The sequence below is a fragment of the Pseudoalteromonas sp. BSi20429 genome, from assembly GCF_000238895.1.
Taxonomy (GTDB): domain Bacteria; phylum Pseudomonadota; class Gammaproteobacteria; order Enterobacterales; family Alteromonadaceae; genus Pseudoalteromonas; species Pseudoalteromonas arctica.
Genome location: NZ_BADV01000024.1, coordinates 1 through 57,671, shown reverse-complemented (window position 1 = coordinate 57,671; position 57,671 = coordinate 1). Strand labels below are relative to the sequence as shown.

The following is a 57,671-nucleotide window of genomic DNA, read 5'->3' as shown; positions in this document are numbered from 1 at the left end:
AGCTTTTATTCAAGTCAATTACTCGAAATTTTCTTAGTCGTCTTATTTTTGCTATTTGGTTTAACACTGTACGATACAGATGCAGGATTTACTCACGGCCCTATTCATATTGCCTTTGCCATTTTAATTACCTTTAATCTTATTATTAAACAAATCGCAATTGAAGGGTTAAAAACCAGACTTGCGTTTCATCGTTTACTAGCAAAAGACTCACAAACAAATAGCGATATAAATAATACTGCTACAAACATAAACGCTAAATAAAATATGTATTTAAATCCTCAATGGCGAATACTCACCGTAGGCGATGGCGATTTATCTTTTTCGAACGCTATTTACACTCATCTATCGCCAAAAGCTTTGGTTGCATCCACTTACGATGACCAAACGACTATTGAGCAAAAGTACCAGCACAATGCACTTAGCAACTTAAAAGCCCATAACGTTGAGATACTTAATAGTTTTGATGTAACAAATCCCGCGTGTTGGCAAACTCTAAGTGAAAACCAGCACAGCTTTGACGTGGTTATTTTTCAGTTTCCGCTTATACCTGCATTTGTTGGCCGTGAAGCGTTTGAAAACAACACGCGCCAAACCAGTATGAACGTATTAAACCGCGCTTTGCTGCATCAATTTATTAAATACGCTAACGAATACGCGCTTGATAAAAATGGCCCAATGCTCTGCTACATAACTTCAAAGGATGTAAAACCTTATCGAGAATGGAATATAGAAGGGAGTTTAAATAACGGTTTAAACGCTGATTATTTAGGCCAAATCCCATTTGATATTAGCCATTTTGAAGGTTATAAAATTCGTAATGTTGACCGCGACAAACACGTAAAAGACACCAGCGGCATAACTTACGTTTTCAGCCCAAAAAGTATTGATACACATACTAGCGAATTAAGCTCACGTCTTACCAAACCTGCATACTTAACATCTAACCATTGCCCCCTTTGCCGCGTTGGACCCTATATGGCAAGCGAGGACGAAACCAAGCATCTAAACGCTAAAAAGCATCAGCAAATGCTACATCTTGAAAGCGATTGGCAACAATGGCTAAATGAGTTTTATAGCTAATAAATAGCCCTACTACAGTTTATTTAATTACACCTTTTCGTGTTTAATTAAATCAGCTGCTTTTTCAGCAATCGCAATTACCGGTGCATTTGTGTTGCCGGTAATAATGGTAGGCATAATCGACGCATCGACTACGCGTAAGTTACTTACCCCGTGTACTCGCAAATTAGTATCCACCACTGCCATTGAGTCCTGCCCCATTTTACATGTCCCGACTGGGTGATATTCGGTATCTGCAGTTTGGCGTATAAACTCAATTAGCTGATCATCATTATTTATATCAAGCGGATAGAGCATTTTACCGCGTATGTTATCAAAAGCTTTGCTTTGCATAATAGTGAGTGTTTTTCTAAGGCCTGCAAGCATTACAGTTAAATCATCTGGATGGCTTAAGTAATTAGGGTCAATAAGTGGAGCACTACGTGGGTTGTTATCAGCTAATGTAATAGTACCTCGGCTTTTAGGGCGCATAATACTGCTGTGTATACTGTAACCATGCCCAGTGTGTAATTTACGACTATGATCGTCCACCAGCCCAATTACAAATTCTAGCTGCACATCGGGCGCTGGCGAGCCTTCAAATAATTTAATAAACGCGTGCGACTCTGCAAAGTTACTGGTTAATCGCCCTTCTCGTTTACTAAACCAGTTAACACAGCCTTTTATAATGCTGGCAATGCCTAGCGGGCTTATACCAAATGTGCCTTTATTTGTTTTTGATTTATAAAGTGGCACTACCGTTAAGTGATCTTGTAAATTAGCGCCAACACCTTCAAGTACGTGCTGAACCTTAATGTTATGTGCACTTAACTGCTCTTTTGGGCCAATACCTGAAAGCATTAATATTTGCGGCGAATTAATAGCGCCTGCACTAAGTATTACCTCTTTTTTAGCACGTAAATTAATAACCTCTTTATTACGCTCTATTTGCACGCCTTGCGCTATCTTATTGGTTATATTTATTTTATTAACGTGGCTATGGGTTAATACCGTTAAATTTGGACGGTTTAAATGCGGTGTTAAATATGCTTTTGCTGCACTACAACGTTCGCCATTGTGCTGAGTTACCTGCGATAGACGTGCGCCGCTTTGCTCTTTGCCATTTATATCGTCGCTTAAATTAACGCCCTGCTCAGCACAGGCATTTAAAAAATACTGGTTTACATCACTTGGGTTATTTAGCTCTTGTACATGTAGCAGACCCTTTGTCCCGTGCAGCTCATTATTTATAAACGCTTTATTGTTCTCAGCTTTAATAAAGTACGGGAGTAAACTATCAAAATCCCATCCCGTATTGCCATTAGCCGCCCATTGGTCGTAATCGTACTTATTACCTCTTATGTAAACCATTGCATTAGTCGAGCTTGACCCACCCAATACTTTGCCACGCGGCACAAAACCACATCGGTTATTAAGCTCTTTTTGTGGCACCGTATTGTAATGCCAGCTATTTATGCCATAAGGCACACTCGCTGCTATGCCTGCTGGCATTTGCACAAATACACTGTCATCACTGCCGCCAGCTTCAATTAAGCACACACTTACATTTTTATCCTCAGACAATCGCGATGCCATAACGCAGCCGCCACTACCTGCGCCAATCACAATGTAATCAAATGTTGTATTGTTCATGATGCACCTTAATAAAAGTTTTAAACGGCTTTTGCAGTAATAGTGCATAGAAAAACTCAACAAAACTTGATATTTTTAGACATCGTTTATTTGAGGTTAACCATGAGCAGCCTAATCAGAGCCACGTCATTACAAGGTATAGACACGCTAATTAGCGAATTTGGCGGCGATCCGCATGAAATAATGCAAAGCTGTAATATTAATAACGTTGACTTTAAAAATCTCGATAACCAATATTTACCTTATCGAGATTACGCTGAGCTATTAGAGTACTGTGCTTGTAAGTTCAATTGTTCTAGTTTTGGCCTTAAGCTCGCAAGTAGACAAAATTTTGATATTTTAGGACATATTGCAATAGCAGCCAAAAGTAGTACTACTTTAGGTGATGCACTTAATTGGGTTATTAAATACCTTCACTTGCACAGCCCTGCACTTAGCTTAAACTCGCACCCTTTAGAGAATGATAAAAGCTTGTTTTTATCATTCGAAATTAATTTAAAACCATTACCGAACATTAACCAAGTGATTGAGCTAACCATTGGTTTAGCATTGGCTGTTATTAAAAAACTGAGTAATAACCGCTGCAAACCAATTAATATATTTTTGCCAAAAAAATTAAGTACTAATACTCGCGCCTATAACACTTACTTTGGTTGTAACGTTATAGAGCATCGCAACAGCGCTGGTATTGTAATCTCAAAAAGTGATTTAACTCTTGAGCTTGATCACCCTGAACTAAATAAAGTACAAGCGGCGCTAAGCTTCTTGGCAAAAAACAAAGAACACACACAACCATTGCCCAACCAAGTTAGTGCACTAATTAGGCCTATGCTTCCTATTTATCAATGTAGTAACCAAACTATTTCAGCTGCGCTGGGTATGCACCCGCGTACTCTGCATCGAGAACTTATCAAACATAATACGAGCTTTGTAAAACTTAAAGATGCCACTCGTCGCGCTTTAGCTGCACACTATTTAGCGCAAAACCAATTTACAATATCAACCATATCTGAGCTTTTAGGGTATCAGGAACAAGCAACGCTAAGTGTTAATGTTAAACGCTGGTTTGGATGTTCTCCTCGAGCATATAGGACTAAAAAAATGTTAAACTAAACACTCTTATTATTATTTTTATTTAAGCTAAGGAGTGAGCATGAACTTTGTTATTGTTGGCACCAATTTTATTAGCGACACACTGTTAGCCGCTGCAAATACGTTAAACGATTTTAATTTATATGGGGTGTGCTCGCGCGCAGTATCAAGCGGCGAAGCATTTTTAGCCAAACACCCACAAAATGCACAAGCAAAAATTTTCACCTCAATCGAGCAAGTATGCCAAGATCGCAATGTCGATGCTGTCTACATAGCCGCCCCTAACAGCTTACACAAACAATATGCCGTTATGTGCCTAGAAGCGGGTAAACATGTCCTTGGCGAAAAACCATCAGCAGCCAATTCTAAAGAGCTTGCAAGCATTATAGCTACAGCAAAAAAACATCAGCGCCTTTACATGGAAGCCATGATGACCACTCACTTGCCTAACTTTGCACGGCTGCAACAGGCAATGGTAAAAATTGGCACACCACGTAAATATATTGGGCAATACAGTCAATATTCATCGCGTTACGATAAATATAAAAATGGCGAGCGTCCAAATACGTTTTTACCCGAGTTTGCTAATGGTGCTTTAGTTGATTTAGGGATTTACCCACTGTATTTATTAATTGCACTTTGGGGAGCGCCGCAAAGCGTAAGTGCCAGTGGCGTATTACTTGATACAGGTGTAGATGGTGCGGGCGATGTATTACTAAACTACGCAGATAAACAAGCCGTTATTAGCTACTCTAAAATATCGCAAGGCGACAACATAACCGAAATACAAGGCGAGCTTGGACGCATACGTATAGAAGCCGTATCGCAACTCAAAAAGGTGGAGTTTATTGCTAATAATGGTGAGGTAGAGGTTATATCCCAGCCGTTTGATGAGCACTTTATGAAATACGAAGTTGAACATTTTATGGCGTTAGTGAAGCAAAATATTCTTGAGTCACCCGTTAATACACATATTTTAGCCAGTAACGTAATGAGCGTACTTGATGAAGCGCGCAAACAGCTTGGCGTTGTGTACCCTAACGACTAATTAAATAAAATATGGGCGTTAACCAACGACAGTTAACGCCCAGAAGAAAGCTTAAATAGCTCCCGTACAACTACACATTTTACAAAACACACTTTACAAACACATTTAAAAATAGCGATCCCCATCCATGGGCAATCAAATACTTCTACAGCAAACTTAACACTAACAAACCAAATTCGGTTTATTACCAATATTTATTATTCAATAACCTTAAAACTAACCTAACACATAAAAACATTACCAATCAAGCTAGCCAATTGCATTATTTTAAACTAAATTGGTAATACAATAATACAACCATTGGTGTATAGTGGTTTTTAACCATAACATCGCGTTAGAATTTTGACATAATAGTGAATTTTGAGGTAACCTCTGGTATTAACAGTTGGTTTTGACTTTTAGGCCCCAGAGGCCATTATTCCTTAAGGTAATGAAGGTAAAGTATGGGTAATCGTCGCTTATTTTGGCGCATAGTTGATAAAATTGAGTCTTTAATAAATCAAGGCGAATTTTCTGCTGGGAGTCGTTTACCACCTGAACGTGAACTTGCAGAAATGTTTGATGTAAGTCGCCCTACCATTAGAGAAGCTATTATCGCATTAGAAGTACGTGGCCGAGTTGAAGTTAAAACCGGCTCTGGTGTTTACGTAGTAGAACAAAAAAATGCATCTATAAAATCAAAAGAGATCAGTGCATTTGAACTTACTCAAGCTCGCGCATTAATTGAAGGCGAAATTGCCGCTTTAGCTGCTCAAAGCATTACAGAAGAAGAACTAGAGCAACTAAATAAAACATTAATTGCCATGGAAAAAGGCCTTTATGTTGAGCAAGCCGACCGTGAGTTCCACGAAATTATAGCTAGAGCAACACGCAATAAAGCACTTGAATTTGCAGTGTCTAACTTGTGGGATTTACGTTTAACAAATCCACAAATTGTTGCTGACTATGGCAGTGTGTGTAAAAACAATAACGAGTGCGTTATGGACGAACACACCGCTATTTATACAGCCCTAAAGTCGCATGATGCAAATGCAGCGCGCAGTGCAATGCACAAACATTTTAACCGCTTAATTAATGCTTTATTTGACGCTGTAGAATCGCGTGCACTTGAAGAAATTAAACGCAAAAATGATGAAAAACGAGGCCTCTACTCGCTTGATGGCTTAGTTAATAAAAGTGCCCACTAAGGCCTTTTAACCAACTGATTAAAGTTAGCAAACGCCTGTTTGCTAACTTTACCTCTTACTTTATTTACCTGCCCTATTTAATATACTTTTAATTGCGCTATTTTTGGTCGCAAACACTTACCTATAAATTTAAAAAAAGATACTATGCCGCCATTAATATCGGGCCGGTTTAGCTTTTATACTCCCTGCATTACATAACTAATTGATAGAGTTACTCAACTCAAGGATAAAAATGCAAGCATCTTCAAAAAGTTATTTACTGGCTATCGTGTGTGTACTGCTTGCAATGATGACCATTCAAACGGGCGCGTCATTTGCAAAGCAGCTTTTTCCTATTGTTGGCCCTGAAGGTACAACTGCCCTTAGGCTTGGTTTTTCTGCCTTTATACTTTGCTTAGTGTTTAAACCTTGGAAACACTTACCTACTTCTGGTAATCGTATTCCTATAATTGTGTATGGTTTAAGTTTAGGCGGCATGAACATTTTGTTTTATTACGCCATTGAACGCATTCCACTAGGCATTGGTGTAGCGCTTGAATTTACAGGCCCGCTTGCTGTTGCCTTATTTTCATCACGCCGCAAACGTGACTTATTTTGGGTTGCCTGTGCTATTGCCGGTATTTTGCTTCTGCTTCCTGATATGAGCGGCCAAGACAGCCTTGATCCATTGGGTGTAGCGCTTGCGCTTGGTGCCGGTGCATGTTGGGCAGGTTATATATTATTTGGTAAAAAAACGGGCACACAAAGCTCTGGTGGAGCCACTGTCGCATTGGGTATGACCGTTGCCGCTATAGTGCTAGTACCTTACGGCGGCATTATGCAAAGCGCCGCGTTTACGTGGGAAATTATCCCACTGGGTATTGGTATTGCTATTTTATCAAGCGCACTGCCTTACACACTTGAAATGGTTGCACTGCGTAACATGCCTTCACAAGGGTTTAGCGTAATGATGAGTTTAGAGCCTGCAATAGCTTCGCTCGCAGGGTTTATTATACTGGGTGAGTTACTTACTTTATGGCAGTGGCTCGCTATTTTACTTGTAATTATTGCATCTGTTGGTAGCTCGTTTTCAAACGCAAAAAAACAGACTACTTAATTAACTACCAAATAATCTAAATAACCTAAATAAGCTAAATAAAGTCACCACGCAACATGGTGACTTTATTATGTTGTATCCGGTAATTTTTTAACTCACAGCCTTACTTTGCTTTTTAGTTGTAACCAAATAACCAATCAACGAAATAAGCGGCATGCCGGTAGCGACCAGAGCAATACCTGTCCACCCGCCCGCTTCATATAATGGGCTGGCAATAAGCGAGCCTACTGCGCCACCTACAAATATACTAGTCATGTAAATAGCGTTTAAACGCGCACGGCTTTGCGGTTCTAGTGCATACACTGCACGTTGACCCAATACCATATTGGCCTGCACAGCAAAATCAATAAACACACCGGTTAATGCCAATACTATAATGCCGTAAGGTAGCTCAAATAAGCTTGGTAAAAAGCACACTGCTGCAATTACTTTGGCCAGTAACGATACCTGATGTGTATAGCCTTTATCTGCCAAGCGACCAACAATGGGGGCAGCTACAGCACCTGCCGCACCCACTAATGCAAACAATGCTATTTCTGATTGCGATAAACCATACTCACGGGCAAGCACAACCGGTACGCTCGTCCAAAATAAACTGAACGATGCAAACATTAATGCTTGAAAAAGTGAACGTTGGCGCAGCACTGGTTGGCTTATCATTAACTGTTTAAGCGATTTTAATAACTTAAAATACGTTGTTTTATGGGTAGGTTGCCTGCTTGGAATAGCAAAATAAATTACGCCTGCAATAAACACCATACACCCTGCTGCAAAGTAAAATACAGCACGCCAACCAAAGTGATCGGCTATTAAACTCGATATAGGTCTTGCCAGCAAAATACCTAGCAAGAGACCCGCCATAATATTGCCAAGAACCTGTCCGCGCTTCTCGTCAGACGATAAATGCGCAGCAAGCGGAATAAGCACCTGAACAGAAACCGAGCTCATACCTATCATTAAACATAAAATAAGCATTACATTAGGTGAATCAGCAAGTGCCGTACCCACCAAACTCAAAAACGACACAGCTAAAGTAATAAGCATTAAACGCTTATTTTCAATTAAGTCAGCTAATGGCACTAAAAAAAACAACCCCAAAGCGTAGCCTATTTGTGTAAGCGATACGATAAGGCTAGCACTGTGCGCACTTAATCCAACTTCTGGGGCAAGCAACTCAATAATAGGTTGAGCGTAGTAAATATTGGCAACAATAAGACCGCAACACAAAGCAATAATAGTAACGAGTGTATTGCTAAGTGGTTGCGCTGAAACGCCTGTTTGGGTCATGTGTGTCTCTACTTTATAAAAATAATAAAACCCAACCAGCAAACGCGGGTTGGGTTTTTACAAAAAGCTTCGTTTTATTTTATTGGTGATGGCTGCCCATATGGGCTTGAGCGTAAATACTGTTTAGGTGCAGTTACTGTAGCGCCTAGCTCTGCAGCTGCATGCCACGGCCAATGCGGGTTATATAAAATGCCACGCGCTAGCGCTACACCATCGGCTTGCTGCTCACTAATAATGTTTTCGGCTTGTTGCGCCTGTGTAATTAAACCCACCGCTATAACAGGCATTTTAACCGCTTCTTTAATAGCTGTTGCAAACGGTACCTGAAAATTAGGTTTTACTGGTATTTGTTGCTCAGGGCTTAGGCCCGCCGTACTTACATGAATAAAATCACAGCCGAGTTCATCAAGCACTTTACTAAGCACTATTGATTGTTCTAAATCCCAGCCGCCTTCAACCCAATCGGTTGCCGAAATACGCACACCTACCGCTTTTTCACTAGGAAATACCGCTCTTACCGCTTTAAACACATCAAGCAATAAGCGCATTCTGTTTTCTAGGTTGCCACCGTAGTTGTCATCTCGCTTGTTTGAAAGTGGCGACAAAAACTGGTGCAACAGGTAACCGTGCGCACCATGAAGCTCGATTAAATCAAGGCCGAGTTCATCAGCGCGTTTAGCTGCACTGATAAAATCTTTAATTAATGAATCTATGTCGTCTTGGCTCATTGCTTTTGGCACTGTGCTGTTAGCGTCGTACGCAACTGCCGAAGGTGCCACGGTTTGCCAGCCATTAACGTCATCAGGTGCAATAGCATCGCCACCGTCCCATGGTTTTTCAGTTGATGCTTTGCGCCCAGCATGCGCCAACTGAATACCAATAGGCATAGGGCTATATTGTCTTACTGCTTTTAGGCTTTTGCCCAGGGCTTGCTGGGTTTCGTTATTCCAAAGCCCTAAATCGCCGTAGCTAATACGCCCTTCTGGGTTTACTGCTGTTGCTTCTAAAATTAGCAATCCTGCACCACTCAAACTCAATTGGCCCAAATGAATAGTGTGCCAATCGCTAGCAGCGCCATTATTTGCTGAGTACTGGCACATTGGTGCAATAATAATACGGTTATCTAACGTTACTTGCCCAAGTGATAAAGGCGAAAATAGTTGGCTCATTGTTAATCCTTAAAAACACGCACAAAAAAGTGCGGACAAAACAAAAAAGAGTATACGAAGCGGCAATCAAACACGCTCACTCAATAACTTACACAGTTACTTATAAATACGACTACCACTCTTAATGGGGATAAAAACACACTTTAATAGTGCTGATAAAAGCATAACTAATGACATTATAAACTATCAATTTTAATGTAATAATTTGTTTAACGAGCGCGTCATAAAGCCACCTTTAAAAAATGAATGACTATTTACCTTTAAACAAGGGTGTGATTTTTAACCTAACTGTACCTAATAGCACTAAGCTATTGCTTGTATTGCCTATTAACTAAATAAAAACCCTACACACCAACCATATTTATTCTATAAAAGTGAATTAAAATTCAATTTAAATATTCCAAGCTACTTCACTCCCTGATAAACTGCTTAACTTAATTTACTAATGTAAAACATTTGAACTGGGGATCACTTTTTATGTTTAAACCAAGCTTGTTAACCTTGGCTATTTCGAGCGCTGTTTCTAGCGTATTTTTATTGCCTAATGCCGCACTTGCTCAAGAAGAAGTTGCAGCTAAAAAAAAATCACTCGAAGTAATCGAAGTTACAGCAACAAGGCGCAGCGGCTCTGTGCAGAATGCGCCGCTAAATATTACAGCCCTTGATGCAGATATTATGAAAGATCAAAATATCAATGAGCTTGCGGATGTAGCACGCTGGGTACCTGGTTTAACAATTACCGATCAAGGTGGCCGCTCTGGCTCGCCTATTATTGTTCGTGGTTTAAATACAAACTCGTCTGGTCCATCGTCAGATGGCGGCACGGTATCTACTTATATAAACGAAATTCCAGTTTCGGTAGATATGCGCCTAGTAGATATTGAGCGTGTTGAAGTATTAATTGGGCCACAAGGCACGCTTTATGGTGCAGGCACATTGGGCGGTGCAATCCGCTACATGCTTAAACAGCCTGAGCTTGATTTTACATCGCTTGAAGTATACGGCGACCTATTTCAAACAAAAGAAAGTGACTCTTTAGGTGGCGAAGGCGGTTTTATATTTAACCTTCCTATTATTGAAGATAAATTAGCAGTTCGTGCAAGCTTAAACGTATATGAAGATCCAGGTTTTATCGATTATGGTTACGTAGTACGCGAGCCAGGCGTATCGTTGCCAGATCCAGATTGGAGCGATAGCTCAGCAGTTAATAACAACCTTAAAAATGTAAAAGACGCCAACGGCGAAACCACCACTACAGGTCGTATTTCTGTTCGCTTTAAACCAAATGAATCGTTTGAAGGTACGCTTAACTACTTTTACCAAAACCAAGACAGCGAAGGCCGCTCGATTGTTCATTACAACAGCCTTAATGCAAACAACGGCTTAAGCGATGTAATAGGTAAATACGAATCGGCTTATCGCTTTGAAGAGCCTCGCGAGAAAAAAGATCAATTACTAAGCCTTGAACTAAAAGCCGACCTAGGTTTTGCAGAGCTAGTATCGGCAACCGGTATTTCAAGCTTTGATGCCGACGGCCAACGCGACCAAACAGACTTACTTATTCGTCTTGATTACGGCTATGAAGAATTTCCTTCGTTTTCAACGTTCACCCGTGAAATAGACGAAGAAGATACCTTCACCCAAGAAATCCGCCTAGTGTCGCAAGGCGACAGCGACTTTAACTGGATTGTGGGTGGCTTTTACAACAAAATTGAAACCGAAGGTTCAAGTAAAGAGTTTACACCAGGCTTTGGCGACTTTGCAGTTGAAAATTTTGGTGCAGATCAATCTCGTCCTGATGAACTTGAATACTTTTCTATAGACCGTACAGAAATAACTGAATCAGCATTATTTGGTGAAGTTGGCTATAAAGTAACTGATAAGCTTGATGTTACTCTTGGGCTACGCTTATATAAATACGATGTAGAATCAGAATCTGCAGTGGACTTTCCATTATTTAATACACTATTTGATGGTGCAGGACCAAATGATATATCACTAAATTTTGAAAAAAATGAAGCAAGCGATAACGGCAACTTATTTAAGTTTAATGCTAAATACCAATTTACTGATTCAGTTATGGGTTATGTAACGGTAAGTGAAGGCTTTAGAATCGGTGGTTCAAATGGTTTAGCTCCGTGCCCTGATCCATTACCAGCTAATCAAGCCGGTTGTGGTAACCCTGATGAAATGCTGTATGACGCAGATACAACAACCAACTACGAGCTAGGATTCAAAAGTACATGGTTTAGAAGCCAACTACACTTTAACGCCGCGTTATTTAACGTAGATTGGGATGATGCACAAATTTCAGGTGCTACCGAAGTAGGACAATTGCCGTACCTTTCAAACGCAGGCAGCGCGAACGCAAAAGGGGTAGAAATATCTACCCGTGCCATTTTATCTGACTCGTTTTCAGTTTACGCAACTTATGCCTACACAAAAGCAGAGCTAACATCAGACGCACCATTTTTGTTTAATGCCGATGGCACCGGTGGCGCAGAAGACGGCGACCGTTTACCTGGTTCACCTGAAAACCAATTTTCGATGGGTGTAAACTATCAAACAGACGTGTTTAACGACAAAACGCTTGATATTAACTACGGTTTAACCGCGCAAAGCGATGTACTTTCAAGAGTAGGGCTTCGTGATAACGGTGAAACACTACCAGGTTACAGCTTAAGTAATATATCAGCTAAATTAACGGCTGATGCATGGTCAACTACGCTATATGTTGATAACCTATTCAACAAATACGCGGTTACATCCGTTCGTCGCTCAGATGCAGATATAACATCAGCTAATGGCGCCGACATACAACGTAACTACGGCCATTACATTAATCGCCCGCTTACGGTAGGTGTTAAATTTAACTACAAATTTGAAATATAATTTATAGTAATTTTTAAACAATGTTTTAAGGCTCAAATTTATTTGAGCCTTTTTATTTTCTTTTACAAAATAATAATTACCAAAACCATGCAGCCAAATTTAAAGCAACTTCATCAAAGCGCAATACACTCCCTAAACCAAGGTAAAATAGAGCAAGCACACAAAGCCCTAGTGGAGTTAGTGACACTCAAACCAGACTTTGCTGATGGATATTTTTTGTTAGCTATGGTTAATTTAACTGTTGGGCAAATACACAAAGCAATAAAGCTCATCGAAAAAGCTCTTACCCTTGGCCAAAGTATTGAATACACCGCGCAACTTGCTAAATGTTACGCACTTACTGGCGAATTACAAAAAGCAAAAAACACCGCACTATCGGTGCCATTAAAACAAATAACTGAAGCCCTTGATGCCGACACACTTGGCGTTGCACTTACTCAAGCAGGCATTCACGAGCAAGCACTTAACTACTTTGAGCGCGCTATTACACTGGCTACAGCGGCTAACAAAGCTCAACCACCGTTTTATTATAACTACGGCGTAAGCGCTAAGTTTTTAGGACTATTTGATAAAGCTCAACACGCTTTTGAAAATGCCATAGCGCTTAACCCGCTGCATCATCAAAGTCATTTTGCATTAAGTGATTTAACTAAAGTAAGTGAGCAAAACAACCATATTGAGCGCTTAAAAAACGTGTTTGAGCAAGTAACACACCCCGATGCAAAACTGCATATTGGCCATGCTTTAGCAAAAGAGTATCAAGATATTGGTGAGTTTTCAGAGGCTTTTAACGCGTTAGAGCAAGGTAAAGTAGCAAAACGTACTGTGCAGCCGTTTGATCATACAAGCTCAACTGAGTTATTTGAACATATTAAACGCTTAAGTGAGCAGCACACACAAGCGCTAACACAAGGTAACCCAACGGCCGAACCTATTTTTGTATTAGGTATGCCCCGATCTGGCACCACATTAGTTGAGCGTATTTTATCGAGCCACAGCGACGTACAATCAGCCGGTGAATTACAAGACTTTGGCCTAAGTGTTAAAAAGCTAAGCCAAACGCAAACACCCCATGTGCTTGACACTCAAACACTCAATAAAGCCTACGAGCTTGATTTTAATCAGCTTGGGTCAACCTATTTAAACGCAACACGCGTAATAACAGGCAGCCATAAGCACTTTATAGATAAACTCCCCTTTAACTTTTTTTATATCGACCTAATAACCAAAGCATTGCCAAACGCCAAAATAATTTGCATGCTGCGCGACCCAATGGACACCTGTATTGGTAATTACCGCCAATTATTTACCATTAATAACCCCTACTACGCGTACTCGCTCGACTTACTCGATACCGCTAAATTTTACAGTCGTTTTTACAAACTCATGCAGCACTTTAGTGCCCTGCACAGCAACATAAAATTAGTAAAGTACGAAGAATTAGTCGCCCAGCCCGAGCAGAAAATTAAAGAGTTAGTCAGCTTTTGTAACCTAGAGTGGCAAGAGCAATGTATAGATTTTCACTTAAACACCGCACCGGTCTCTACCGCCAGTAAAGTACAAGTACGCCAACCATTAAATAGCAAAGCAATTGGGCGTTGGAAGGCGTTTAAGCCCCATACTGATGCAGCAGTGGAGTACCTTTTAAAGCAGGGTATCAGTTTTGAGTAAGGGTTTTATACAATGGATTGATCAAGCGGAAGATGTACGCCCGCAAGCAAGTGAAAACAAGTTGCTCGCCGCACTTGAAACCGCTTTTGCAGATTAACCTAACATATTGCGCCATAATGTTTCGGCATTATGATTCATACGACTAAACACAAGATCTCTAAATGCGACAACGCGTGAAGCGATCATTTTTCTATCTGTCCATACCAAGTATGCCGTACCTTTAGGACATTCAACCTCCGGTAGCACTGGCACCAGTTTATTCTGCGAAGCTAGGTGCTCTAGTGCCACTTTTGGCATCAAACAAATACCCGCCCCTTCTATAGCCGCTTGAATATTCAACCTCAAACTATTAATTGAGTATTTGGGCTTAATCGGTATTTTGATTGGCTCCGAGCCTTCTTTTAGCAACCAATATGGGAAGTTATTACCAGCTAATACATTATGATCGAGTAATTCTTTAGCAGAACCTGGTGCTCCTTTTTGGGTTAAATAACTTTTTGACGCTGCCAACGCTAACTCAGTTTCAAATAGTTGGCGCTGAACAAGGTGAGAGGCCGTGGCTGGCAGTGTAACAATCGCCAAATCGATTTGCTCAGATATGAAGTCTTTTGCGTCCGATGCAAAATGCACATGAATATTCACCTTAGGATGCTCCGCCATAAACTCCAATGCGAGCGCTTGTAAGAAAAAATCGGCGAATGGCTCTGGACATGAAATATGAATATCTCCCGTCAACTCCCCTTGTGCATTTGAGAGGCTCTGCCACTGTTCATCTAGCCCGCTAAAGAGCCCTGAAAATTTATTATAAATCTCTTCGCCGGCATTAGTTAGTTGAAAGTTTTTTGAGTCACGGTGTAACAGTTTCTCATTCAACTGCTGCTCAAGGCTCGCGACTGAGCGAGAAACTGTTGGGGCTGAGGTATTTGCTTTTATACTTGCCGCCGCAAACCCTCCACACTCAACAGAAAGACAAAACCAATATAAGTTGGTCATATTTTTGGTACTGATCATCGTAGACTGCTTTTTATTTATAGAGTACATAAATGTACTTTTAAAATTCAATATTGTCTATTTTTGAATCTTTAATTACCTCTTATACTCTCTCCATCGAATCGCCTTATGGCTACAGATACTGAATGGAAATACTTATGAAAAAATTTAACCGTAAATTTCAATACCCACTAATGATATCTATGGTACTGCCAACCATGCTGCTGGGGATGTCTGGCATTATAGCTTTTCGCAACCTACCTACTGGTGCTGACTTTGTCTCAGCATGGGGATCGACCATAGTACAAGTTGTACCTTCGGCATTATTACTGCTTGCTGTTGTTGCGCCAATTGTGCGCCTGTTTGTGACAAAGGTGCTGCTCAAGCCTGAGCAAGCGTAATCTATTCGGATACTTTCAATAAATTCGACAACGGAGTTAGAAATGAACCAACAGATTTTATTAGAAGCTGTGATGATTGGAACCATGTTTCTTATTACAGCGGGTTACTTCATACGTTCGAAGGACACTGTGAGCAATAAAACAAAAAACTTTGTAACAGCCCTCTTAGGGGGATTCATGATGATGGCTGGAATGGCTAAGTTTTTCTTACCCTTCGCCGATATTTTTGCAGCTCAAATTGAGTTGAGTGGTTTACCTTTCCCTGCACTCTCAAAATTTGCAGGACAAATGGGTGAGATATTTGCTGGCCTTTTGTATTTACTTATCCTAACTGAAGGAAAGTTTATCTCATCGAAATTAGCGGCTATGATATTGAACCTAGTCACCATGCTTACTGTGGTTATTATGAGCGTGGCGGTGTATGTACACCTTTCACCCAATGTCCCAGCTGAGGTGCTGCCGCTGCAATCGAAGCCGCCAGTATTAACCGTGCTAGTTATGTTTGTTTCTTTGGGACTATGGTTGAGCAAGAAGAAAGTGTAAATCTATTTGATTTCATCGGATCTATGAAGGTTGGAGATTTGCCTAACTCAAGCTTATCTGAAAAATAAAAGCCACTAGAAACCTGAAACACGTTTCAGTCCAAAACAAGCTTGGTAGGCCCTAATGTAGCGTCAAGTTTTATTGGCTACTACAAATTTCCTAACTAGACGAGAACCTATATATAAATTGCCAAAAAAATGAGCATACCGAGTGTCTGCAATTCGCTCTAAGCCAACTAGTAGCTACATGCAATTTGCAAATACTCAATACTTTAAAAGCCTTTGCTATATACCAAGCTGAAGGGTAACTCCAGCAGCACATTATTTTGTGATTATAGGGGCTTATTATTCTGTTTTTAAAACCATACCTTTCGATTGGGCAAATATCACTAGCGCAAATACTATTTCGGTTATCCCGCCAATAAAGGCGCCGATTACAAAAGTGGCATTTAATACAATACACAGCATGCCAGAAAACATAAGCGAAACACCTAAAATCCAGTACACTTTCATGCCATATAAAGTGTTGAAAACTAAATAGCGAACACCAATTATCATAAGCATTATTGAATAAAACCATTCAGCTTGAAGTTTTGCTACATAAAACGCTAAAAACAAACCAACAAATAAAATAATAGTGCTTTCTAAGGCCAATTTACCTAATGGGTTTTTAGGGTCATGATTGCCAGAGCGTTTAAGAGCTTTTGAAAGTAGCATGGCTAAAGGATGTATAAACATACCACCAAAAAACAAAGTAAGCATACTCGATTGATTTGAATGCAGTAATGCGACAAAGCCAGCTATACACCAAACCAAGCCAGACACTAATACACCGGTTCCACCACCGAAGTATGCGAGGTTCATATTTTGTTGCGCATCTTCAAACTTCATAAAAACCCTTAATTTTAGAAATATCCCTAATTTAATATTATCGCATCGTTATTAGTTACAAATCGTTACTCGAATACACACTTAAAATAGGGAATTTATAATCGGCAAACGATACAGTTACCGATTGTGTTTCGTTGCCTTTGAAACCGAGTTTAAATTCCATTGGCATGAATCGGCTGCCGTCAGCAAAAAGTGCAAGTAAATGTTCCTGGCCTAATTCGCGATTGCCCGACGATAAGTTAGTTAGCGTTATAACAGCCCAGCGTTCGCCCTCTTCATTGCTCATTAATACATAATTAACGATTTTAAAATCCCCTTTTTTAGGGGTTATGTTGCTATCGTTTGCAAACGATAAGTGCATGCTATTTGGTACTGCACGGTCAACATTTAGCGCTTTAATAGAGTCGGCTTGGGTTGCCCACGAAAGCACCAATAAAATGATCACTAAGGCTTTATTCACTGTTAGTTCCTTTTTATTACCTAGTAAAATACCTAGTAAATTACGTAACAAATTACATAACAATAACTGTTTAAATTATATTCGCATTCCATACCTATTATGTAAACAAACAATCATCGCAATTTTATCCAGCGCTTTGACTGTGCCGCTGCAGACTAAGCGCTCATTCAGTGTGCTTGCGCTACTTTAGGGTAATAACGAGCGATAAGAGTAAATAATTCAAAGCTAACTTAAAGTGAAAAGCGCGATTAAACAGGAGTATAAACGTATGGCAAGCACACATAAAAACTCAACAATGGATTTATCTGATCCCGGTAATAGCATTCAAGTAAGAGGGGCACGCGTTCACAACTTGAAAAATGTAGACGTTGATTTACCTCGTAACGCATTGGTTGTTTTTACAGGAATATCGGGCTCTGGAAAATCGTCGCTTGCGTTTGGAACGCTGTTTGCTGAGTCGCAGCACCGCTATCTTGATTCGGTTTCGCCGTACGCCCGTAGGTTAATAGATCAAGTTGATGAGCCAGATGTTGACTCTATTGAAGGGCTACCGCCTGCCGTTGCTTTGCAGCAGCAACGCGGCGCACCGTCGGTTCGCTCATCCGTTGGCAGCATAACAACTATTTCTAACGCGCTACGCATGCTTTACTCTCGTGCTGGCGATTATCCCAAAGGGCAAAGCATACTTTACGCCGATGCGTTTTCGCCGAATACGCCACAAGGTGCGTGCCCAGAATGCTCAGGAATAGGCCGAGTGTTTGAAGTAACCGAAAAGCTACTTGTGCCAGATGAAACAAAAACTATTCGCCAGCGCGCCATTGAAGCGTGGCCACCAGCATGGCAAGGTAAAAACCTAAGCCGTATACTTACCTCGCTTGGTTATGACATAGATACGCCTTGGAACAAACTTTCTAAAAAAGCACGCGATTGGATTTTATTTACCGACGAAACTCCTACTGTGCCGGTATACCCAGATTACACCTATGAGCAAACACAAAATGCGATACAAAACAACGAAGATCCAAGCTACATGGGAACTTTTTCAAGCGCTAAACGCTTTGTTTTACAGTCTTTTGCGACCACACAAAGTCCGCGTACAAAAAAACGCGTATCGCAGTTTATGCAAATATCGCAGTGCCCTACTTGCCAAGGTAAAAAATTAAAACAAGCATCGCTCAGTGTTAAATTTGCAGGGCTTGATATTGGCGAGCTATCTCAACTTACATTAAACGAGCTTGCTAAAAAACTAAGTAACGCCGCCAATACCAAAGTAAATAAAAATACAAAAAATCCAGAGCAAGCCATTGTTACGCAGCGCATTGCCAGCGATATACTCACCCGTATTGAAGCACTAACCATGCTTGGTTTAGGGTACTTGTCGCTAGAGCGTACAACGCCAACGCTCTCACCCGGAGAACTACAACGGTTGCGACTTGCCACACAAATTCGCTCTAAATTATTTGGGGTGGTTTACGTGTTAGATGAACCTTCAGCAGGTTTACACCCTGCAGACACACAAGCACTTTTAAAAGCGCTTGATGAGCTAATAGCGGCTGGCAATTCTGTATTTGTTGTTGAGCACGATGTTAGCGTTGTTAAACACGCCGATTGGATTGTTGATGTGGGTCCTAATGCAGGTGTGCATGGTGGCGACATTATTTACAGCGGCCCTGTTGAAGGGTTAAGAAAAATAAAAAATTCGCACACCGGTCACCACCTTTTTGCTAAAAACGCCAGTCAAGAGTCTACTCAAAACAGCGCGCAAAAAAAGGAGCAAAGGCAGCCTAGTGCGTGGTTAAAATTGGCTAATATTGAGCGCAATAATCTTAAAAATCTCAATGCAGAATTTCCGCTAGGCGTAATGACAACGGTCACTGGGGTTTCGGGCTCTGGTAAATCAAGCTTAGTGAGCCAAGCGTTAGTAGAGCTTGTTTACGAAGCACTTGGGCAAAAAGTAATACCGGAAGCCCCCACCGACGAAGCCGACTTACTCGAACAAGAACTGCAAACACACACCAGCGGAAAAATCATTGAAGGTATAAATAATATAAGCCGCCTGATTACCGTAAATCAAAAAGCGATTGGCCGTACCCCTCGTTCGAACTTAGCTACCTACACGGGTTTGTTTGATCACGTGCGTAAACTATTTGCTTCAACCCAAAAAGCAAAAGAGCGCCGTTACGATGCAGGTCGCTTTTCGTTTAATGTTGCTAAAGGTCGCTGTAAAAACTGTGAAGGCGTTGGCTTTGTAAGTATAGAGCTACTGTTTTTACCAAGCGTTTATTCACCTTGCCAAGTGTGTCATGGCAAACGTTATAACGAGCAAACACTTGAGGTTACATATCGTGATAAAAACATAAGCGATATCCTCAATTTAACGGTTGAAGCGGCGCATACCTTTTTTGAAAATGAGCCTGCAATACTGCGAGCACTCGATGCACTTATGCAAGTAGGTCTTGGGTATTTGCGTTTAGGGCAACCTGCTACCGAGCTTTCTGGCGGTGAAGCGCAACGTATTAAATTAGCCACCGAGCTGCAACGTGCGCAGCGCGGCAACACGCTTTATGTTCTTGATGAACCAACCACAGGGCTGCATCCATCGGATGTATCAATGTTAATGTCGCAGTTAAATAAATTAGTTGATGCTGGCAATACCGTTATTATGGTTGAACACGATATGCAAGTAGCCCGCAATAGTGACTGGGTAATTGATGTAGGCCCTGGTGCTGGTGAAGAAGGCGGCTTAATTGTAGCACAAGGTTCACCCGAAAAAGTGGCAAGCGTAAAGGCGAGTAAAACCGCACCATTTTTACTTAAATAGTTAATAGATGACGCTTTTAGTTGTATAAAAGCGTCATCTATATATGGTAGTTAACGCTGAAAATAACGGCTTGAGATAGATTAATTATCCAAAGTTCAGGTTTACTAATACATCCCTTTTTTATCTTGGTAACCAATCTGAAATAGCTTTACCTATTTCGTGCGGTGAATCCTCTTGGATGTAGTGAATACCGCTTACGGTTACCTCAGTTAGGTTTGGCCATGTGCGCACAAAATCTCTTGCGTAACCAACTAAAAAAGCACCCGGTTCAGCATTAATAAATAGCTTAGGAATATCGTGAGAGTTAGCTAAATAGCTCGCATAGCTTTTAACTAAAGCCACGGTATCGGCAGGCTCTCCAGCAATGGGCAGTTGGCGAGGCCCTGCTAAAATTGCACGGCGATCTTCTCCTGCATTTATAAAGGGTCTGCGATACTCATCATGCTCTGCCTGCGTTAATTTGCGTGCAATGGTCGCTGGTAATATTGTTTCAATAAAAAAGTTGTCATCAAGCACCATTTTTTCACCCTCAGCTGAGCGCATAGTGCCAATGGGGCCGTGCAAATCTTTAGGAAAATCGTCCCATGTTGGAAAGTCAGTAACAATTGCTTCCATAAACGCAATTGCTTTTACAGCATCACGATGTGTATTAGCCCAGTTAAAACCAACGCCTGAACCCCAATCGTGCAGCACCAAGGTAACGTTATTATTTACACCCAACGCTTCTAAAAGTGCAAATGTGTATTTGCTGTTTTCAGCAAGTGAGTAGCTGCCTTCATGGGTGTTATCTAACTTTTGTGAATCTCCTAATCCAATCATATCGATAGCAATTAAACGCCCTTTTCCTTGCAAATAGGGCATAACGTTTCGCCAAAGGAAGCTAGATGTCGGGTTACCATGTAAAAACACAATAGGATCACCTTCGCCTTCATCTATGTAGGCCATCTTTTTATCTAATACAGTTTTAAACTTTTTTGTATAACGTAATGTTTCTGAATCATTTTTCATTTAATTATATCGCTCTATTTAACTGATGAGCTGGCGGTAAATCCTCGCTCATCTAATTTGTGTAATATTCGAAGTAGATTAACTAATTTCGAGTTAATATACATGACTGAGTCACACAATAAGTGAGAGCGCTTAATTTGTCACTATATTTATATGATCGAATCACATATAATTAAGTTTATGAAAAATGAAAAATATATATCAAATTTAATCGGCACGTTTGCTACTTCTGTTTCTAATGACATTGAAAAACAGATTGCTGAATTAGGCGGGCGAAGCCTAAGCCACGAAGCGGCACTGGTCACTATTTACAATCATCCTAATGAAACCATTGATGTACTAAGCAAGGTTTTAGGCTTAACGCATTCTGGTGCAGTTAGATTAATAAATACACTTGAAAAAGAAGAATTTGTAGAAAGGCGAAAGTCAGTAAAAGATGCCCGCTCTGTTGTTTTATGCGTAACGGATAAAGGAAGTAAAAGGGTTGAACTAGTACTAAGCAGCAGAGAAACAGCTACCTCTAAAATACTAAACAACTTTAATGATGAACAAAAACAAAGTTTTTTAAGTTTGATAGAAATAGCACTTAGCAGCCTAACAAGCGAGCAGGTAGAAGCACGTAAAATATGCAAATTATGTAACGAAGGTGTATGCCGTAAACAAGGCTGCCCGGTAGAAAACTCAATTAAGTAACTAATTACTTCATGCATCTGCCCACTATAAACGTATTAAATTATTTGCTTTAATACGTTAGCGCTCAAAGTGTTAGCTCTTTAAAAAGCGTTCTATTTTAGGTTTTACCGTAACCGACATTATCAGCATTATAGTTAAACCTATTGGTAATGCGGCAAATAACCCTTCAGCCCATCCAGTTACAAATACCCCCATATCGGCATAGCCAATATTATTAGTAGCGGTAACAAACGCCATCACCGACTCCATGATCAGCGCCATAAAAACACTAATCAATAAATTACGTTTTAGCTCACTGCTATTAGGTAATAACTGGGCAACTAGCTTATGCATTAAGGTCATCATTACAAAACCAACAGGCGCCATAACCAATACTGCACTTATAAATGAGGTAAACCAGTCGGCATAAAAATGCTCTGTAACACCCACATTCACATAAGTCATAATGCCAGTTAGAGTACCGCCGATTAGAGTGATAATACTTACCATAACCAGTATTTTATAAATTACTGGTGTTTTTTTAGGCTCAACCATTACTAGATTTGCTGATACGGGTGTACTCATTATTGGGCATGCCTTAAGCGTTAAATAGATGACAAAATCAACTATAGCAAATTAATTGATAATATCAACTACTTTTTAAGCTAACCAAAAATAAGCCAAATTCCAACTAACCCCATTAAACTACCAGCAATACGGTTCATCCATTTAATATTATCACCACGGCTTAAAAATAAACGTAAGCTTTTACCGCCTGTTGCGTAAGCTAACATACTTAAAAACTCGGTGGTCATTATAACGCCAAGTAATACTAAAAGCTGAGGGGCTACAGCATGCTCAACACTAATAAACGGCGGTAATAACGAGATCATAAACGCCCACCCTTTAGGATTTGCTATTGCGGTTACAAAACCTTGCGTAAATAACGACTTTCTACTTACGTCATTTGGTTTTGAGGTATCGACCGACATTTTGCCTTTGGCTCGCCACATGTTAACGCCAATGTAAATTAAGTACGCACCGCCTACCCACTTTAAAATGGCAAACGCATCTGGGTAATTTAGCATTACGCTTGCAACGCCTAATACCGCAGCTATGGCAACGGTTGCTACGCCTAACAGCTCACCTATCATCATCCATAATGTGCGGCGCACGCCAATGCTCATACCGAGTGTCATGGCAAGGGTCATACACATACCTGGGGTGATAGACACAAAAAAGAACGTAGGAATAAAAACCGCAAGTGCTGCTACATCAATCATTAATTTACTCTCATATTAAAAGCAAAAACGCGGCTATAAGTAGCCGCGCTGTTTATTACTATTGCCCAGTACTTACAACGGGTTTAGTAATAACCTCTACTGGCTCCGCTGTACCATTTAACAAATACTTATCTAACCACTGTTCTTGTTCCCACAATACATGTAATAAGCTTTTACGCGCACTGTAACCATGTGCTTCATAAGGGAGCATTACTAAGCGGGCATCTTTACCTAAACCTTTAAGCGCTGCGTACATGCGCTCACTTTGCATTGGGAAGGTTCCTGAATTAGGATCTTCTTGACCGTGGATCATTAGCATTGGCTCATTGATTTTTTCAGCGTGAAAAAACGGCGACATATTAGCGTACACACTTTGTGCTTGCCAAAAATCACGCTCTTCTCCTTGAAAACCAAACGGCGTTAATGTGCGGTTATACGCGCCACTGCGGGCAATACCTGTTTTAAATAAATCGCTATGAGCCAATAAGTTAGCAACCATAAATGCACCGTATGAGTGCCCTGCTATGGCAATTTTATCTTTATCGGCAATGCCTTTTTTAACCAATACATCAACAGCTGCTTGCGCACTTGATACTAACTGCTTTCTAAAGTTATCGTTTGGCTCGCTGCCATCAATACCCACTATTGGCATTTTAGGGTCGTCAAACACGGCAATCCCTTTAGCAAGATAAGGCATTGGCCCCCAATAACCAATGTAGGTAAATGCATAAGGCGATTCGCGTACTTGTGATGCTACGGCTTTATCTTTGTATTCAAGTGGGTAAGCCCACATAAGTACCGGTAACGGGCCTTGTGTTTTATCGTACCCTGGTGGTAAATAAAGCGTGCCCGAAAGCTCAACACCGTCGTCGCGTTTATAACGTAATTGCTCTTTAGTTACGCCTTTAAATGCAGGGTACGGGTGCTCAAATGTCGTTAATTGCGTTAGCGTGTCGTTATCTAAATCACGTATAAAAAAGTTAGGTTGCTCAGTTTTAGATTCGCGAATAGTAATAAATCGCTCACCTTCGTCGTCAAGCAGAGCGCGTACACGCTCGTAGTATGGCGCTTCTGATTGCCATAAACGCTTGCTGCTATTTGTTTTAACATCGTATTGGTCTAAAAACGGGATATTACCTTGCTCTGAAGCTCCATTACCGCGCAGGTAAATATAACGCCCGCCTACAATTTTAATTACGTTTGCGCCTAAATCGTTGCGCTCGTAAATAGCATTACCAGGGTCTTTATACGCGTCGTTGTAACTACGCTCTGAAAATAAAACGCGGTTTCTGTCGGCATTTCGAGGTTGTACAACAAAGGTGCGTACTTGGCGATCGCTAAAGCGCCAGTCTGTCAGCATTGCTACGTTTTCGTTGCCCCACTCCATTCCCGCATAACGGCGTTCTACTTTGGCAAATAATTTAGGCTCGCGTTTAAAGGGTGCACGTAAGCTGTAAACATAATCATGATGCTCAACGTCGGTTTTCATGTCGCCGCCATCTTGTGCCTGCGCCCAAATTACTTCAGCGCCTTGATCGGCTCGCCATTCAAAATCGCGGCGGCCAGTGCGTACACTGTCGTAACCTTGTGGAATACTATCGGCAAGTGGCTGTTTTGCCAGCTCTGCTAACGCATAGCCGCGCATGCCCCATATTTGCCACGTGCTTGCAAAGCGGCTGTAAGGCACTTGATACGAAAACGGCTCATTAATACCGGCTACTAAAATATTGGTAGAATCAGGTGACACCGAAAACGATTTAAATAAAGAAGGGCTACCTATTGCTTGAGTCTTGCCATCAAGCGTTACGTAAGCCAGCTGCCCTTGGCCGTAAAACTTAAATTGTGCTTCATCAAACGGGCTTGTTAATAAATTTTGATAAGTACGTGCTGGTGCTTTTTCACCAGTACTTTGTTGAATAACAGGCACTACATTTTGGCTGTTATTTTCAAGCCTTGGTTTACCAAAATTAACAGCGAGATTTGCAACAATGGCGCTGCTATCTGGCAGCCATTTATATGGTGAGGCAGTTAGTACCGAATTTAACGCAGCACTAGTTAACTCTTTTGCTTGTTTGGTTTCAACGCTGTAAAGCCATAAGTTGGCTTGGGTTGGTTGCTCAACAACAAAGGCTAAATATTGACTGTTAGATGACCACTTAGGAGAGCGAATAATGCCATTAGGTAAGTTATTAATACTGATAACTGACCCGCTTTGAACATGCTTTAGCTCCACGGCACTAAATTTGGCACTCACACGAGAGCGCGAAAAATTAGCGGGGTTTAGCTTAATACCAGCAAGCTTAAGCTCTTCTTTTGCAAGTTCATCAAGGGTTACTACACGTTTGCGTTCAAAAAGCGCTAGCCACTGGCCATCGCTCGATAAGTAACTAGTGGGTGCTAACTTAGCGTCAACCAATGCTGCAAGTTCGGGTGAAGGGGTTTGATAGCCCTGCTCAGCGTAACTTGTTGGCACCAATGCCGCACAACAAATAAAGGCAACTAACAGCCTAAAAGCGCTCATGTTTTTATCCTTTTGTTATTTTTTACTCTTATAGGCGTATATAAACACGTTTTGCTTTGTTCATAAAGTATTAAGGTAAGTTAAACACCTCTAAAAGATGACTTAATAGTGCTGATTAAGCTAAACTACAGCGCTATTTATTCACCACTGCGGTACTTAAAATACAATGCATAACAAAGCCAAATCAGTCACTATTTTTGATGTTGCAGAGCGTGCTGGTGTATCAAAATCAACCGTATCGCTGGTACTTACCCAAAGCGATAAAGTGGGCAATAAAAGTAAACAAAAAATACTCAAAGCGATTGATGAGCTAGGGTACGTTTATAATCGTGATGCTGCTGCTATGCGCTCAAAGCGCTCAAATTTAGTGGCCATAGTAATAAACGATTTAACTAACCCAGCTATGGCACACCTTGCTACCAGCCTACAACTTTTGTTAAACGACAATGGCCTACAAGCCATGATTGTAAGCAGTAATAATAGCCTTGAGCTACAAGCAAACGCAGTTAAAAACTTAAAAGAATACAACGCTGCTGCATTTATTATTTGCCCCGTTGCAAATACTTGCCCCAAATGGCTTGATACGCTCAGCGCGCAACACAAAGTAATTACCGTAATGAGCGAAGTGCCTTTTAGCGCAGCTCCTTGTGTATTACCCGACTATAAAAAAGCCAGCCACGTAGCCAGTATGCATCTGCTCTCACAAGGCGTGACAAACATTGTATTTATAGGCAGTGAACTTACTTTAAGTGATTCACAAGCACTACAAAGTGGCTTTAATACCGCTTGCGCGCAGCACAGCATTACACCATTAGCACCCATTCACTGCGCAGTAAACACAGCCCTTAGCGCTAAAAATGCATTTATAGAAGCATATAAACACAACCCAACATTAAACGCAGTGGTGTGTGCAAACGATATTATTGCTCAAGGTGTTATTGCTGCTATTAACTCATTAACACATCACTGTATTAAAGTGGTGAGCTGCCACCATATTCCTAATAGCGCGGTTATAAATGATCACTTAACCACTGTGGCTATAAGTACAACTGATATAGCCAAGCGGTGTCTTTTAATACTGCAAGAGCTACTACAAAATACAGCCCCGCCAGTAAAAACACTGGTAAATGTAAACTTACAAATTAGAGATTCTAGCCAATGAAAAAAGTGCTGGTAATTGGCTACGTATGGCCAGAGCCAAATTCGTCTGCTGCGGGAACGCACATGATGTCGTTATTAAATGCATTTAGAGCGCAAAGCTGGGACGTTGAATTTGCAACGCCCGCGCAGCGCACCGACCACATGGCAAACCTTGACGACTTCGGCATAACCAGTCAAAGCATTGCACTAAACTGCGACAGCTTTGACGAATACCTTAAAGCCTATAACCCAGATATAGTCATGTTTGACCGTTTTATGATGGAAGAACAATTTGGCTGGCGCGTCGATAAACACTGCCCACAAGCCATTAAAATTTTAGATACCGAAGATTTACAATGTCTGCGTAACGCTCGCCACGAAGCGTTTAAAGGTGAGCGTGAATTTACAACCAGCGATTTACACTCAGACATAGCAAAACGCGAAATTGCCGCTATTTTACGCTGCGACCTAAGCTTAATTATTTCAAGTTATGAAATGAGCCTGCTAAATAGCGTATTTAAAATAGAGCCAAGTTTATTACACCATTTACCGTTTATGGTTGATTTAAGCTCACTGCCTACAAGTACAAAAACGTTTGAGCAGCGCCAGCACTTTATGACCATAGGTAACTTTAGACACGCGCCAAACTGGGATGCTGTACTTTACTTACAAAAAATATGGCCACTTATTCGCAAGCAACTCCCAAAAGCAGAACTACATATTTATGGCTCTTACCCACCACCAAAAGCCACGGCACTAAATAACCCTAAAACAGGGTTTTTAATAAAAGGCTGGGCCGATAATGCGTTTGATGTAATGCAAAGCGCACGCGTATGTTTAGCACCACTGCGTTTTGGTGCAGGCATTAAAGGTAAATTGCTTGAAGCCATGATTATGCAAACACCCAGCGTTACCACCAATATTGGCGCAGAAGGCATGCATAACGATTTACCATGGCCGGGTAAAATAGCCAACACCGCCGATGACTTTGCCAATGCTGCCATTGAAATGTACACCAATCAAAGTGACTTTGAGAAAGCGCAGCAAGATGGTAACGCACTCCTTAATACGCTGTACAACAAAGCACAATTGAGCGCTGCGTTAATTAAAAAAGTCGATTCAATAAGTAGTGATTTAAACGCTCATCGCGAAAAAAACTTCACAGGCCAAATGCTCAAACATCATACAATGCGCAGCACTCAATACATGTCGCAATGGATAGCTGAAAAAAATAAAAAATTAGATTAAAAATGACTAGACACGCACCAATTAGTGTTTAAAATCGCGCCCATCAAACGTGGGCATTTTTAGCTGTATTGTCTATATTTTTAGCTTAGTTATCGCAATATTTGGTCCAAAAAGATTTGAAAACTGCAACCTTTACAGAAAAACGCAAATTTATCGTTAAATTGGGTAAAATGCTTCACAAATATGGTACGCCTGCTTACCGCCTAGAAGCCCACCTCATGGAAGTGGCTACATACTTAGGACTTAAATCGTCGTTTGTTATGTCGCCAACCTCTGTAACGTTTGTTATTTGGACCGACGGCCACGAAGACGAGTACACCCATGTTGCTCGTGTAGACCCTGGCGATCACGATTTAGGTTCACTTGCCGACACCGACGATCTTGTAAATCAAATGCTTGACGACAAGCTAAGTTTACAAGAAGTTGACGCCCAGCTAGATGCTATCTACGACATGCCAAACCCATACAATAAACTTGTTACGGGCGTTGCCTTTGCAACTTCTGGTGGTGCGTTTGCAATGTTAATGGGTACTAGCTGGACTGATGTTATTTGGTCATCGCTTCTTACTTTGGTTGTTTATGTGTTTGTGCTTTGGTCTGGACGCTCAAAACGCGTAGCCCATATGCTTGAGCCATTGGTAGCCATAATATCAGCCATACTTGCATGTGCAGTAAGCGTGTATATAACGCCTGAAATAAACATACGCTTAGTGGTACTTTCGGCCATTATTGTATTTATACCTGGTTTAGCCCTTGCACTTGGTTTGGCAGAGCTTGCAGCACGGCATTTAGTATCGGGTACGGCAAGAGTCATGGACTCGTTTATGCTGTTATTTAAACTGTATTTTGGCGGTTTTATTGGCATAGGTATTGGCTTTGCACTCTTTGGGCAAGCTGACTTTGTACAACCTGAACCATTACCAAAGTGGACAGCATGGCTGGCTATATTTTTACTTTGTAGCAGCTTAATCGTTATTTTTAGAACCAAACTTAAGCACGCTGTGTGGTCTATAGCATCAGGCTTTATAGCGTATGGCACCAGTATTGGCTCGGCTATGTACCTTGATTACACATTAGGTACGTTTGTGGGTGCTTTATCGGTGGGTATTTTTAGTAACTTGTTTAACCGCGTTGCTAATGCGCCGGCCTCTATTGTTGCCATGCAAGGTTTAATTGTATTAGTACCAGGTAGCAAAACCTATATTGGCTTAAACTCACTCATTGAAGGCCAAGACTTTGTATATGCAGAGCACATCGGCCAGCAAACGTTTTTAATATTTATGTCGCTTGTTGCAGGACTAATATTTGCAAACGTAGCCCTACCGCCTAAAAAGAGTTTGTAACTGATACTGAGCACTCGCTTTACTTTGATTGAGTAAAGCGAGTACTTAATTTTAAGTATTACATTGCACTTGAGTCAAACTCAAAAACCTCATAATGATTCCAGCGTAAAAACAGTTCGCCGCTTTCTAAATACAGATTTATATCATCACTTGATGGATAACAAAAATCATTCCAGTGATCACAAAAAATTAGCCAAGGAAGGGTTAATGCTGTTTCTTGATCCCAACAAATTGTTACTGTTTGCGAATCATTCACTAAGCTTATTAACCATTGGCGGGTTAATTCATTTCCTTCTGTGGAGTCGAATCTTTTTGCGCCAACAGGAAAATTAATGGGAGTGGTGGCAATTAATGCTCTTGCTTGCTCTTCACCCAACGGAGTAAGTTTGCTTAATGTATCTTTAGAAAAATCACCGTGGGATGCGCTAATCCATCGCCATGCTAAAGAAAAGTCTTCAATTTTAATCAACACTCTATACCTACTTTTACAAACACTTAATTGACTCTACAACACTATTACAACGCTCTAAATACCCCATTAATTTTGGGCCTTCGGGGTAGTCAGAGCAATTGCCTATTATAAGGCCTGCAACTTTACCTGCGGGTTCTATTTCTACGTCCATGTATGATGCAAACATAGCGTTGTTTTTGGTTTTGGACCACGTAAAGTGATAGTGAGTATTGTGTGTACTAAGAAATTTACGATCTGGTTTATTAAACTTACTGGTTGTTGCTGTCAGAAACGTATTTTTGTTCTTAACAGTAATTTCTGCGCCGCTTATAGCCCAAGAGAATGGCCACTCTCTTGCAATTTCGGTCGAAACCTCACATTCGCCAAGTGAATTAACCTTATCTAAATCAGAAATTATATTTGCGTATTCACTGGTGCGTAAACTGCTTTGCTGAGCTTGAATAAGCCATAAAACAGCCAGCGACAGTAAAACCGATTTCCATTTCATTATTGCTCCGTTCCCTCTATGAAGTAGAGGTATTTTATGCGTATTTTTATTAATTTAATGATAAACCATATATGATTTTCTATTTTGGTTCAATCACTTACAAACAGCAGCCTTAGCTTATTAATAATAAAAGATGATAGTGAGGATTATTACTTGGCACTTCCCTATCGAGATATAACACTCAATAGGGAAGTAACTTACTTAGCGTGACCAGTTAGTTTTGGCAAGCTCAACAATCTCATTTCCTTTGCCATTTATTAACGCCTTCATCATGTAAACACTAAAGCCTTTTGCTTGCTCTAATTTGATTTGCGGTGGCATTGAAAGCTCTTGTTTTGCAGTATCGACTTCTAAAACAACAGGTCCTGAGTGGTTCATCATCTCATTCATTGCCGATGGTAATTTTTCAGGGTCGTCCACATGAATCCCTTTTAAACCACAGGCCTGTGCAATGTTAGCAAAGCTTGGGTTTTCTAAATCGGTATCGCCTGATAAAAATCCACTGGCTTTCATTTCCATAGCCACAAAACTAAGTGAGCGATTATTATAAACAACAATCTTTATTGGTAAATTAAGCTGCTTAAGCGAGATTAAGTCCCCCATTAACATCGAAAAGCCACCATCACCACACATTGCAATAACTTGGCGGTCTCTATCTACAGATTGAACCCCCATTGCCTGCGACATCGCATTTGCCATAGAGCCGTGGTTAAACGAGCCTATTAAACGGCGCTTACCATTCATTGATAAATAACGCGCAGCCCATACTGTTGGTGTACCTACATCACAAGTAAACACAGCATCATCGGCTGCTTGCTCGTTGAGTAAACGCGTTAGGTATTGCGGGTGAATTAAATTTTGCGAGGTTTTACCGCTGGCTAGTTCATCGAGATCTTGTCGCGACTCTTTGTAATTTTTAACACTTTTTTCTAAGTGCGAACTTGTCCGTTCACCTTTAATATAACCAAGCAGTGAGGTCACTGAGTTTTTGGTATCCCCTAGTACGCCACAGTCAATTTGCACGTGTCGCCCGAGTGAAGCAGCCTGATTATCAATTTGCAATATGGTGGTATTTTCAGGATAAAAAGCACGATAAGGAAAACTAGTACCAATCATTAATAACGTATCGGCTTCTTGCATTGCATGATAGCCAGACGCAAAGCCAATAAAACCGGTCATACCCACATCGTAAGGGTTATCGTATTCAATAAATTCTTTACCGCGCATGGCGTGCACAATCGGTGCTTGTAATTTTTCAGCTAGCGCAACAATTTCGTCGTGGGCATCTTTACAACCTGCACCACATAATAAGGTTACTTTTTTACTTTTATTAAGGTGAGTCGCCATTGCTTCAATATCTGGTAAAGCGGGAGTATACGTTGCAGGTTTTGGCACGTTCCATTTTGGCTTAATAGCCTTTGGCATATCTTTTAATGCAATATCACCAGGTAGCACAAGTACACTTACGCCTTTGTTTAGTATTGCTTGTCGCATTGCGGTTTCTAGCAGGTACGGCATTTGCTCGGGGCTCGACACCATTTCACAATACACACTGCATTCTTTAAATAATTCTTGCGGGTGGGTTTCTTGAAAATAACTACTGCCAATTTCAGATGAAGGAATATGTGCGGCAATAGCTAATACCGGAACATTATTACGCTGACAATCAAATAAGCCATTAATTAAATGAAGGTTACCTGGCCCGCAAGAACCCGCACACACCGCAAGCTCCCCTGATAAATGCGCTTCGCCACCGGCTGCAAATGCGGCAACTTCTTCATGTCGCGTTCCTAGCCATTCAATTGTTCCCATTTTTCGCAGACTTTCACTAATGCCGTTAAGTGAATCGCCAGTTACTCCCCAAATACGTTTTACGCCCGCTTGTTCAAGGGTTTTAGTAATAAAACTTGCGATATTTTGACTCATAATATAGAACTCCTAAATATTCAGTTATTCTGTAAATTGATTTTTCGTCTCTGCTCTATCAAGTAAGTCATCGTTTCGAAATGCGCTCAATTATTGAGAATCGATTAGCTTAAATATTTTGATAATGATAGATATATTGCTACTGAGACTTTACTAACAAACGATACTCCTAGGTTTGCTGCGCCCCCATTCTGATACATAAAACATGAATGTCCGCTTTAAAGTGTTTATGAATATGCGAGTGCGAGATTTTTAGTGGCTTAACTATGAATATGTTATTATGCGCTCAATTATTTTACTGAATGCTTTTCTCTTACTTCTATGTCAAATTCTGCTTCGTGCTTTACATTATTTTCTCAAAATATTGATTCTCTCGCGCTTCCTGAAAAGTTTACTTTCCCTTTTTATTACGAGCCGCAACCATTAGCTGTAGCAGCCACAAAACAATTACAGCAACAACTTGAAACGTTAACGCATTTAAAAGCAGAAAATGCCGGTAAAATGTTTGGGGTTTTAGTGGTGCAAAATACTAAGCAACAATTAGGCTTTTTAAGTGCTTATTCGGGGCAAATTGAAGACGATAAGGGCAATATTAGCTTTGTACCGCCAGTTTCTAGCATGCAGCTGCAGGACGATAGCTATTTGACTCAAAGTAAAATAATTAACGATATTAATGCTCAAATTGAGCAATTAGAAAATAGCGAACAACTGCATGAAGTTAATAGCAAACTTGATGATGCAACACAAAGCTACCAGCAAGCACTATTAGCCCAACAGGCATTAATGCAAGCTGGTCGCCAGCAACGTAAAATACAACGTACCGAAGGCGAATTAGAGCTTAGCGAAAGTGATTTTGAGCAGTTAAAAAATAAGCTTGCAGGGCAAAGTATCGTAGAAAAAAAGCAACTGCTGGCACTTAAATCCTATTGGCAAAATATAATCGAGTCACTGCAGCAAACACACATCAATATTTCTGATGAAATTGCTCATTTAAAAAAGCGCCGTAAAACGCTTTCTAAAAACTTACAAAAAAATTATTTGCGCAGTACCAATTTTTAAATGCAAATGGAGAAACTACAGACTTAAATGCCATATTCGCAGCATTACCTGAGCACACTCCTCCTTCGGGTGCTGGCGATTGCGCAGCGCCTAAATTATTACAATACGCCTATAAGCATGGTTTAAAACCACTTGCTATGGCAGAGTTTTGGTGGGGAGCAGCACCTAAATCAGCAATCAGGCAGCATAAAAACTACTACCCTTCTTGTTACAGTAAATGCCAACCAATACTTGGGCACATGCTAAAGGGCTTAAACGTTGAAGATAACCCGCTACTTATCAACCCAGCTCAGGGTAAAGATTTAAGTATTGTTTACAAAGATGACGACTTACTTGTGGTAAATAAGCCCGCTGAGTTTTTATCAGTGCCTGGCGTTAATATTGATGACTCAGTTTATATGCGAATCAAAACGCAGTTTCCAGAGGCATCAGGCCCGCTAATTGTACACAGATTAGATATGTCGACTTCTGGATTATTGATGATCGCACTTAATAAACGCGTGCACAAAGCACTGCAAAAGCAGTTTATTGAACGCACCATAGATAAACGTTATGTCGCATTAGTTAATGGTAACGTAGCTGAGGATAGCGGAGTAATTGATTTACCCTTAGTGCTCGACTTTGATGATAAACCGCGCCAAATGGTGTGTTACACACACGGTAAGCCATCACTTACTACCTGGCAGGTTTTAGAGCGTAACAACAATATTACCCGATTACAGTTATACCCTAAAACAGGGCGAACTCATCAATTAAGAGTCCATTGTGCGCACAGTTTAGGTTTAAACATGCCAATTATAGGCGACACACATTACGGGCAAAAAGCCGATAGATTACATTTACATGCAGAATACTTAGCATTTACTCACCCAATTACACTTAAGCGATTAGAGTTTGAAGTAGCCGCAGATTTTTAATAAAAACACATAACTGCAGAGGCTATATTATACAATGTGTTGGTTTTTATTAATTAAATTGATATCGTTTATGGTCTTATTTTTTCAATAATGAGTATAAAAAACTGTTCAAGCCCAAGTTTATTAAGCAATGTAGAAAAGTATTTCCTAATAAAAATAAGTCAGCAAAGGATTAACATGACTAACAATACACAAATAAAGGTTTTAGGTAATACTTTATGGGCAAAGTATATTGTTCTCCTTTTATTTTTACTTTTAAGTAAGCTTGCCTCAGCTAACGGCGACTCATTAAGTGCAACTTTACATGCGCTAGACTTTGACACGACTCAAGTCCTGATCAACAACATAAAACTGAATGAATTAGACTATCTTCAAAATGAAGACAAACTCACTCAAGCGTTTAAAATAAGCAAAGAGCAAAATTGGGAAAACCTTCATCTAGAAGCGGCCGCTTTGTATGCGGAGTTACTTTTTAGACAAGAAAAATATGAAGCGTTAAACACACACTTATCCTATTACTTAAAGAACAAAGAGTTACCAAATCAAAAAAGTGTATATTTATTATTTCTCGAATCACAACTCAAGTCTCTAGCTAGGGAGCCAAACCCAGCTCCAGCACACACGCTAGCCACAAAATTAGAAGAGAGCTTGCAACAGCATTCAACTAAAGAAAAAATCATTATTTTACGAGCACTTGCTTACTATTACACCGATACAGATTCATTGAAAAAGACCCTAAATGTTGCTCTAGAGGGGCTAGAACTAGCATTAAAAGATGATGATTCAGCATCTCAAGGATACTTTTTTAGAAAAATAGCCGATGCATACAATTATCTAAACGAAAAAGACAAAGCCGTATATTATGCAAAAAAAGCGGTTGCTGCATATGAGCAAACACAAGATGGGCTTTTTACCTCAAAAGCATATTGGAGCTTAGGCAATGTATTGCTCGAGATAAAAAAACCTAAAGATGCCTTAATATACCTAGACAAAGCATTGCTCTATTTCAAAAAAGTTAATATGCAAAAAGGCTTAACCTTTGCTCAGTACTCAATTGCCAGTATTGAGTACTTACAAGCAAATTACGATAAAGCTTTAACTCTAACTAAAGAAAACATTGAGCTTGCTCGTTCTGCAGGTGTTCACGACATGCAACTCGCATCGCTCATTTTGTTAGCTGACATATATATAAAACTAGATTTACTCGAGAGAGCAAATGAAGCAAACGATGAGGTGTTTTTAAAATTAGATAAATTCAGCCGCAGTATTTATAAAGCCGATTTTTTAGGTAAACGCTATGAGCTAAAGCGACGCCTTAACTACACTGACGAGGCTTTTGAAGCAATTGAACAAAAGCTCCTTTATACAAAAAAACACTACGAAGCTACCAGTGAAAATAATATAAAAACACTACAGGTGCAGTTTGAAGTAAAAGAAAAAGAAGAAAAAATACAGCAACTAGAGTACGCAAAAGACATTAGTGAACTACAAGCTAAAGAAGAGTACCAACAAAAAATAATTTGGCGACTTAGCGCTGCTATTGCATTTATTTTAGTGATTGCTTCATTATTTTTATTTTATCGGCAAGCTCGACAACGTCAAAAATATCACGATATTTCATTAACAGATTATCTAACAAATTGCCCTAATCGCAGAGGAATAATGCGCGCAGCAGAAGCAAAGCTTGGTGAAGGTAAAATGACGATAGCGATTATTGACTTAGACTACTTTAAAAAAGTTAACGACCATTTTGGTCACGATGTTGGAGATTTAGTTCTTATTGCCTTTGCAAAAGCTGCAAAAGAAACACTATGTAATGATCATCAGTTTGGTCGTTACGGCGGCGAAGAATGGTTATTTGCACTAAATACGGTTGATGAACGAATAATTCGCGATATATTTAACCGACTCGCCATTAGCTTCGCCGAGCATTGCAGTAATATAGAAGACTTTCCTAGTGATACAAAAATCACCTTTAGTGCAGGGGCCTCTGTAAGTGGCCCTTTAAAAAGCACACTAGATGTTCTTATTAAGCATGCAGATAAATTACTTTATAAAGCAAAAGAAAACGGAAGAAACCAAGTCGTTGTTGATTAAATAAGCACAGCTAAAAGTATTGGCTCATTTACTTGACTAAAGTCCGTCTAAAACCATTTGTTTAATTTTATGTGCTTTTACAAAATGATCTAATTTATGGGTGTGTATCCACCAAGTAGCAGCTTCCATAAGTAGCTCTGGGTCGTCGTTTTTATTAGCAAAAAATGCATAAAAAGAAAGCCCTACATTTTCGCCTTTAGCTGCTATTTTTTTATCGCACACGGTAATTATTTTTGCTCTTAGTTCTTCCCTCATACATACCTTATTTAATTATATTTTTACTATTAAAATACGCCATTTAAAACGCTAACGATTAGCTGTAAAAGGCTTCTATCAACCAAGCCATGATTCTCAAGCTTTTTATTAGGCGTATTTACTTTTGCAGCTTTGCATTCATTATCTAATATCTCATTTTTACGTATATCGGTTTCGTATGCAATATCTGCTTGTTCCATACATTTTGCCGAGCCTGCGTAAGGCTGTGCCGCACAAGCGCTTAGTAATAAAAAAAGTGGAATTGCTATCAATAATTGCTTCATAACTAATCCTATTTTTACGCAACTTATTTACTTTAAATTACAGCTGCAAGTTAGCCTATTTACTTTCTACCACCATTACAAAAAATTCAAAAAAGAACGTACCTATAGCATCAAAAAAAGTGTCATTTTTTTCATCCTTTTTAATTTGTGCGCTAATGCATTGATTATAAACTTCTGAGCTTGTTTGAGCGCCATTTCGATCAACCGTTTCAGCCTCTTCAATGCATAAGTTAGGGTCAGAACGTGGGGCTGTACTACATGCACTCAGTAAAGCGCACAGCAATAATGCGGCGATGGGGCTTTTTATGTTCATCCTTAAACTATCCTATTAAGTTAACGTGCTACCTGTATTTATACCGATTGGTATTATATGTGGGAGTAATACATATAGATTGTACCTAAATAATGTTGCTACTTTATCACTACAATAAAATAAACAACCAGTAAATATTTGTAAGGTTCTGTAGGAATTTATACTCCTTTTATAATTGAACTACGTAAAATCCTGAAATTATTGCATTCATATCACTGTAAAATTTACAGTGATAGCAGCCCAAAAATAAAAATCAAAATAAAAGCAATAAAATACATCAACTTAACATTTGGCATTTAGTTTGCTAGTTAGTGATATAAGCAAATAAATTGTAAAAGGACTAGTTATGAATATTTTTGAAGCACTACGTCATGACCATGACAAACAACGAGAATTAGTAGATGCGCTCATTCAAACGCACGGCGACACAGAGCAGCGCCACACGCTAATGGACGAGCTAAAAACAGAACTAGAACAACACGCAAAATTTGAAGAACGTTACTTTTACAACCCACTTATGTTTGATGACTTAACTCATGAAAAAGCGCGCCACAGCGTAGCTGAACATCACGAAATTGATGAATTAATTGAACAACTTGAAGATACCGAAATGAGCTCGTCTGCATGGTTAGTTGCAGCTAAAAAACTGCATCATTTAGTACATCATCATTTAAGCGAAGAAGAACACGAAGTATTTCAATTAGCGGGTAAAGCACTAACCGAAGGGCAAAAACAAAGCTTGGCAAAGCAGTATAACGATGCAATGCACTAATACTTTTTATTTGTGAGTAACTTTACTCACAAATAATTGAACCACCTTATATACACTCCCTTGTGTACTATTGGTTATAAGCCACTTGGCTTATAACCATTTTTTAAGCCTATGTGCTAACTCTTCTCTAGTAAGGGTGCTTCTGTCGGATCAAAAATTCGATACGCCACTAGCTTTAAACCATCGTTAATAAAAAACCACACCAAAGCATATGCCCACACAGCAAGTGCCCATCCCCATCCTAGTGGGGTCATAAACACCCCATAAACAGCAATAAGTGTTGCTATAACTTGCGTGCCAAATACGGCGACCATTAATATAGCAGACGGTTTAATAGACCAAAATGGACCTCGGGTACGCGCTAAAAATATAGTCAAATGCCCTGCTACAGAAAGTAATAAGTACATTAATGTTTGAAGATGAGGACGGTCGAGTTCAAATACTTTATCTCCTAAGTAAAATAAACCAAAGGCTGCAATTGGCCCTACAATTCCCAGCACAGATGCAATACCTAAAACGAGCCGCATATTCCATGTTTCGGGCTTATTTTGATAATGTACATTGTCGTATGCAATAGACAAAATGGCGGCATCGTTAAGTAAAGCAAGCATTACAATCATGACTGCTGTTAACGGATAAAAGTTAAAAATTAATATCGCCATTGTCATAAAAAGTAGTACGCGCAGTGTTTCAGCAACCCTGTAAATAGCGTAACTGTTCATGCGTTGAAATATTTTTCGGCTTTCTTTAACTGCATCAATAATAACCGATAAGCCATCGGTCATTAACACAATTGATGCTGCTGAACGCGCTGCATCTGTAGCACCCGATACAGCAATGCCACAGTCAGCTTTTTTAAGTGCTGGCGCATCATTTACGCCATCTCCTGTCATGCCAACAATGTGCCCTCTATGCTGAAGCACATCAATAATATGGTATTTATGCTCAGGGAATACTTGTGCGAATCCGTCAGCACTCTCGATTGAGTCATCTAACTGTGTGGCTTGATGATGCTCAGTTGCACCAAATCCACTAGCATCAAGAATGTTTGTCCCTAAACCCAGTTTACTTGCTGTTTCGCGCGCAATGGCCACTTGGTCGCCCGTCACCATTTTAACGCTCATACCCATTTCTTTTGCATCGGCAATGGTTTGTATTGCTTCTTCACGCGGTGGATCAAAAAGCGGCAATACGCCTATAAATTGCCATTTACCTTGCTCGTCTGTTTTAGCAACCGCTAAAGAGCGAAACCCACGCGCTGCAAATTCATCTATCGATGCCTCAACTTGAGTTTTAACTGCCTCAATATTAGCCGACAAAGCTAAAATAACCTGCGGTGCACCTTTGGTTACTTTAAACGTTTTGCCATCAGCATTTTTAATTAATGCTTCAGTACGTTTGCTCACAGGATCAAATGGCTGAAAATGCTCTATATGATAAGAATCTAGATGCTGCTCAGCTTTTACACTTTGTAATACTGCTAAGTCAATCGGATCGTTATTTTCTGAGCGAGATGCTAATGCCGCGTACAATATAACTTGCTCAGCAGAGCCTTTATTTATTGAGTTTTCGATATAAAACGGGTCACCTAACGTTAATAGGTTTTGTGTCAATGTGCCGGTTTTATCGGAACACAAAATATCAACACCTGCTAGCTCTTCAATTGCAGCTAAACGCGTTACAACCACTTGCTTTTTAGCCAATAAACGAGCGCCTACAGCCATAGTAACTGATAGCACTGTTGGCATTGCGACTGGTATTGCCGCAACGGTTAATACCAGTGCAAACTGCAATGTGGTGATCATTGGATCATCGCGAAACAAAGCAACAATAACTATAAGCAGCACTAAAGCCGCAGCAAGCATTATTAAATAATTACCAATTTTAAGCACTGCACGCTGAAAATGACTTGCGGTTCGCTCCCCTTGCACTAACTGTGCTGTTTTACCAAAAAAGGTATTAGCGCCGGTTGCGTATACTATTGCCTCTATTTCACCTTGGCGAATAATAGAGCCCGAATAAACAGTTTCACCCGCCGACTTTACAACCGGTAACGACTCACCCGTAAGTGATGATTGATCGACTTCTACTGAATCACCATCGAGCAAACGCGCATCTGCAGGCACTATATCTCCCATCCGCATTCTAATAACATCACCCGGTACAAGCTCGCTGGCATTTAAATTTTGCCATTGAGTATCGCGGCGAACGCGTGCTTTGTTGGCTAATTTTGCTTTTAATGCAGCAATCGCATTACCCGCTTGATGCTCTTCCCAAAAGCCAACCAATACGTTGGACAACAATAATACAAGAATAATAAAAAAATCAGCCCAGTGCTTAGCAAGCGCCGATAAAATAATAGCAGCCTCGATCATCCACGGTATTGGTCCCCAAAAGTAAGATAAAAATTTGAGTAGTAGGTTTGTTTTTTCTTCAACTAGTTCGTTAGGTCCATATTGTGCCAATCTTTGTGTGGCATCAGTTTGGCTTAACCCGTCGGATGATGTTTTTAGCTTTGCTTGTAATTGTGCAAAATCGAGCTTGCTCCATTCATCGCAATTTTGATTATATGAAGACTTGTTTACTGAACGATTTGATGACTGATGCGCTGACGAAATTTTGACCTTTTCCATACGAGCCTTCTATACAACATTGAGTTGAATAACTTGAGGTAATTAAAACCTACTAACCGTATAGCTAACATAAACTAAAGCTGTCGATATTGTTCTTACAAATATATTAACTTTGATCTAACGCAATGTTTAAGATGAAATAATATAAAAAGGATTATTTTTAGAAGATGACAAAGAGGGTGGATTATTAAAAGAAGTGCTCAAAGGCTATACATTGGGCTGAAATAGTAAATAACTCAGCCCAATGTATTTTTAGCTACAACCTTAAGGGTATAGCTATTGTTTTATTACTTTACAGTAAATTTTACGTCTTGGTCGCGTAATAAGTAAAGTGCAAAACACGCAGCCCACATTGGCCATGCAGTGAAAAATAATAAGTTGTTAAAGCCATCTATATACTGGTTGTACGAAGAAAGCGTTGATAAGCCATGCATTACAAAAATGATACCGTAAGTTATGCGCTTTTTAATACCCGCTAAAAATGCCAATACTAATACAAGTTGTAGAGCACCGATAACATAAGCAACTATGTCAGATGAGCCACTAATACCGTAAAAATGTTCAAAAATACGTGCGCTATGACCAGGGTTTACGAATTTATCGAACGTCCACATAACCATTACAATAAATACGCCTAAACGCAAAGATAAAAGTGACCATTGCAAACGGTTTTGCACATCAGAACTCATTGAACCTGTCATAAAATTTCCTTAAATGAATATTAATAAACGTTGAAGTAACCTAGACCGTATAAGTTATTTTTTATTTCAAAAAAATTTAATTATTTTAAATAAAAAGTAATTAAGCCTTGTAGTAATAAAAGTGAAGCTTATTTTAGGTATTTTAAAATGCTGCGTAAAAGTTAACAATTTTAAAATGTTAGCAGGTGAAAAGTAGTCTATAATTAAAAAAGCCCATTAAAAGCAAATATTTACATTCACTCTAATACAATCGCTCTATTAATATTTTATCAACTAATAAAACAATAGTACTTAATTACCACCTTTATAATGCATCCGTTTTGTTATGTTCTAAAAAACAAAAAGAATCGAAATTTTACTGAAATTTATTTTTAATCCTTTCGGTCTTTATCGCCAACAACATTTTAACCGTAGAGAGAAAACGTTTGAAACACGCATATTTAGCACTTTCCCTAGCCACCATATTAAATACACCACTTAATGCTTTTGCAGCCGAAGAATCAAAAACAACAAAAGATGGCGCAATAGAACGCATTGAGGTGGCAGGCCAAGTTATTAAATCTCAAGGTCTTTCGGTTAAAAACGCCACTGTAGACGGCCCTTTTGGCGACAACTTAGCCCTACAAGATATAGCCCGATCAGTAACACCAATTTCAAGCGAGTTAATTGAGCAGCTTAATATTACGACTTTACAAGACGTGCTCGCAGTAAGCCCTAATACCTATTCAGCCAGTGGTTTTGGGGCACCCAGTTTACCTACTATTCGTGGGCAACTAGGTGAGCTTTTCCAAGATGGTACACGCCGCCAAGCAGGTAATAATGGCTTTGGCGTGCCGTTATCGTTCAACTCTATAGAACAGATAGACGTGGTAAAAGGCGCGCCGCCGGTATTATTTGGCTCAAGCCAACGCAACGGTGGTTTTGTAAACTTACATTCTAAAAAAGCATCAACTGACGAAAGTAAAGGCAAAGCAACTGTATCTGCAGGTCGATGGGATCAGTACAGTGTTTTAGTGGATTACAGTGCACCCATTGTAAAAGACAAAGTAGGTTTTAGAGTAAGCGCTGAACACATAGATAATGGCAGCTACTACGACTTTTCAGGCACAAAGAGCGACAGCTTATTTGCATCATTACGCGTATTACCCGATGACAAGAGCAGCTGGGATATTAACTTTGAGTTATACCAAGTTGAATTTACCGATAACGCAGGTATTAACCGCCCTACTCAAGCGCTAATAGATAATGGCCTTTATATTACCGGCCAAGGCGTGCAAGCAAATGGCAGTACAGTACCGGCAGCAGGTTCAATAATCTCACCAACTGGGCAAGTAAAAATAGATCGCAGTACAGTACTTACCGACCCTGATAATCAAAACGAAGCCACTACTTATTTACTACACAGCATTTATAAGCGTGAACTTTCAAACAATGCATCAATAAAAAACATTACGTATTTTCAGCACTTACAACGCGAAGAAATTGCACAAAATAGCTTTGTTGAAATTATAGATGGTGCCGATACCGCGCAAAACCGTACCGAGCTTACCTATCTTTGGAATAGTAATCAGCAAACTATTTTTGCATTTGATGTACGTTATAACCGCGTACTAGGCTACAGCCAATTTACAACAGAAGCCGATTTACCTATTGATTTAACTGGCCCACTTTCAAACCGCCGCATTCCTTTGACTGATGCACAACAAGCGCGTTTAATTGAAATTAGCCCAGGTGTATTTGTATCCCCTGGTGGTCAATATGATATTAATAATGACGGCAGTGGCGACTTTAACTTATCAGACACTACTGATTCGCGTTCATGGCAAACAGGTTTTGCTATTCAGCAAGATTCTGATTGGACAGATAAGTTTCATACAAGTGTTGGCTACCGCATTGATTTTTATGACGTAGACGCGCACGACCCAATAGCACCAGAGGGTGAAATTGCAGCTCGTGATAGCATTAACGATAAGTTACATTCAGGGCAAGTAAGCTTTAACTACCGATTAAACGGTGATTACACCACTTATGGTGCAGCAAGTTACAACGAAGCCACATCAAATAGCATGGCTGGCGGCACGTCTCTTGGTGGCGACAACACGATTAGCGCGCAAAACTTTTCAACCGAAAATACCTTAGTTGAATTTGGTTTGAAATACGCACCAACCGACAGTGATTGGTACGCCGATGGTGCGGTGTTTAGCCAACGTCGTAGTTTACGTAATCGCGATGGTAGTAATACCGGCATTCGTACTACCGGCTTTGAAAGCCAAGTATTTTATGATGCTTACCCTTATTGGCTAAGTGCTGGCTACAGCTATATTGATGCACGCTACGATAATTCTGCAAGTAGCCAAGATTCAGCTCAAGTAGCCGATGCATTTGACAACTCACGTCCAGATATTATTGAAGGTACCAGTGTTGGCGCACCTAGCTTTACCGCTTTTGCACCTTCAAACACCCGTGTACAGGGTATCCCTGAGCAATCGTTCAGCTTTAACGGAAATTATTCAATTAATTCGAAATGGCAAACGGGTTTTTCAGGTCTATATACAAAGAGTTACCCATTAGACTTTTTGGCGACAGTAAAAATTCGTGATCAGTACACACTAAACGTAAATACTAGCTATGCTTTTACGCCTAGTACCAAGTTACGATTAGATGTGAACAACGTAACGAATCAAAAAAACTGGCGCCCAGTATTTGAAGGCGGTTACTTTGGTGCAACTTTAGCTTTTCCTGAGTTGCCAATTAACGCCAAGTTAACCCTTACGCATAGTTTTTAAGAGAGAGAACATGATTAAAAAAATATTTTTATTATTGATTGCAGCGGCCGCCGTCGGCCTGTTCTTTCATTTTGACTTACACCAACTACTTACGCTTGATGGCTTAAAAGGGTCAATGGATCAGTTTAGCGATTACAAAGAGCAGTCACCGTTGTTGGTTATTGGTGGGTTCTTTTTACTATACGTAGTTGTAACAGCTCTCTCGTTACCGGGCGCGGCTATTTTGACACTTGCAGCAGGTGCATTATTTGGCTTAGTTGAAGGCTTATTGGTTGCATCTTTTGCCTCAACTATTGGCGCAACACTTGCCTTTTTAGTATCGCGTTACTTACTACGTGACACTATTAAACAACGTTTTCCTGAGCGCTTAGCCGCCATTGATGCAGGCGTTGAAAAAGAAGGTGGATTTTACTTATTTACTCTACGCTTAGTGCCGGTGTTTCCGTTCTTTTTAATCAACTTACTAATGGGTGTTACCTCAATAAAGTCATGGACTTATTACTGGGTAAGCCAAGCAGGTATGCTAGCCGGTACATTTGTATTTGTTAACGCAGGTACGCAACTGGCTCAAATAGATAGCTTATCTGGAATTTTATCATTCAACTTAATCTTATCATTCGCTTTATTGGGCATTTTCCCATTCATTGCTAAAGGAATCTTAAACGTGTTTAAAAAACGTCGCGTATACAAAAACTACACTAAGCCTAAAAAATTCGACCGTAACATGATTGTTATTGGCGCAGGCGCAGGTGGTTTGGTAACAAGTTATATAGCCGCTGCTGTTAAAGCAAAAGTAACCCTTATTGAAGCGGGCGAAATGGGCGGCGACTGTTTAAACTATGGTTGTGTTCCAAGTAAAGCAGTCATTAAAAGCGCTAAAATTGCAGAGCAAATTCGCCACGGTGAAAACTACGGTCTAGAAAACGCAACACCACAGTTTTCGTTCAAAAAAGTAATGGCACGTGTACATAAAGTTATTGCCGATGTAGCACCACACGACAGTGTTGAGCGTTACACAGACTTAGGCGTAGATGTAGTAAAAGGTTACGGTAAATTAATAGACCCGTGGACTGTAGAAATTAAACTTAACGACGGTGGCACGCAAACACTCACCGCTCGTACTATTGTGATTGCCACTGGCGCACGCCCATTTGTACCGCCACTACCTGGTATTGAAGAAACGGGCTATGTAACAAGCGATACATTGTGGAATAAATTTGCAGAATTAGATGAGGCACCTAAAAAACTTGTAGTACTAGGCGGTGGTCCAATTGGTAGCGAATTAGCACAAAGCTTTGCACGTTTAGGTTCAAGTGTTACGCAAATTGAAATGAGCGAACGCATCATGATCAAAGAAGATCTTGAAGTGTCTACTTTTGCTCACGAAGCGTTAACCGAAAGTGGCGTTAATATTTTAACATCGCACCAAGCACTTCGCTGTGAAACGCGCGATGGTAAAAAATATATTGTTGTTAAACATAACGACAAAGAAATAGATATTGAATACGACGAGCTATTATGTGCTGTTGGTCGAAGTGCGCGTCTTAAAGGTTACGGTCTTGAAGAGCTAGGCATTGAAACAAACCGCACAGTAGTAACTAACGAATACCTAGAAACACTGTACCCAAATATTTTTGCAGCAGGCGATATTGTAGGTCCATACCAATTTACACATGTGGCAGCCCATCAAGGTTGGTACGCAGCGGTAAATGGCTTATTTGGTCACCTTAAAAAGTTTAAAGTAGATTACCGTGTTATTCCGTGGACTACGTTTATTGACCCAGAAGTAGCACGTGTTGGCTTAAACGAGCAAGACGCAAAAAACAAAGGCATAGATTACGAAATTACTCGCTTTGAATTTGAAGAGCTAGACCGTGCAATTACCGACAGCGCTACAAAAGGCTTTATTAAAGTGATTACACCCAAAGGCAAAGATAAAATATTGGGCGTTACTGTAGTATCTGAACACGCTGGCGATTTAATTGCTGAGTTTGTACTGGCAATGAAACACGGCTTAGGTCTTAACAAAATACTCGGTACTATTCATAGTTACCCTACATGGGCTGAAGGCAATAAGTACGCAGCAGGTGAGTGGAAACGCGCTCATGCACCTGAAAAAGTGCTTAACTTACTTGAAAAATACCACACTTGGCGTAGAGGTTAATTATGTTTAAAACACCTCTAAAAGCATTGCTACTTGGTTCGGCTTTAGTTGTAACATCGTTTGCAACATCATTTTCGGCCCAAGCCCAAAACATGCACGATAGCTGGAATGCATTGTTAAATAAGCATGTTGTAGCTATTAATCATAATCACAGTACTGAGGTTGATTACGCTGCCATAAAACGTGAGCATGCACAGCTAAAAACGTATTTAGATTCGTTAACGGCTGTAACGCAAAGTGAATTTGACGCATGGGAAAAGCCTAAGCAACTCGCTTTTTTAATCAATGCTTATAATGCTTGGACTGTTGAACTTATCGTCTCAAACCTTGCCAGTAAAGAGCACCCTGATCTTAAATCAATTAAAGACTTAGGGAGCTTTTTTAGCTCACCATGGAGTAAAGAGTTTGTGCCATTACTTGGCAAAACTCGCAGCCTTGATGATATAGAGCATGGTTTAATACGTGGCAGCGGTAAATACAACGACCCACGTATTCACTTTGCAGTAAATTGCGCGAGTATTGGTTGCCCAGCGCTTCGAGAAGAAGCCTATACAGCCACTGATTTAGAGAGCCAATTGCAAGAGCAAACAGTGCGCTTTTTATCAGATATGACACGCAATATGGCTCAAGAAAATACGCTAAGCGTGTCTTCAATATTTAAATGGTACGGCGATGACTTTGAAAAAGGTTTTAGAGGTGCAAACACGCTACAGCAGTTTTTCCTGCAATACAGCGACGCACTTAAACTGATACCCGCTCAGCAAAAAGCACTTAAAAATGATGACATGAAAGTTAAATTTTTAGACTACAACTGGGATTTAAATGTTCGCCATTAAGTTTTGGCAAACACTGGCGCGATACAGCTTTTGCTGTGTCGCGTTTTGCGTTTGTACAATCGCAAATTTAGCTGTTTTTTCGAGCACTGCGTTTGCTAATACCGTTATTAACTCAAATAGTAAAAGTAATTTAGTAATAAACACACAACAGGGATCTCGCTGGCAACAAGTTCAAACACTTGGTAGCAATCAATATGTATACTTTTATGCATGGGGCGGCGACGCGCAAATAAATGCTTATATTCAATGGGCAGCGCAGCAAGTTAAAACTAAGTACAACATTAACTTAGTGCATGTAAAATTAAGTGACACCAGCGAAGCAGTAAGCCGTGTACTTGCCGAAAAATCAGCAAACAATAACAACCAAGGCAGCGTAGATTTAATGTGGATCAACGGGGCTAACTTTGCCACCATGAGTGAGCACTCTCTGCTTTTAAAGCAATGGGCAAATAAACTCCCCTACTTTGCATTAACCGATCCGGCTAATAACCCTGCTGTAACCTTTGATTTTGGTTTACCTACCAACGGGATGGAAGCGCCATGGGGGCAAGCGTCACTTACATTTTATTACGACAGCATTGCAATAAATGGTAAGGCAAACAATAAATTGCCGACGACATTAAACGAATTATTGAACTGGAGCGCGCAAAACCCTGGTCGCTTTAGTTACCCAAAGCCGCCTGACTTTTTAGGTATGAGCTTTTTAAAATACGCCTTAGTTGTACTGCATCAGCAAAGCAGCGAAAATATTAAAGCGCAGCTAAACCAACCAGCTACAACTAAAAATACAGCGCAAGTGTTAAACCCACTGTGGGACTTTTTAGATAAACTACACCCAACTCTTTGGCGTGGTGGCACTCATTTTATGCAAAGTGGTGCTCAAATGCGCCGCCTTGTGGACGATACAGAATTAAGTCTCGCATTTACTTTTTCAGCACCTGAAGTACCAGCGGCTGTAAAACGCTATGATTTACCAAACAGCATTCGCAGTTACGCAATGAGTGATGGCAGTTTAAGTAATACCCATTTCGTGGCAATTCCTTACAATGCAAGCCACCAGCAAAGTGCGCAATTAGTGGCTAATTTTTTACTCAGCCCTGAGGCGCAAGCTCAAAAACAAAAAGCGCATATATGGGGCGATAAAAGCGTACTTATTCAATCAACGTTAACGCCTGATCAGCAAGCCTTATTTAAAACAGCTAAACCGCATCCAAGTGCACTGCCTTTAAACAGTATTAAACGCACATTGAGCGAACCTCATCCAAGCTGGGTAAACGCCATTATGCAAGGTTGGCAAACCCGTTATGGAGTAAGCCAATGAGCGTTATTTCAAAAAGTGTACCAGTAAATACCAAAGCAACAACGCAGTGCAGCACCGATATGTTTACGCGCATTGTAAAATTTAGCCCGCGATTTTTACTCGCTTTACTTATACTACCCGTACTTGGTGGCTTAATTAGCGTATTGCTGCCTGCCTTTGGTTATGCGCCCGTACTTGAGCAAACAACGTTTAGCTTGCAAGGTTTTAATGCCCTTTGGCAAACACCTGGCCTTACTCAAATGGTTACCTTAAGCGTTGCAACGGGCTTAATAAGTACTCTGCTTGCATTTATCATTACCTTAATGATTTTAGCTGCGTTTTTTAATAGCCCGTGGCTTAACCGAATTCAGCGTTTATTGAGCCCTATATTAGTGATACCTCATGCCGCAGCCGCTATTGCGGTGGGGTTTTTAATTGCCCCTTCAGGTATGATTTCACGCTTAGCGTCGCCTTGGTTAAGCGGCTGGGAACTTGCGCCAAACGGTATGTTTCCGCATGATTCGTTCGGTATTAGTATTATTTTAGGCTTAACACTCAAAGAGCTTCCCTTTTTATTACTAATGGCACTGGGCGTACTTGCTCAACCTGAGCTTGGCAAAAAATTACGCCAACAACATAAGGTTGCGCTTAACTTGGGTTATTGCCCAATGACCGCCTTTTTTAAAGTAATACTGCCAAGCCTTTATCCGCTACTACGTTTGCCCCTTTTAGCAGTGCTTGCCTATGCAAGTGCCAGTGTAGAAATGCCACTCATTTTAGGCCCAAATACACCACCCACGTTGGCCGTTGCAATAATGCATTGGTTTAACGATGTTGATTTAAACCTGCGCATTAAAGCCTCAGCGGGTGCTTTATTACAACTGGCTGTTACAGGCGGGTTATTAGCCCTTTGGCTTGGCGCAGAAAAGGCCGTAAAAGTGTTATTTAGCGACTCTCTCACTAATGGAGTGCGCGAATACGGCGGATTTTATTGGCAAAAAATAACGGTAGTACTCACCACATTAGTAATTAGCTTTATACTGTTGTCACTTATTGGTTTAGTTATGTGGTCGGTTGCAGGTTTTTGGCGCTTTCCAGATGCAATGCCTGAGCAATTTACACTACTGCATTTTAAAAGTGCGCTAATGCAAATGGGCAGTCCGCTTTTTAATACGCTAGCAATCGGTTTAGTAACCACACTATTTGCCATTATTCTTACTTTATTGTGTTTAGAATCAGAGCAGTTGAGTGACAAACCTATTTCTCGTTTTACCAGTTTAATTATTTACTTACCGTTATTAGTACCCAGTATTGCCTTTTTGTTTGGGCTAGTATGGATACAACAATTGGTAAATAACCAAGCCGCATTTTTTAATGTGGTACTTACGCATTTACTGTTTGTGTTGCCTTATGTGTTTTTGTCACTTGCGAGCAGTTATAGGCGCTTAGATCCTCGTTTTGCTCATGTTGCAGCAAGCCTAGGCGCAGCGCCATGCAAGGTGTTTTTTAAAGTAAAACTACCTCAGTTGTTTGCCCCGATTTTAATTGCAGCCGCACTGGGCCTAGCTATTAGTTTTGGACAATACCTCCCCACGCTTTTAGCTGGCGGCGGGCGCATAGCCACAATAACAACCGAAGCCGTTACGCTTGCCAATGGCGCAAGCAGACGCACCAGTGCCGTGTACGCTATTATGCAAATGGCGTTGCCGCTTATTGGATTTATACTGGCATGGGGTTTACCTAAATACTTTTTCAAAAGTGCACGTATTTAAAAGTGCACATATTTAAAGCATCCATGTTTAACACTATCAGGGTTAAGGTTTTTTAATGCAGTCATCGTTACAGATTAAAAATTGTCAGCTTTATCGCCAAAATGAGCTGTTACTTAGCTTAAACGAGCAAGTTAATGGCGGTGAAATTCTGACTATTATGGGCCCATCAGGCAGTGGTAAATCAAGCTTATTAAATTGGCTTACGGGTACTTTACCAAGTAGTTTTAAGGCCAATGGAGAGGTGTGGCTTAATGGTCAAAATATCGATAACACCCCTCCACACTTGCGCCATATCGGAGTGCTTTATCAAGACGCTTTATTGTTTTCGCATTTAACTGTTGCTGGTAACATTGCCTTTGCAATGCCCAAAGGTAATAAAAAACAACGCCTTGAAAAAATAGAACACGCACTTGAGCAAGTAGGTCTTAAAGACATGGGTAATCGTCACCCCGATAACTTATCGGGCGGGCAGCAAGCCCGTGTTGCATTATTACGTATGCTGCTGAGCGAACCTAAAGCCATTTTACTCGACGAACCCTTTAGCAAACTCGACACCCAACTGCGTGTTGATACACGCGAACTCGTGTTTAGCCAAATACGCGATCATAAGCTACCTGCAATTATGGTAACTCACGACCATAGCGATGCCGACGCTGCAAATGGCAAACTAATCACTTTAAATAGCGCACTTTAATTCGTGGCTTTAATACGCATAAGGCAACAAACATGCTAGACAAATTTATCACCCCTGTAATTAAGCCACTTTTAACACCTGTGGTTATGCTTATGCATAAACGCGGCATAACTGCCGATCAGCTCACTGTGGTTGGCTTTTTAGTTGGCTTATTAGCCGTGCCATTACTGGCATTTGAAATGTGGTACGGGGCATTAGTTGCCATTGCTTTAAATCGAATTTTAGATGGACTTGATGGCGCATTAGCACGCTATGCAAACCAAAGTTCAAGCGCGGGTGGCTTTTTAGATATCACACTCGACTTTTTATTTTACGCGGCTATTCCGCTTGGCTTTATTTTGGCAAACCCTGAGCAAAACGCGATAGCGGGATCGTTATTACTTGCCACTTTTATTGGTACGGGCTCAAGCTTTTTAGCTTTTGCGATTGCCGCCGAAAAATTTAAACTCGAAAAACCGCAATTTAAATACAAAAGCTTTTACTACTTAAACGGCTTAACCGAAGGCACTGAAACAATAGCGCTATTTATTGCATTTTGTATTTGGCCGCAGCACTTTGCGGTTATGGCGAGCATTTTTGCTATTGCGTGTGGCATAACTATTTTTACCCGTATACATGGCGGTTATCACACGCTTAAGCAACAAGAAGCAGCTGAAAACATGCCTAGCAGTGCAAATTCAGAGGTAATCAATGACTAATGAAGTATGGTGGCGACTCGGCTGCTTTTTTAGCATTTTAATTATAATGATGCTGCTTGAATGGCAAAAGCCTGCTCGCCAAGCACCTATTAAAAGCAGTACACGTTGGTTTGCTAATTTTGGGTTAGTGTTTGCTTCATCAGTTATTGCGCGCTTAGTGGTCCCTATTGGGTTAACCGCCGTGGCACTTTACAATCAAGAGTATGGCATTGGCTTATTTAATCAAATAGCCCTACCAAGCATTATAATTATTATATTGAGCATACTTTTACTCGATATATTAATTTACTGGCAACATAGGTTATTTCATCAAGTGCCTATTTTATGGCGCTTACATCGCGTACATCATGCCGATGCACATGTAGATACCAGTACGGGCTTGCGCTTTCACCCTATCGAAATTGTACTGAGCATACTTATAAAACTCATTGCAGTAACTGCTCTTGGCGTACCTGCCATTGCGGTACTTATATTTGAAATAGCACTTAATGGTTTAGCATTATTTAATCATGCAAATATACGCCTACCTAATGCCATTGAAAAACCACTTCGTTTAATATTAATGACGCAAATATTACATAGAATTCACCATAGCCAAGTGGTTAGTGAAACTAACTCAAACTATGGTTTTAGTGTAATTTGGTGGGATAAATTATTTGGTAGCTACAAAGATAAAGCTAAAAAAATCGACGCAGATATAAATATTGGCTTAAAAGAATACCCAAGCAAAAAGCAAAATGCCTCATTGTGGGGCTTATTGATCATGCCTTTTAAAAATAAGTGAGCATAAGCTCACTTATTTAATATATTACATCAGGTTATTTACTTTTTATATTTTTTATTGCTTTTAAAATGTCGTCTGGGCGCTGAAAAAATGCCATATGATCGCTATTACTTAGAGGTATATATTGCCCACCCGATTGCTCACTAATTTGCTGGCTCCATAAAGAGCCCTCTTGTTGCCATAATACTAAATTATCGACGAATTCAGGTTCTGCATTTTTAATATCATACGATTCAAAATCAGTATCTATAACGGAGATTGGAGTGGATGTGGCTATATCGGCACTAATAACACGATTTAAATCATCATGATAATTCATAATCTCTCTTGCTCGTGTTACTTGTTTATCAATTTGAGTACGGCTTTGGCTTATTAAATCAAAGTACGGCCAATTCATTTCTGCTTTATACTGTGAAGGGATGAGTGTTTCGGTCGCTGTACGTTCATCAGTTAATTTATCTCGAGTCCTTTGCGTCCAATTACCTTCTTCTATATGTGTGATTAAGGTATCACCTGCATCTCTATACCAATATACGGGCCAATCTTGATACAAGCTAATAGAGTGTGGCAGCAAAACATCGGGATCAATCCACACCATACCGTTAAGGCTAGTTACAAATTGTGAATCAGGTGAATTTTGCCATAAATGAGCCAAAATATTTGCACTGGCAAAGCTAACAATAATTAGCTCCTTTTCATTAAGCAGTCCTAACGTTTTATCTAATGCAGGCACAAAAGAAGCATACGATGGTTGCTCAGCAGGGCTACTAAAACCGCTTCCAAAGCGTTCTATGACGTGTACACGATGAGTTTTTGCTATCAATGGCTGCAGTAAAGCAAACCAAGCACTGTCACTATGAAAGTTTTTATTAAAGCCCGATAAAAGAATAATCGCGGGCCCCGAATGTTCAAGGCCCATGCTACGTACATGTACATCGTTTTTTTGTTGTTGATCAACGCGATATAATTTTGAGTAGGTATCGAGTTTAGTTTTACTTACTGTATCAAAAAAGCTTATTAATTCTTCCGTGGTGTTAAAACTACTAAATGCCCAACTATGCCCCCCGCCTTCAATTGCTACCAATTGGTTGATATAGCTATCATTTTTAAATGTATATTTAGCGATTGCCTGACTTTTTTCTAATTGTACACCCGAATCAATACTGTTTTCTTTGGCTATTATTTCAATAGCAAGCCTACTTGGGATTAATCCAAAATTTGAATGAGTTTTACCTTCAAAGGGTAAAGTCTGATCATTTGTGCCATGTACCATCATGTAGTTGGTGTGATTTACTATCTCGCATCGTTGAGACAACTGCTCTGACATAGGCGAGGCAACTGATGCTATGGCCGCAAACTTTAAACTACTATTACACATTAAATTTTGTGTAAATAAACCTCCTTGAGAAAACCCGACCGCAAAAAGCTCTCCATCAATAATGTTGTATTTAGCTTTAACATCATCAACAACATTTTCGACAAACACCAAATCATTAATGCCTAATCGATGGGGTTTATTGCAATCACATCCTTCATTCCACTCTTCAACTTTTGATTGTGGGTAAACAACTATATAATTTTCTGATGCAGATTCAAACGCAGCCATACTCTGCATATTTTTAGCGCTCTGCCCAGAACCATGAAAAGCTAATAAAAGCTTATAAGATTTTTTTGTATCAAAGTTATTACGTGGTGTTGCCACATAATAACTTCGATTTTTTAATTTAACTTTAGTTAAACCCTTGGGCTGGGTACTTGTTAAACTCGAATCCTTATTAGTACCATTACAACCGGCCATTAATAATGTGACAGTCATTATTTTCAATAATAAATATAAATAAGTACGCATCTTCTCTACTCTCATTAAATATGAGTTGGTAGCAAATCATATACTTATTTGTTGTTGCCATAGTTGACGCTTATGTTTTTGTTATATTTATGTTATGTTTTAAAAAGCAATGTAATTTCAATATGATAGAGAACCCTATGGCTGTCCATATTTCTGGTGTTATTTTTGACGAAGAGCAGCGAACATTAAAAAATGACAGTCAAACTAGAAAACTTGAACCAAAAGTATTCAGTTTATTAATTACTTTACTAGCAGCTAATGGGAAAATTGTCACTCGCGACCAACTCATAGTTGAAGTCTGGAATAATCGGGTTGTAGGTGAGGGAGCGATCAATCGAACCGTGTCTTTATTGAGAAACCATTTTTCAGCGTTAACTAATGAAAATATTATTGAAACTGTCCCAACTCAAGGGTATCGGTTAGTTGCTACTGTAACGAACACAGATATTTCTCACGATGAAATGCCTGTTGAGCAAAAGGTTGCTTTTAAAAGCCCATCATTCAAGAAACCTATGCGCAATATCAAAAAAGCATCAATTATTGCAATTATTATAGCTCTGCTATTAATTACCCTTTTTAGCACACTCTTCAAAGTTGAAAACTTAATCACGCCAAATAAATTATCACTTGTTAGTGCGCCATTGATTGGTTTGCAAGGTAGAGAATATAAGCTCTCGGCCACCCAATCTGGGGGACTCATTTTGTTCCATCACCTTGATGAGGATGACCGTCAATCGGTTTATTTATATGATACAAAAACACATACTCAAAACAGTGTACTAACAAATTCGTTGGCGACGATAAGTGCTGATGGAGAATATATCGTTTATGCAACACACATTGATGAACAATGTTTAATTTCGACTTATCATGTACACACTAAGAAAAAGCAGTTTTTATTTTCATGTGATGAGTTCCCAACCTCACTAGCTTGGGGAGAAAACAATACATTTTACTTCAATAAACGTTTTAGTAAATCTCATCCATATCAAGTATATAGCTATAATATAAACACGAGTAGATTAAGACAAATTACAAATCCAAGTAGTAAAAATAATACTAAGGGCGATTTTGATTTCTCCTACAATAACCATAGTAATCAACTTGCTATTGTTCGTTATATAAGCGAAAACGACTCAAAAATAATTATTAAAAATGAAGAGGAAAAATTAAACGAATACGTAGTTAATCTGCGTGTAAAAAGTCTTGTATGGCATTCTAAAAACAATACTTTAGTTATCGCAAACAACAACACTATTTTCTCTTTAGAAGCCGCAAGTGGTGAATATTATTCGATAAAAAAATTAGATTTTACAATTAACTCTTTAGCTATTATCCCAGCTAAATTGAATGCCTCGCTATTAGTAAGTAGCCTTAATGTCGTAAGCGAAATTGTAAAATATAACACTATTAACAGTAGTCAACATGTGTGGCAGCAAAGTGCGCGCACAGAGCTGCTTCCTCGTATGCGGGCAAACACTCAAACTTTTTTGTCTACGCGTTACAAAAGCCATCACTTTTGGAGAGTTAAAAACGACGAGGCCCAATTAATTGATATCGATTTACCCTTTGATCTACAGTTTGTCCGCTACGAACTATCTGATGATGGCAGTCGTATTTTATTTACTAAGCACGGCGATGTTTTTGAACTAGATTTAAATAAAAATGCCTATCAAAAAGTGTTTACTAAAAATCACAATAGCTATGTTGCTAATTACGACGCACAAAATAACATTATTTATAGCACAAACGCTTCTGGACAATGGCAACTGTGGTTGTATCAACGAAGTACCGATACACACAGTCAATTAACTTTAAATGGGGGTTATAGCGGCAGAATCGTAGATCAATACCTCTATTACTCTAAATTTAATGTAGATGGTTTATGGCGTAAAAATTTAACAACAACAAGTGAAGAACTTGTTATTAAAAACTTCAATCGAATCAACTGGCTAAACTGGCAACTTATTGACCACCAATTATACTTTTATCGAGAAGCAACGGGAATTTGGACTTTTAATATCAATACTCAAAAAGAGAATTTGATCATGCCAAAACCTGATGGTTTTGTTCACCAATATACAGTGGCACCTGATCAGCAACATATATTCTGGGTACGCCTAAAAACTATTCAAGGTGATATTTATCAATATACCTTTTAATTATCGTTTTTAAATATAGGTTGTGTGTTTTTCAAATATAAAATAATAAAAATGCTTTACTATAAACTGTTTAGCAATACATATGTAAATAAGTAAACTGCTTACGCTCCTCGTATTTATGTATTTTTCAGTCCTGCAACTGGTCTTACCGTAAACTAATTGTAAATAAAATAAACAAATATGTTGACCATTTGCGTACTCCACAATATCATTTGTAAGCGCTTACAAAACACATTTACAAATGTAAGCGCTTACAACACAAAAATACATAGATCGTAAAACAATTAATCTGACAATAATCTGTTGAAACCGGGGTTCAGTTATGAACATTGAAACAACGCACATTACACGTTTACTTGCCGCTATCTCTTTAGTTACGTTAGCTGGCTGTGGTGGCGACTCTGCCACTAAATCAAATTTTGAAAATGTAGATGCCTCTGAACCAGTATCAGATTGGCAAATGGTTTGGAGCGACGAGTTTGAAGGCTCAGCCATTGATACAAACAAATGGAACTATGAATTAAACTGCAATGGCGGTGGTAACAACGAGAAACAGTGTTACACCGACAGCGAGCAAAATGCATTTATTGCAGACGGTGTGTTAAACATTGTTGCCCTACCCGCTGAAGAAGGTGCAGAAAAACCTTATACTTCAGCACGCTTAAACACGCGTTACAACGCTGACTTTACGTATGGTCGCTTTGAAGTGCGCGCCAAACTTCCATCAGGACAAGGTAGCTGGCCAGCATTTTGGATGCTGCCAACAGATGAAGTTTATGGCACTTGGCCTCGTTCTGGCGAAATAGATGTTTTAGAATCAGTAAATCTTAAAACACCGGATGAAGACGGTGGAATAGAGTCAAGCATCCACGGCACACTTCATTACGGACGCGCGTGGCCAGATAACAGCTCTACGGGCAAAGAATTTAAATTCCCTGAAAATACTAACCCGGCAGATGATTTCCACACGTATGCTGTTGAATGGCAAGAAGGTGAAATTCGCTGGTACGTAGACGGTTACCTTTATGCAACTCAGCGTCAATCAGAAGTTCGTACTAATGCAAGTGACGAGGCTGTAGGTCTAAAACACCGTGGCTGGTTTGCAGAATATTTTGAGCAAGGTTCTGGCGAGCTTGAAACTCACTGGGATAGCGCACCATTTGATAAAGACTTTCACTTATTGCTAAACCTAGCAGTAGGCGGCGACTGGCCTGAAAACGTTAATGATCTAGG

The 57,671-nt window shown here is 39.9% G+C and carries 46 protein-coding genes and 1 pseudogene (1 of these 47 running past the window's edge); 28 read left to right on the top strand and 19 right to left on the bottom strand.

What is annotated here, in order from left to right; all coding sequences use genetic code 11:
- Positions 1–264: the 3' portion of a hypothetical protein gene (locus tag P20429_RS13795; RefSeq protein WP_002960599.1), read on the top strand. The gene continues 138 nt to the left of window position 1, outside the view; only the last 264 of its 402 coding nucleotides appear in the window; the start codon falls outside the window, past its left edge; its stop codon occupies positions 262–264.
- Positions 265–267: 3 nt separating this feature from the next.
- Complete coding sequence (locus P20429_RS13800; RefSeq protein WP_007581819.1) at positions 268–1,083, top strand: class I SAM-dependent methyltransferase; 816 nt, start codon at positions 268–270, stop codon at positions 1,081–1,083.
- Between the two features lie 27 nt (positions 1,084–1,110).
- Here the strand turns inward: P20429_RS13800 and P20429_RS13805 are convergent, their stop codons facing one another.
- A complete protein-coding gene (locus tag P20429_RS13805; protein ID WP_007581818.1) occupies positions 1,111–2,715 on the bottom strand; it encodes a GMC family oxidoreductase in 1,605 nt (534 codons plus the stop codon).
- A gap of 102 nt (positions 2,716–2,817) precedes the next feature.
- Here P20429_RS13805 and P20429_RS13810 point away from each other — a divergent pair, with 102 nt between their 5' ends.
- From P20429_RS13810 to P20429_RS13825, 4 genes are all read left to right on the top strand, one after another.
- A complete protein-coding gene (locus P20429_RS13810) occupies positions 2,818–3,828 on the top strand; it encodes an AraC family transcriptional regulator (RefSeq protein WP_007581817.1) in 1,011 nt (336 codons plus the stop codon).
- A 40-nt stretch (positions 3,829–3,868) separates the two neighbouring features.
- Entirely contained in the window at positions 3,869–4,855 is a 987-nt protein-coding gene (locus P20429_RS13815; protein ID WP_007581816.1) for a Gfo/Idh/MocA family protein, read from the top strand.
- Between the two features lie 443 nt (positions 4,856–5,298).
- Positions 5,299–6,042, top strand: a complete 744-nt coding sequence (locus tag P20429_RS13820) for a FadR/GntR family transcriptional regulator (RefSeq protein ID WP_002960591.1) — start codon at positions 5,299–5,301, stop codon at positions 6,040–6,042.
- Positions 6,043–6,274: 232 nt separating this feature from the next.
- The gene (locus P20429_RS13825) at positions 6,275–7,138 is read left to right on the top strand and encodes a DMT family transporter (protein ID WP_007581815.1); all 864 of its coding nucleotides are present in this window, start codon (positions 6,275–6,277) and stop codon (positions 7,136–7,138) included.
- Between the two features lie 90 nt (positions 7,139–7,228).
- On the opposite strand, the gene P20429_RS13830 is transcribed toward P20429_RS13825, so the two are convergent.
- Together P20429_RS13830 and P20429_RS13835 are read right to left on the bottom strand one after the other, a co-directional pair.
- The gene (locus P20429_RS13830; RefSeq protein WP_007581814.1) at positions 7,229–8,425 is read right to left on the bottom strand and encodes an MFS transporter; all 1,197 of its coding nucleotides are present in this window, start codon (positions 8,423–8,425) and stop codon (positions 7,229–7,231) included.
- A gap of 74 nt (positions 8,426–8,499) precedes the next feature.
- The gene (locus P20429_RS13835) at positions 8,500–9,594 is read right to left on the bottom strand and encodes an NADH:flavin oxidoreductase/NADH oxidase (RefSeq protein ID WP_007581813.1); all 1,095 of its coding nucleotides are present in this window, start codon (positions 9,592–9,594) and stop codon (positions 8,500–8,502) included.
- Between the two features lie 477 nt (positions 9,595–10,071).
- Here P20429_RS13835 and P20429_RS13840 point away from each other — a divergent pair, with 477 nt between their 5' ends.
- Positions 10,072–12,486, top strand: coding sequence for a TonB-dependent receptor (locus P20429_RS13840; protein ID WP_007581812.1), 2,415 nt, complete (start codon positions 10,072–10,074; stop codon positions 12,484–12,486).
- An 87-nt stretch (positions 12,487–12,573) separates the two neighbouring features.
- Positions 12,574–14,157: a sulfotransferase gene (locus tag P20429_RS13845; RefSeq protein WP_033026483.1), complete on the top strand. Its 1,584-nt coding sequence runs from the start codon at positions 12,574–12,576 to the stop codon at positions 14,155–14,157.
- Between the two features lie 93 nt (positions 14,158–14,250).
- Here P20429_RS13845 and P20429_RS13850 read toward each other — a convergent pair whose 3' ends face one another.
- Positions 14,251–15,219 carry a LysR family transcriptional regulator gene (locus P20429_RS13850; RefSeq protein ID WP_237715148.1) on the bottom strand — a complete coding sequence of 323 codons (969 nt, stop codon included), beginning with the start codon at positions 15,217–15,219 and terminating at the stop codon, positions 14,251–14,253.
- A gap of 74 nt (positions 15,220–15,293) precedes the next feature.
- Between P20429_RS13850 and P20429_RS13855 the strand changes: the two genes are divergently transcribed.
- On the top strand, positions 15,294–15,548 hold the full coding sequence (locus tag P20429_RS13855; protein WP_202799302.1) for a DUF2798 domain-containing protein: 255 nt from the start codon (positions 15,294–15,296) through the stop codon (positions 15,546–15,548).
- Positions 15,549–15,590: 42 nt separating this feature from the next.
- Positions 15,591–16,091: a hypothetical protein gene (locus P20429_RS13860; RefSeq protein WP_050548727.1), complete on the top strand. Its 501-nt coding sequence runs from the start codon at positions 15,591–15,593 to the stop codon at positions 16,089–16,091.
- Positions 16,092–16,435: 344 nt separating this feature from the next.
- On the opposite strand, the gene P20429_RS13865 is transcribed toward P20429_RS13860, so the two are convergent.
- Both P20429_RS13865 and P20429_RS13870 read right to left on the bottom strand, forming a co-directional pair.
- On the bottom strand, positions 16,436–16,981 hold the full coding sequence (locus P20429_RS13865; protein WP_007581807.1) for a hypothetical protein: 546 nt from the start codon (positions 16,979–16,981) through the stop codon (positions 16,436–16,438).
- 55 nt (positions 16,982–17,036) lie between these two features.
- Positions 17,037–17,441, bottom strand: a complete 405-nt coding sequence (locus tag P20429_RS13870; RefSeq protein WP_007581806.1) for a hypothetical protein — start codon at positions 17,439–17,441, stop codon at positions 17,037–17,039.
- A gap of 268 nt (positions 17,442–17,709) precedes the next feature.
- On the opposite strand from P20429_RS13870, the gene uvrA reads away from it, so the two are divergent.
- A complete protein-coding gene (uvrA, locus tag P20429_RS13875; protein ID WP_007581805.1) occupies positions 17,710–20,262 on the top strand; it encodes an excinuclease ABC subunit UvrA in 2,553 nt (850 codons plus the stop codon).
- 120 nt (positions 20,263–20,382) lie between these two features.
- Here the strand turns inward: uvrA and P20429_RS13880 are convergent, their stop codons facing one another.
- On the bottom strand, positions 20,383–21,270 hold the full coding sequence (locus tag P20429_RS13880) for a haloalkane dehalogenase (protein WP_007581804.1): 888 nt from the start codon (positions 21,268–21,270) through the stop codon (positions 20,383–20,385).
- A 180-nt stretch (positions 21,271–21,450) separates the two neighbouring features.
- On the opposite strand from P20429_RS13880, the gene P20429_RS13885 reads away from it, so the two are divergent.
- Positions 21,451–21,963: a MarR family winged helix-turn-helix transcriptional regulator gene (locus P20429_RS13885; RefSeq protein ID WP_007581803.1), complete on the top strand. Its 513-nt coding sequence runs from the start codon at positions 21,451–21,453 to the stop codon at positions 21,961–21,963.
- A gap of 72 nt (positions 21,964–22,035) precedes the next feature.
- Here the strand turns inward: P20429_RS13885 and P20429_RS13890 are convergent, their stop codons facing one another.
- From P20429_RS13890 to P20429_RS13900, 3 genes are all read right to left on the bottom strand, one after another.
- The gene (locus P20429_RS13890) at positions 22,036–22,527 is read right to left on the bottom strand and encodes a DUF2798 domain-containing protein (protein ID WP_007581802.1); all 492 of its coding nucleotides are present in this window, start codon (positions 22,525–22,527) and stop codon (positions 22,036–22,038) included.
- Between the two features lie 80 nt (positions 22,528–22,607).
- The gene (locus P20429_RS13895) at positions 22,608–23,225 is read right to left on the bottom strand and encodes a LysE family translocator (protein ID WP_007581801.1); all 618 of its coding nucleotides are present in this window, start codon (positions 23,223–23,225) and stop codon (positions 22,608–22,610) included.
- Between the two features lie 58 nt (positions 23,226–23,283).
- Positions 23,284–25,746, bottom strand: coding sequence for a prolyl oligopeptidase family serine peptidase (locus P20429_RS13900; protein ID WP_007581800.1), 2,463 nt, complete (start codon positions 25,744–25,746; stop codon positions 23,284–23,286).
- A gap of 166 nt (positions 25,747–25,912) precedes the next feature.
- On the opposite strand from P20429_RS13900, the gene P20429_RS13905 reads away from it, so the two are divergent.
- From P20429_RS13905 to P20429_RS13915, 3 genes are all read left to right on the top strand, one after another.
- On the top strand, positions 25,913–26,908 hold the full coding sequence (locus P20429_RS13905) for a LacI family DNA-binding transcriptional regulator (protein WP_007581798.1): 996 nt from the start codon (positions 25,913–25,915) through the stop codon (positions 26,906–26,908).
- Entirely contained in the window at positions 26,905–28,134 is a 1,230-nt protein-coding gene (locus P20429_RS13910) for a glycosyltransferase (protein ID WP_007581796.1), read from the top strand. The genes P20429_RS13905 and P20429_RS13910 overlap by 4 nt, the downstream gene beginning before the upstream one ends.
- Before the next feature lie 116 nt (positions 28,135–28,250).
- Positions 28,251–29,477 carry a threonine/serine exporter ThrE family protein gene (locus tag P20429_RS13915; RefSeq protein WP_081473427.1) on the top strand — a complete coding sequence of 409 codons (1,227 nt, stop codon included), beginning with the start codon at positions 28,251–28,253 and terminating at the stop codon, positions 29,475–29,477.
- Between the two features lie 58 nt (positions 29,478–29,535).
- On the opposite strand, the gene P20429_RS13920 is transcribed toward P20429_RS13915, so the two are convergent.
- The 3 genes from P20429_RS13920 to poxB form a co-directional block, all read right to left on the bottom strand.
- The gene (locus tag P20429_RS13920; RefSeq protein WP_237715147.1) at positions 29,536–29,949 is read right to left on the bottom strand and encodes a hypothetical protein; all 414 of its coding nucleotides are present in this window, start codon (positions 29,947–29,949) and stop codon (positions 29,536–29,538) included.
- Between the two features lie 13 nt (positions 29,950–29,962).
- Positions 29,963–30,436, bottom strand: coding sequence for a hypothetical protein (locus P20429_RS13925; protein ID WP_007581791.1), 474 nt, complete (start codon positions 30,434–30,436; stop codon positions 29,963–29,965).
- A 201-nt stretch (positions 30,437–30,637) separates the two neighbouring features.
- Complete coding sequence (gene poxB, locus P20429_RS13930) at positions 30,638–32,362, bottom strand: ubiquinone-dependent pyruvate dehydrogenase (RefSeq protein ID WP_007581789.1); 1,725 nt, start codon at positions 32,360–32,362, stop codon at positions 30,638–30,640.
- A gap of 321 nt (positions 32,363–32,683) precedes the next feature.
- Between poxB and P20429_RS20565 the strand changes: the two are divergent.
- Positions 32,684–34,338 (top strand): annotated as a pseudogene (locus tag P20429_RS20565) (pseudouridine synthase).
- A 177-nt stretch (positions 34,339–34,515) separates the two neighbouring features.
- A complete protein-coding gene (locus tag P20429_RS13935) occupies positions 34,516–36,435 on the top strand; it encodes a GGDEF domain-containing protein (protein WP_007581783.1) in 1,920 nt (639 codons plus the stop codon).
- 36 nt (positions 36,436–36,471) lie between these two features.
- Here the strand turns inward: P20429_RS13935 and P20429_RS13940 are convergent, their stop codons facing one another.
- From P20429_RS13940 to P20429_RS13950, 3 genes are read right to left on the bottom strand one after another with little or no spacing between them, the layout of a single operon-like run.
- Positions 36,472–36,690, bottom strand: coding sequence for a DUF6500 family protein (locus P20429_RS13940; RefSeq protein WP_007377212.1), 219 nt, complete (start codon positions 36,688–36,690; stop codon positions 36,472–36,474).
- Positions 36,691–36,719: 29 nt separating this feature from the next.
- Complete coding sequence (locus tag P20429_RS13945; RefSeq protein WP_007581780.1) at positions 36,720–36,974, bottom strand: hypothetical protein; 255 nt, start codon at positions 36,972–36,974, stop codon at positions 36,720–36,722.
- Positions 36,975–37,029: 55 nt separating this feature from the next.
- Positions 37,030–37,287 carry a hypothetical protein gene (locus tag P20429_RS13950; RefSeq protein ID WP_007581778.1) on the bottom strand — a complete coding sequence of 86 codons (258 nt, stop codon included), beginning with the start codon at positions 37,285–37,287 and terminating at the stop codon, positions 37,030–37,032.
- Positions 37,288–37,633: 346 nt separating this feature from the next.
- Here P20429_RS13950 and P20429_RS13955 point away from each other — a divergent pair, with 346 nt between their 5' ends.
- Entirely contained in the window at positions 37,634–38,059 is a 426-nt protein-coding gene (locus P20429_RS13955; RefSeq protein WP_007581776.1) for a hemerythrin domain-containing protein, read from the top strand.
- A 116-nt stretch (positions 38,060–38,175) separates the two neighbouring features.
- On the opposite strand, the gene P20429_RS13960 is transcribed toward P20429_RS13955, so the two are convergent.
- Complete coding sequence (locus P20429_RS13960) at positions 38,176–40,692, bottom strand: plasma-membrane proton-efflux P-type ATPase (RefSeq protein ID WP_007581774.1); 2,517 nt, start codon at positions 40,690–40,692, stop codon at positions 38,176–38,178.
- 287 nt (positions 40,693–40,979) lie between these two features.
- Positions 40,980–41,393 carry a hypothetical protein gene (locus P20429_RS13965; protein WP_007581772.1) on the bottom strand — a complete coding sequence of 138 codons (414 nt, stop codon included), beginning with the start codon at positions 41,391–41,393 and terminating at the stop codon, positions 40,980–40,982.
- Positions 41,394–41,818: 425 nt separating this feature from the next.
- On the opposite strand from P20429_RS13965, the gene P20429_RS13970 reads away from it, so the two are divergent.
- The 8 genes from P20429_RS13970 to P20429_RS14005 are packed head-to-tail and all read left to right on the top strand — an operon-like array spanning position 41,819 to position 52,427.
- Positions 41,819–44,179, top strand: coding sequence for a TonB-dependent siderophore receptor (locus tag P20429_RS13970; protein WP_007581771.1), 2,361 nt, complete (start codon positions 41,819–41,821; stop codon positions 44,177–44,179).
- A 10-nt stretch (positions 44,180–44,189) separates the two neighbouring features.
- A complete protein-coding gene (locus P20429_RS13975) occupies positions 44,190–46,343 on the top strand; it encodes an FAD-dependent oxidoreductase (protein ID WP_007581769.1) in 2,154 nt (717 codons plus the stop codon).
- A 2-nt stretch (positions 46,344–46,345) separates the two neighbouring features.
- Positions 46,346–47,179, top strand: a complete 834-nt coding sequence (locus tag P20429_RS13980) for a DUF547 domain-containing protein (protein WP_007581767.1) — start codon at positions 46,346–46,348, stop codon at positions 47,177–47,179.
- On the top strand, positions 47,166–48,500 hold the full coding sequence (locus P20429_RS13985) for an ABC transporter substrate-binding protein (protein WP_007581765.1): 1,335 nt from the start codon (positions 47,166–47,168) through the stop codon (positions 48,498–48,500). Before P20429_RS13980 ends, P20429_RS13985 begins: the two co-directional genes overlap by 14 nt.
- Entirely contained in the window at positions 48,497–50,251 is a 1,755-nt protein-coding gene (locus P20429_RS13990) for an ABC transporter permease (protein ID WP_007581763.1), read from the top strand. Before P20429_RS13985 ends, P20429_RS13990 begins: the two co-directional genes overlap by 4 nt.
- A 55-nt stretch (positions 50,252–50,306) precedes the next feature.
- The gene (locus P20429_RS13995; protein ID WP_002960109.1) at positions 50,307–50,945 is read left to right on the top strand and encodes an ATP-binding cassette domain-containing protein; all 639 of its coding nucleotides are present in this window, start codon (positions 50,307–50,309) and stop codon (positions 50,943–50,945) included.
- Positions 50,946–50,977: 32 nt separating this feature from the next.
- The gene (locus P20429_RS14000) at positions 50,978–51,643 is read left to right on the top strand and encodes a CDP-alcohol phosphatidyltransferase family protein (protein ID WP_007581760.1); all 666 of its coding nucleotides are present in this window, start codon (positions 50,978–50,980) and stop codon (positions 51,641–51,643) included.
- A complete protein-coding gene (locus P20429_RS14005) occupies positions 51,636–52,427 on the top strand; it encodes a sterol desaturase family protein (RefSeq protein ID WP_007581758.1) in 792 nt (263 codons plus the stop codon). The genes P20429_RS14000 and P20429_RS14005 overlap by 8 nt, the downstream gene beginning before the upstream one ends.
- 34 nt (positions 52,428–52,461) lie before the next feature.
- Here P20429_RS14005 and P20429_RS14010 read toward each other — a convergent pair whose 3' ends face one another.
- Positions 52,462–54,243, bottom strand: a complete 1,782-nt coding sequence (locus P20429_RS14010; protein WP_158307908.1) for an alpha/beta hydrolase — start codon at positions 54,241–54,243, stop codon at positions 52,462–52,464.
- A gap of 170 nt (positions 54,244–54,413) precedes the next feature.
- Between P20429_RS14010 and P20429_RS14015 the strand changes: the two genes are divergently transcribed.
- On the top strand, positions 54,414–56,438 hold the full coding sequence (locus P20429_RS14015; RefSeq protein ID WP_007581754.1) for a winged helix-turn-helix domain-containing protein: 2,025 nt from the start codon (positions 54,414–54,416) through the stop codon (positions 56,436–56,438).
- A 322-nt stretch (positions 56,439–56,760) separates the two neighbouring features.
- Positions 56,761–57,671, top strand: a 911-nt coding sequence (locus P20429_RS19275; protein WP_033026451.1) for a family 16 glycosylhydrolase, incomplete at its 3' end; no start/stop codon positions are given.

Coding starts and splice junctions, on each gene's coding strand:
- P20429_RS14010 (WP_158307908.1), bottom strand. CDS start 54,243: ATGACTGTCACATTATTAATGGCCGGTTGTAATGGTACTAATAAGGAT.
- P20429_RS13980 (WP_007581767.1), top strand. CDS start 46,346: ATGTTTAAAACACCTCTAAAAGCATTGCTACTTGGTTCGGCTTTAGTT.
- P20429_RS13860 (WP_050548727.1), top strand. CDS start 15,591: ATGAACCAACAGATTTTATTAGAAGCTGTGATGATTGGAACCATGTTT.
- P20429_RS13825 (WP_007581815.1), top strand. CDS start 6,275: ATGCAAGCATCTTCAAAAAGTTATTTACTGGCTATCGTGTGTGTACTG.
- P20429_RS13810 (WP_007581817.1), top strand. CDS start 2,818: ATGAGCAGCCTAATCAGAGCCACGTCATTACAAGGTATAGACACGCTA.
- P20429_RS13855 (WP_202799302.1), top strand. CDS start 15,294: ATGGAAATACTTATGAAAAAATTTAACCGTAAATTTCAATACCCACTA.
- P20429_RS13880 (WP_007581804.1), bottom strand. CDS start 21,270: ATGAAAAATGATTCAGAAACATTACGTTATACAAAAAAGTTTAAAACT.
- P20429_RS13820 (WP_002960591.1), top strand. CDS start 5,299: ATGGGTAATCGTCGCTTATTTTGGCGCATAGTTGATAAAATTGAGTCT.
- P20429_RS13845 (WP_033026483.1), top strand. CDS start 12,574: ATGCAGCCAAATTTAAAGCAACTTCATCAAAGCGCAATACACTCCCTA.
- P20429_RS13955 (WP_007581776.1), top strand. CDS start 37,634: ATGAATATTTTTGAAGCACTACGTCATGACCATGACAAACAACGAGAA.
- P20429_RS13940 (WP_007377212.1), bottom strand. CDS start 36,690: ATGAGGGAAGAACTAAGAGCAAAAATAATTACCGTGTGCGATAAAAAA.
- P20429_RS13895 (WP_007581801.1), bottom strand. CDS start 23,225: ATGATTGATGTAGCAGCACTTGCGGTTTTTATTCCTACGTTCTTTTTT.
- P20429_RS14015 (WP_007581754.1), top strand. CDS start 54,414: ATGGCTGTCCATATTTCTGGTGTTATTTTTGACGAAGAGCAGCGAACA.
- P20429_RS14000 (WP_007581760.1), top strand. CDS start 50,978: ATGCTAGACAAATTTATCACCCCTGTAATTAAGCCACTTTTAACACCT.
- P20429_RS13905 (WP_007581798.1), top strand. CDS start 25,913: ATGCATAACAAAGCCAAATCAGTCACTATTTTTGATGTTGCAGAGCGT.
- P20429_RS13885 (WP_007581803.1), top strand. CDS start 21,451: ATGAAAAATGAAAAATATATATCAAATTTAATCGGCACGTTTGCTACT.
- P20429_RS13805 (WP_007581818.1), bottom strand. CDS start 2,715: ATGAACAATACAACATTTGATTACATTGTGATTGGCGCAGGTAGTGGC.
- P20429_RS13995 (WP_002960109.1), top strand. CDS start 50,307: ATGCAGTCATCGTTACAGATTAAAAATTGTCAGCTTTATCGCCAAAAT.
- P20429_RS13950 (WP_007581778.1), bottom strand. CDS start 37,287: ATGAACATAAAAAGCCCCATCGCCGCATTATTGCTGTGCGCTTTACTG.
- P20429_RS13840 (WP_007581812.1), top strand. CDS start 10,072: ATGTTTAAACCAAGCTTGTTAACCTTGGCTATTTCGAGCGCTGTTTCT.
- P20429_RS13965 (WP_007581772.1), bottom strand. CDS start 41,393: ATGACAGGTTCAATGAGTTCTGATGTGCAAAACCGTTTGCAATGGTCA.
- P20429_RS13935 (WP_007581783.1), top strand. CDS start 34,516: ATGACTAACAATACACAAATAAAGGTTTTAGGTAATACTTTATGGGCA.
- P20429_RS13900 (WP_007581800.1), bottom strand. CDS start 25,746: ATGAGCGCTTTTAGGCTGTTAGTTGCCTTTATTTGTTGTGCGGCATTG.
- P20429_RS13910 (WP_007581796.1), top strand. CDS start 26,905: ATGAAAAAAGTGCTGGTAATTGGCTACGTATGGCCAGAGCCAAATTCG.
- P20429_RS14005 (WP_007581758.1), top strand. CDS start 51,636: ATGACTAATGAAGTATGGTGGCGACTCGGCTGCTTTTTTAGCATTTTA.
- P20429_RS13975 (WP_007581769.1), top strand. CDS start 44,190: ATGATTAAAAAAATATTTTTATTATTGATTGCAGCGGCCGCCGTCGGC.
- P20429_RS13990 (WP_007581763.1), top strand. CDS start 48,497: ATGAGCGTTATTTCAAAAAGTGTACCAGTAAATACCAAAGCAACAACG.
- P20429_RS13890 (WP_007581802.1), bottom strand. CDS start 22,527: ATGAGTACACCCGTATCAGCAAATCTAGTAATGGTTGAGCCTAAAAAA.
- P20429_RS13830 (WP_007581814.1), bottom strand. CDS start 8,425: ATGACCCAAACAGGCGTTTCAGCGCAACCACTTAGCAATACACTCGTT.
- P20429_RS13925 (WP_007581791.1), bottom strand. CDS start 30,436: ATGAAATGGAAATCGGTTTTACTGTCGCTGGCTGTTTTATGGCTTATT.
- poxB (WP_007581789.1), bottom strand. CDS start 32,362: ATGAGTCAAAATATCGCAAGTTTTATTACTAAAACCCTTGAACAAGCG.
- P20429_RS13960 (WP_007581774.1), bottom strand. CDS start 40,692: ATGGAAAAGGTCAAAATTTCGTCAGCGCATCAGTCATCAAATCGTTCA.
- P20429_RS13945 (WP_007581780.1), bottom strand. CDS start 36,974: ATGAAGCAATTATTGATAGCAATTCCACTTTTTTTATTACTAAGCGCT.
- P20429_RS13800 (WP_007581819.1), top strand. CDS start 268: ATGTATTTAAATCCTCAATGGCGAATACTCACCGTAGGCGATGGCGAT.
- P20429_RS13835 (WP_007581813.1), bottom strand. CDS start 9,594: ATGAGCCAACTATTTTCGCCTTTATCACTTGGGCAAGTAACGTTAGAT.
- P20429_RS13865 (WP_007581807.1), bottom strand. CDS start 16,981: ATGAAGTTTGAAGATGCGCAACAAAATATGAACCTCGCATACTTCGGT.
- uvrA (WP_007581805.1), top strand. CDS start 17,710: ATGGCAAGCACACATAAAAACTCAACAATGGATTTATCTGATCCCGGT.
- P20429_RS13815 (WP_007581816.1), top strand. CDS start 3,869: ATGAACTTTGTTATTGTTGGCACCAATTTTATTAGCGACACACTGTTA.
- P20429_RS13985 (WP_007581765.1), top strand. CDS start 47,166: ATGTTCGCCATTAAGTTTTGGCAAACACTGGCGCGATACAGCTTTTGC.